51 protein-coding genes, 1 tRNA gene, 1 riboswitch and 1 other annotated feature (2 of these 54 running past the window's edge) are annotated in these 57,671 nt (G+C 38.2%); of the genes, 49 read left to right on the top strand and 3 right to left on the bottom strand.

Annotated elements, in window-relative coordinates; genetic code table 11:
* Together J2Z40_RS06010 and J2Z40_RS06005 are read left to right on the top strand one after the other, a co-directional pair.
* A protein-coding gene (locus tag J2Z40_RS06010) for a molybdopterin-dependent oxidoreductase (RefSeq protein WP_066396571.1) crosses the window boundary here: on the top strand, positions 1 to 19 show its final stretch. The gene continues 2,006 nt to the left of window position 1, outside the view; only the last 19 of its 2,025 coding nucleotides appear in the window; the start codon falls outside the window, past its left edge; the stop codon is at positions 17 to 19.
* A complete protein-coding gene (locus J2Z40_RS06005; RefSeq protein ID WP_066396569.1) occupies positions 12 to 551 on the top strand; it encodes a 4Fe-4S dicluster domain-containing protein in 540 nt (179 codons plus the stop codon). Before J2Z40_RS06010 ends, J2Z40_RS06005 begins: the two co-directional genes overlap by 8 nt.
* Before the next feature lie 160 nt (positions 552 to 711).
* On the opposite strand, the gene rnhC is transcribed toward J2Z40_RS06005, so the two are convergent.
* Complete coding sequence (rnhC, locus tag J2Z40_RS06000; protein ID WP_066396567.1) at positions 712 to 1,653, bottom strand: ribonuclease HIII; 942 nt, start codon at positions 1,651 to 1,653, stop codon at positions 712 to 714.
* Between the two features lie 470 nt (positions 1,654 to 2,123).
* Here rnhC and zapA point away from each other — a divergent pair, with 470 nt between their 5' ends.
* From zapA to J2Z40_RS05935, 13 genes are all read left to right on the top strand, one after another.
* On the top strand, positions 2,124 to 2,387 hold the full coding sequence (gene zapA, locus J2Z40_RS05995; RefSeq protein ID WP_425351365.1) for a cell division protein ZapA: 264 nt from the start codon (positions 2,124 to 2,126) through the stop codon (positions 2,385 to 2,387).
* 7 nt (positions 2,388 to 2,394) lie between these two features.
* Positions 2,395 to 2,937 (top strand): CvpA family protein, encoded by a 543-nt coding sequence (locus J2Z40_RS05990; RefSeq protein WP_066396565.1) that lies wholly within the window; start codon positions 2,395 to 2,397, stop codon positions 2,935 to 2,937.
* A 95-nt stretch (positions 2,938 to 3,032) separates the two neighbouring features.
* The gene (gene polX / locus J2Z40_RS05985) at positions 3,033 to 4,754 is read left to right on the top strand and encodes a DNA polymerase/3'-5' exonuclease PolX (protein WP_066396559.1); all 1,722 of its coding nucleotides are present in this window, start codon (positions 3,033 to 3,035) and stop codon (positions 4,752 to 4,754) included.
* Between the two features lie 23 nt (positions 4,755 to 4,777).
* The gene (locus tag J2Z40_RS05980) at positions 4,778 to 7,132 is read left to right on the top strand and encodes an endonuclease MutS2 (protein WP_066396557.1); all 2,355 of its coding nucleotides are present in this window, start codon (positions 4,778 to 4,780) and stop codon (positions 7,130 to 7,132) included.
* A gap of 19 nt (positions 7,133 to 7,151) precedes the next feature.
* On the top strand, positions 7,152 to 7,559 hold the full coding sequence (locus tag J2Z40_RS05975; RefSeq protein WP_066396555.1) for a DUF350 domain-containing protein: 408 nt from the start codon (positions 7,152 to 7,154) through the stop codon (positions 7,557 to 7,559).
* Between the two features lie 296 nt (positions 7,560 to 7,855).
* Positions 7,856 to 9,559 carry an AMP-binding protein gene (locus tag J2Z40_RS05970; RefSeq protein WP_066396552.1) on the top strand — a complete coding sequence of 568 codons (1,704 nt, stop codon included), beginning with the start codon at positions 7,856 to 7,858 and terminating at the stop codon, positions 9,557 to 9,559.
* A 232-nt stretch (positions 9,560 to 9,791) separates the two neighbouring features.
* Complete coding sequence (locus tag J2Z40_RS05965) at positions 9,792 to 10,373, top strand: fatty acid metabolism transcriptional regulator FadR (protein ID WP_066396550.1); 582 nt, start codon at positions 9,792 to 9,794, stop codon at positions 10,371 to 10,373.
* 148 nt (positions 10,374 to 10,521) lie between these two features.
* Entirely contained in the window at positions 10,522 to 11,295 is a 774-nt protein-coding gene (locus tag J2Z40_RS05960; RefSeq protein ID WP_066396547.1) for an enoyl-CoA hydratase, read from the top strand.
* 312 nt (positions 11,296 to 11,607) lie between these two features.
* Positions 11,608 to 12,381, top strand: a complete 774-nt coding sequence (locus J2Z40_RS05955; RefSeq protein WP_066396545.1) for an electron transfer flavoprotein subunit beta/FixA family protein — start codon at positions 11,608 to 11,610, stop codon at positions 12,379 to 12,381.
* 42 nt (positions 12,382 to 12,423) lie between these two features.
* The gene (locus J2Z40_RS05950; RefSeq protein WP_066396543.1) at positions 12,424 to 13,401 is read left to right on the top strand and encodes an electron transfer flavoprotein subunit alpha/FixB family protein; all 978 of its coding nucleotides are present in this window, start codon (positions 12,424 to 12,426) and stop codon (positions 13,399 to 13,401) included.
* Between the two features lie 392 nt (positions 13,402 to 13,793).
* Positions 13,794 to 14,108: a thioredoxin gene (gene trxA, locus J2Z40_RS05945; RefSeq protein WP_066396541.1), complete on the top strand. Its 315-nt coding sequence runs from the start codon at positions 13,794 to 13,796 to the stop codon at positions 14,106 to 14,108.
* A 93-nt stretch (positions 14,109 to 14,201) separates the two neighbouring features.
* Entirely contained in the window at positions 14,202 to 15,974 is a 1,773-nt protein-coding gene (gene uvrC / locus J2Z40_RS05940; RefSeq protein WP_066396527.1) for an excinuclease ABC subunit UvrC, read from the top strand.
* Between the two features lie 113 nt (positions 15,975 to 16,087).
* Positions 16,088 to 16,266, top strand: a riboswitch (Lysine riboswitch).
* A gap of 316 nt (positions 16,267 to 16,582) precedes the next feature.
* Positions 16,583 to 17,812, top strand: a complete 1,230-nt coding sequence (locus J2Z40_RS05935; RefSeq protein WP_066396523.1) for an aspartate kinase — start codon at positions 16,583 to 16,585, stop codon at positions 17,810 to 17,812.
* A 269-nt stretch (positions 17,813 to 18,081) separates the two neighbouring features.
* Here the strand turns inward: J2Z40_RS05935 and J2Z40_RS05930 are convergent, their stop codons facing one another.
* A complete protein-coding gene (locus J2Z40_RS05930; protein WP_066396521.1) occupies positions 18,082 to 18,537 on the bottom strand; it encodes a YslB family protein in 456 nt (151 codons plus the stop codon).
* Between the two features lie 385 nt (positions 18,538 to 18,922).
* Here J2Z40_RS05930 and J2Z40_RS05925 point away from each other — a divergent pair, with 385 nt between their 5' ends.
* The 31 genes from J2Z40_RS05925 to J2Z40_RS05775 all read left to right on the top strand — a co-directional run bounded on the left by J2Z40_RS05925 (position 18,923) and on the right by J2Z40_RS05775 (position 53,477).
* Entirely contained in the window at positions 18,923 to 19,531 is a 609-nt protein-coding gene (locus J2Z40_RS05925) for a succinate dehydrogenase cytochrome b558 subunit (protein WP_066396519.1), read from the top strand.
* 76 nt (positions 19,532 to 19,607) lie between these two features.
* Positions 19,608 to 21,359, top strand: a complete 1,752-nt coding sequence (gene sdhA / locus J2Z40_RS05920; protein ID WP_066396517.1) for a succinate dehydrogenase flavoprotein subunit — start codon at positions 19,608 to 19,610, stop codon at positions 21,357 to 21,359.
* A gap of 19 nt (positions 21,360 to 21,378) precedes the next feature.
* Entirely contained in the window at positions 21,379 to 22,140 is a 762-nt protein-coding gene (sdhB, locus tag J2Z40_RS05915; RefSeq protein WP_066396512.1) for a succinate dehydrogenase iron-sulfur subunit, read from the top strand.
* Between the two features lie 280 nt (positions 22,141 to 22,420).
* A complete protein-coding gene (locus J2Z40_RS05910; RefSeq protein ID WP_162840494.1) occupies positions 22,421 to 22,579 on the top strand; it encodes a hypothetical protein in 159 nt (52 codons plus the stop codon).
* Between the two features lie 310 nt (positions 22,580 to 22,889).
* Positions 22,890 to 23,354 (top strand): thioesterase family protein, encoded by a 465-nt coding sequence (locus J2Z40_RS05905; protein WP_066396510.1) that lies wholly within the window; start codon positions 22,890 to 22,892, stop codon positions 23,352 to 23,354.
* Between the two features lie 160 nt (positions 23,355 to 23,514).
* On the top strand, positions 23,515 to 23,739 hold the full coding sequence (locus J2Z40_RS05900; RefSeq protein WP_009333184.1) for a helix-turn-helix domain-containing protein: 225 nt from the start codon (positions 23,515 to 23,517) through the stop codon (positions 23,737 to 23,739).
* Between the two features lie 166 nt (positions 23,740 to 23,905).
* Positions 23,906 to 24,340, top strand: a complete 435-nt coding sequence (locus J2Z40_RS05895; RefSeq protein WP_180316809.1) for a MarR family winged helix-turn-helix transcriptional regulator — start codon at positions 23,906 to 23,908, stop codon at positions 24,338 to 24,340.
* A gap of 10 nt (positions 24,341 to 24,350) precedes the next feature.
* Positions 24,351 to 25,145: a glutamate racemase gene (racE, locus tag J2Z40_RS05890; protein WP_066396508.1), complete on the top strand. Its 795-nt coding sequence runs from the start codon at positions 24,351 to 24,353 to the stop codon at positions 25,143 to 25,145.
* A gap of 259 nt (positions 25,146 to 25,404) precedes the next feature.
* Positions 25,405 to 27,555 (top strand): DNA helicase RecQ, encoded by a 2,151-nt coding sequence (recQ, locus tag J2Z40_RS05885; RefSeq protein WP_066396505.1) that lies wholly within the window; start codon positions 25,405 to 25,407, stop codon positions 27,553 to 27,555.
* Between the two features lie 88 nt (positions 27,556 to 27,643).
* Entirely contained in the window at positions 27,644 to 28,717 is a 1,074-nt protein-coding gene (locus J2Z40_RS05880; protein ID WP_066396500.1) for a GerMN domain-containing protein, read from the top strand.
* 97 nt (positions 28,718 to 28,814) lie between these two features.
* Positions 28,815 to 29,570, top strand: a complete 756-nt coding sequence (rph, locus tag J2Z40_RS05875) for a ribonuclease PH (protein WP_066396496.1) — start codon at positions 28,815 to 28,817, stop codon at positions 29,568 to 29,570.
* Positions 29,571 to 29,586: 16 nt separating this feature from the next.
* The gene (locus J2Z40_RS05870; RefSeq protein WP_066396493.1) at positions 29,587 to 30,195 is read left to right on the top strand and encodes an XTP/dITP diphosphatase; all 609 of its coding nucleotides are present in this window, start codon (positions 29,587 to 29,589) and stop codon (positions 30,193 to 30,195) included.
* A complete protein-coding gene (locus tag J2Z40_RS05865) occupies positions 30,192 to 30,722 on the top strand; it encodes a metallophosphoesterase family protein (RefSeq protein ID WP_066396489.1) in 531 nt (176 codons plus the stop codon). Before J2Z40_RS05870 ends, J2Z40_RS05865 begins: the two co-directional genes overlap by 4 nt.
* A 111-nt stretch (positions 30,723 to 30,833) precedes the next feature.
* Positions 30,834 to 30,907, top strand: a tRNA-Arg gene (locus J2Z40_RS05860).
* A gap of 284 nt (positions 30,908 to 31,191) precedes the next feature.
* Positions 31,192 to 32,190: a DUF3231 family protein gene (locus tag J2Z40_RS20080; protein WP_083953937.1), complete on the top strand. Its 999-nt coding sequence runs from the start codon at positions 31,192 to 31,194 to the stop codon at positions 32,188 to 32,190.
* 463 nt (positions 32,191 to 32,653) lie between these two features.
* Positions 32,654 to 32,909 (top strand) — a binding site (T-box leader).
* Positions 32,910 to 32,987: 78 nt separating this feature from the next.
* Positions 32,988 to 34,703, top strand: a complete 1,716-nt coding sequence (ilvB, locus tag J2Z40_RS05850) for an acetolactate synthase large subunit (RefSeq protein ID WP_066396487.1) — start codon at positions 32,988 to 32,990, stop codon at positions 34,701 to 34,703.
* Complete coding sequence (gene ilvN, locus J2Z40_RS05845) at positions 34,700 to 35,218, top strand: acetolactate synthase small subunit (RefSeq protein WP_066396484.1); 519 nt, start codon at positions 34,700 to 34,702, stop codon at positions 35,216 to 35,218. The genes ilvB and ilvN overlap by 4 nt, the downstream gene beginning before the upstream one ends.
* Before the next feature lie 26 nt (positions 35,219 to 35,244).
* Complete coding sequence (ilvC, locus tag J2Z40_RS05840; RefSeq protein WP_066396482.1) at positions 35,245 to 36,267, top strand: ketol-acid reductoisomerase; 1,023 nt, start codon at positions 35,245 to 35,247, stop codon at positions 36,265 to 36,267.
* A complete protein-coding gene (locus tag J2Z40_RS05835) occupies positions 36,254 to 37,798 on the top strand; it encodes a 2-isopropylmalate synthase (RefSeq protein WP_066396479.1) in 1,545 nt (514 codons plus the stop codon). Before ilvC ends, J2Z40_RS05835 begins: the two co-directional genes overlap by 14 nt.
* Before the next feature lie 40 nt (positions 37,799 to 37,838).
* Positions 37,839 to 38,951 (top strand): 3-isopropylmalate dehydrogenase, encoded by a 1,113-nt coding sequence (leuB, locus tag J2Z40_RS05830; protein ID WP_066396476.1) that lies wholly within the window; start codon positions 37,839 to 37,841, stop codon positions 38,949 to 38,951.
* A gap of 305 nt (positions 38,952 to 39,256) precedes the next feature.
* Positions 39,257 to 40,669 carry a 3-isopropylmalate dehydratase large subunit gene (gene leuC / locus J2Z40_RS05825; protein WP_066396472.1) on the top strand — a complete coding sequence of 471 codons (1,413 nt, stop codon included), beginning with the start codon at positions 39,257 to 39,259 and terminating at the stop codon, positions 40,667 to 40,669.
* Positions 40,670 to 40,688: 19 nt separating this feature from the next.
* Entirely contained in the window at positions 40,689 to 41,282 is a 594-nt protein-coding gene (gene leuD, locus J2Z40_RS05820; RefSeq protein WP_066396469.1) for a 3-isopropylmalate dehydratase small subunit, read from the top strand.
* 100 nt (positions 41,283 to 41,382) lie between these two features.
* Positions 41,383 to 42,408, top strand: coding sequence for a tetratricopeptide repeat protein (locus tag J2Z40_RS05815; RefSeq protein WP_066396466.1), 1,026 nt, complete (start codon positions 41,383 to 41,385; stop codon positions 42,406 to 42,408).
* Between the two features lie 163 nt (positions 42,409 to 42,571).
* The gene (gene tig, locus J2Z40_RS05810) at positions 42,572 to 43,858 is read left to right on the top strand and encodes a trigger factor (RefSeq protein ID WP_066396464.1); all 1,287 of its coding nucleotides are present in this window, start codon (positions 42,572 to 42,574) and stop codon (positions 43,856 to 43,858) included.
* 516 nt (positions 43,859 to 44,374) lie between these two features.
* Positions 44,375 to 45,640 carry an ATP-dependent protease ATP-binding subunit ClpX gene (gene clpX / locus J2Z40_RS05805; RefSeq protein WP_066396463.1) on the top strand — a complete coding sequence of 422 codons (1,266 nt, stop codon included), beginning with the start codon at positions 44,375 to 44,377 and terminating at the stop codon, positions 45,638 to 45,640.
* A 304-nt stretch (positions 45,641 to 45,944) separates the two neighbouring features.
* Positions 45,945 to 47,612, top strand: coding sequence for an ATP-dependent protease LonB (gene lonB, locus J2Z40_RS05800; RefSeq protein WP_066396461.1), 1,668 nt, complete (start codon positions 45,945 to 45,947; stop codon positions 47,610 to 47,612).
* Between the two features lie 255 nt (positions 47,613 to 47,867).
* Positions 47,868 to 50,195 (top strand): endopeptidase La, encoded by a 2,328-nt coding sequence (gene lon / locus J2Z40_RS05795; RefSeq protein ID WP_066396459.1) that lies wholly within the window; start codon positions 47,868 to 47,870, stop codon positions 50,193 to 50,195.
* Positions 50,192 to 50,773 carry a ribosome biogenesis GTP-binding protein YihA/YsxC gene (gene yihA, locus J2Z40_RS05790; RefSeq protein ID WP_066396455.1) on the top strand — a complete coding sequence of 194 codons (582 nt, stop codon included), beginning with the start codon at positions 50,192 to 50,194 and terminating at the stop codon, positions 50,771 to 50,773. Before lon ends, yihA begins: the two co-directional genes overlap by 4 nt.
* Before the next feature lie 444 nt (positions 50,774 to 51,217).
* Positions 51,218 to 52,000, top strand: coding sequence for a transporter substrate-binding domain-containing protein (locus J2Z40_RS05785; RefSeq protein ID WP_066396453.1), 783 nt, complete (start codon positions 51,218 to 51,220; stop codon positions 51,998 to 52,000).
* A 79-nt stretch (positions 52,001 to 52,079) separates the two neighbouring features.
* Positions 52,080 to 52,727: an ABC transporter permease subunit gene (locus J2Z40_RS05780; RefSeq protein ID WP_066396451.1), complete on the top strand. Its 648-nt coding sequence runs from the start codon at positions 52,080 to 52,082 to the stop codon at positions 52,725 to 52,727.
* 12 nt (positions 52,728 to 52,739) lie between these two features.
* Positions 52,740 to 53,477 (top strand): amino acid ABC transporter ATP-binding protein, encoded by a 738-nt coding sequence (locus tag J2Z40_RS05775; protein WP_066396449.1) that lies wholly within the window; start codon positions 52,740 to 52,742, stop codon positions 53,475 to 53,477.
* Between the two features lie 677 nt (positions 53,478 to 54,154).
* Here J2Z40_RS05775 and J2Z40_RS05770 read toward each other — a convergent pair.
* Positions 54,155 to 54,664 (bottom strand): LiaI-LiaF-like domain-containing protein, encoded by a 510-nt coding sequence (locus J2Z40_RS05770; protein WP_425351366.1) that lies wholly within the window; start codon positions 54,662 to 54,664, stop codon positions 54,155 to 54,157.
* 218 nt (positions 54,665 to 54,882) lie between these two features.
* Between J2Z40_RS05770 and hemA the strand changes: the two genes are divergently transcribed.
* The 3 genes in view from hemA to hemC are tightly spaced (at most 24 nt apart) and all read left to right on the top strand, a layout consistent with a single transcriptional unit that may run on beyond the window.
* Positions 54,883 to 56,226, top strand: a complete 1,344-nt coding sequence (gene hemA / locus J2Z40_RS05765) for a glutamyl-tRNA reductase (RefSeq protein WP_066396441.1) — start codon at positions 54,883 to 54,885, stop codon at positions 56,224 to 56,226.
* 15 nt (positions 56,227 to 56,241) lie between these two features.
* Positions 56,242 to 57,075 carry a cytochrome C assembly family protein gene (locus J2Z40_RS05760; RefSeq protein WP_066396439.1) on the top strand — a complete coding sequence of 278 codons (834 nt, stop codon included), beginning with the start codon at positions 56,242 to 56,244 and terminating at the stop codon, positions 57,073 to 57,075.
* A 24-nt stretch (positions 57,076 to 57,099) separates the two neighbouring features.
* On the top strand, positions 57,100 to 57,671 hold the 5' portion of the coding sequence (gene hemC / locus J2Z40_RS05755; RefSeq protein WP_066396437.1) for a hydroxymethylbilane synthase. It continues 364 nt past the right edge of the window; only the first 572 of its 936 coding nucleotides appear in the window; the start codon lies at positions 57,100 to 57,102; the stop codon falls past the right edge of the window.

Below are 57,671 nucleotides of genomic sequence, written 5' to 3'. Positions count from 1 at the left end.
GTGTGAGACAAATGGTTAAACAAATGGGTTTTGTGTTTAATGTGGATCTTTGTTTCGGTTGTATGGCTTGTGAAATTGCCTGTAGAAATGAAAACCAAACGGATAGTACAGTGAGATGGCGAAAGGTTTCTAGACTTACGGATGATACCTTTTTATCCGTTTCTTGTAATCATTGCAACAGTCCAGAATGTTTTCGGGTTTGCCCAGAGAATGCGTTCACAAAACGTGGGGATGGAATTGTGCAAATAAATTCCGATCTCTGTACAGGCTGTGGTTTATGTATTGAAGCTTGTCCGTATGGGGCACCCCAGTATGATCCAGTAACGCAGAAAGCAAGTAAATGTCAAATGTGTTATCCGCGCCAAGATAGGGGACTCCCGCCTGCATGTGTTGAATCTTGTTCTACTGAAGCGTTAACGTTTGTAGATTTAAATACTTTTTGTGATAAGAAAATAGTCGGTTCCATTCCTGGTTTCCCGGATACTCGATTAACCAATCCTTCAATTGCCTTTTACCCGGCAACGGAAAGAAAAAGATACTTTTTAAAGTAGTTTACTTCGAAAAAAATGCGACTACTCGGTCGCATTTTATGTTTATAGTTTATCAATTGAATCCCTTCCGAGTTCATGGGTCAAGAGGTGCAAAAGGGGAAGGAGTAACCTCCCAGCCAGTTTGTCTTATACTATATGTGAGGCTGGCTAGGAGGCATTCTTATTTCCGATATTTAGATGCATGCAAGCGCATCGCTTTTTCCATATTAGCAAAATGCAGCTTAACAAATGAAGGCATCACATCTTTCCCTTTTTCATGAATGAGCCGAGCGGCTGCTTGATCGACCTTAGCACCTGCTCCCTTTGTTAGTGTGAATCCAGCTTCTTTGCTTAGTTTATCGAAATGACGAACAAAGGCATATCTTGCAAGGATAGAGGCAGCGGCAACTGAGAGATGAACACTTTCTGCTTTTGTACTGAAATATACATTCTCCCTCTGGACGACTGTTTCATTTTTTAAATATTGGTAATATACTTCTTCCTTTGCAAATTGATCAATTAGAATGGCATCAGGCTTGTCAGGTGCAATTTTGCTGAGGACATGGCTGATCGCTTGATTATGAAGCAAGGCTTTTAGTTTTCCTTGTGACATTCCCGACTTCTGCAGTTTGTTATATTTTTCATTATGCAAGGTTAATAAACTGTATGGAACAATATCTTTTATTTGTTTTGCAATCTGTATGATCTGCTCATCCTTAAGGTTTTTAGAATCCTTCACACCTAACTCCTTTAATAATGGAATCTGCTCCTTTTTTACATAGGCTGCAACAACTGTTATTGGACCAAAGAAGTCACCTGTACCGACTTCATCAGAGCCAATCACCGAAAGCGATTCAAACTGATTTGGCAAGTGGGATTGACTCGTACTTTGGTTAGTTGTTGTTTTTGAAGCTGCAGTTGGCTCCCCCCATTTTGCTGCTTCAGCTTCACTGCTCCCACCCTGAAACAACACCTTTCCAGATTTATATGCAGTGATCGAACAAGTTGGTGTCTTCGCAGCAAACACACTTCCTTGTGGAAATTTATCAGATAGATAGGATTGATAATATTTTTTCATTTCTTCTATTTCATTCATTTTTTTAATGATAACTACATTCCCCATAATAAACGCTCCTCTACATTTTGCTGAGATTATTTTTTAAAAAAAGGCTGTTTTCGCAAACAATGTTGCTTATTAAGATAATGTTGGTAAAGATTGATTTCCGCGCACGTGTGCTCGCTTTCCGCGGGGTAGTCCGCTTGAGCCTCCTTGTCGCTCACGCTCCTGCATAAGTCTCAGCTGTTCCTACGCATCTAAGCAGGACATTGAATAAGCTTCCTGAATTGACACCGCACGAAGGAAATGCGACAGCATTTTCGAGGATCTCGCACCTTCCGCTCCAATCAACCGACTTAGTTCGTCAAACATTTAATTCAAAAGTAACAATCTTTCAGAAAAGAGCCTTAAAAAAGATTCCCTTCCTCGGAACTTTTCACTTGATGAATTCTGCCTGCTTTTGACAAGCTTCTGCTTCCCACGATTTTCTGTTCATGTTATGATATTGTGTAGGATTCTTAAGAATGGGGGCATGAATGTTGTCAGATGTACAAAAAAGCCGCACAACTGTTGATATATATGGAGTTCAGTATATCATTATAGGCACCGAAAGCCCCAGTCATATACGCCTTGTAGCATCGAAGGTTGATGAGAAGATGCGTGAAATCAGCTCGAAAAACGCTTATCTTGACAGCAGTAAATTAGCTGTTTTAACAGCAGTCAATGCAGTAAATGATTATATTAAAGCGAAAGACCGTATAGAACAGCTTGAAAATGAATTAAAAAGAGTAAAGGACTGAATAAGTCATGTTAGATCTCGCAATATTAATTATATTAGTTTTTGGATTCTTTATTGGTTTGAAAAGAGGATTTATCCTGCAATTAATCCATTTAACAGGATTTATTATTGCATTCATCATTGCAAATATGTATTATGAGAAACTTGCTCCTAAACTAACATTATGGGTACCTTATCCGAGCTTTGGTGATAGCTCTGCATTTCAAATGCTTTTTGATCAAGTGAATCTAGAAGATGCCTATTATCGCGCCATTGCGTATGTCGTGATTTTTATTGCTGTGAAGATTGTTCTCCAAATTATTGGCAGTATGCTTGATTTTGTTACGAACCTGCCAATACTTAAACAGCTAAATATTTGGGCTGGTGGCATACTAGGATTTGTTGAAGTCTATCTTATCATGTTTATTTTAATATACATAGCTGCACTCGTGCCAATAGAAATGGTTCAAACTGCATTAAATGATTCCTTCCTTGGTAAAGGAATGATCAAACATACTCCGATATTATCACAGCAAATTAAAGAGATGTGGATCGAATATATAGCATCGTAACTTCTCTAGCATTAGAGAAGTTTCTTTGTATCTTTATATACAAGAGAAATACCTTAGTTGTATGTTAATTCTAAACGTTAGGGCGGGTGTGTCCCATGGGTATAAATAAAAAAGATGTGATTAGACATCTTGAGACGATCGCGATTTATATGGAGCTTAAAGGAGAGAATACTTTTAAAATAGCTGCTTTTCGGAAAGCAGCTAATGCACTTGAGGTAAATGATAATAGTCTAGATGAAATAGAAGATTTCACTAAGCTTCCAGGGATCGGGAAAGGCACATCTTCAGTCATTCTTGAGTATTTGGCTGAAGGCAAATCAGCTGTTCTGCAGGAATTAAAGGAGGAAGTCCCTAAAGGATTAGTTCCTCTTCTACAGCTCCCAGGTCTAGGTGGTAAAAAGATAGCAAAACTTTACAAGGAACTTGGAATTGAGAGCGCAGTAGACTTAGAGGATGCATGTCGTAGTCGGAAAGTACAAGCTCTTGCTGGATTCGGGAAAAAGTCAGAGGAGAAAATTCTTGCTGCACTTGAGAATACAGGAGCAAGACCAGAACGCCTTCCGATTGCTTATATGCTTCCGATTGCAGAAGCGATTGAAGTAGAATTAAGCGAGATCAATGAAATTATGAAATTTTCACGGGCAGGCAGCTTAAGAAGGATGAGAGAAACAATAAAGGATTTAGATTTTATCATCGCCACAGAGAATGCCACAGTAGTAAGAGAAAAACTAGTATCACTGCCAAAAATTAAAGAAATAATCGCTGCAGGTCATACGAAGGTTTCGATCATTTTTGAGCATGGTTATGATATTTCTGTTGATTTCCGTCTTGTGGAGCCTCATGAATTTGCAACAACTCTTCATCATTTTACTGGTTCGAAAGATCATAATGTACGGATGCGGCAGCTTGCGAAGGAACGCGGTGAGAAAATTAGCGAATATGGTGTAGAGAATAACGAAACAGGAGAGATACGTACTTTTTTATCTGAAGAAGCTTTTTATCACTATTTCGATTTGCCCTTTATTCCACCTGAGCTTAGGGAGGATGGTCAGGAGGTTGAAACGTATACGAAAGAGTATGATATAATTTCTCTTGCTGATATAAAGGGTGATCTTCATATGCATACAACTTGGAGTGATGGTGCTTTTTCAATTGAACAAATGGTGGAGGCATGCCGGGCGAAAGGCTATGCATACATGGCAATTACAGATCATTCCCAGTATTTAAAGGTGGCTGGTGGACTCTCTCCAGAGAGACTAAGACAACAAAAAGATGAAATTAGGCGATTGAATGAGCGCTATGATGACATAACGATTCTATCTGGTGTAGAAATGGATATCCTGCCAGATAGCACGCTAGATTATGATGATGAATTACTCGCTGAAATGGATATTGTCATTGCGTCGATCCATTCTGCTTTTTCACAGTCAAAGGAAAAAATAATGGAGCGACTAAAGGTGGCCATGAACAATCCTCATATTGATATTATTGCTCATCCAACTGGTAGATTAATTGGGCGTAGGGAAGGCTATGAAGTAGATATTGATGAATTAATCGAAATGGCAAAGGCAACGGACACTGTATTAGAGCTGAATGCTAATCCAAATCGTTTAGATTTAGCTTCAGAGCATATTCGAAAAGCGCAAGAAGCAGGTGTGAAAATAGTTATTAATACAGATGCACATAAAATTGACACACTCGATCATATGGACATTGGTGTTTCCACAGCTAAAAAAGGCTGGATAAAGAAAAACACTGTCCTGAATGCCATGAATATAGAAGAATTGCTATCATTTTTGTCGAAAAAGCAAAAATGAGCTAATTAGGAGGTAAAATCCTCATGCAGGAACGTATTTTTAAAGTGTTAGAATTTCATAAAGTAAAGGAACAATTGCTTGAGCATGTGTCATCCTCATTAGGGAAAAGAAAAGCAGAGCAGTTAGTCCCATCCGTTGATTATGAAGAAGTGATTCGCTGGCAAGAGGAAACAGATGAAGCGGTAAAGGTGTTTCGCATAAAAGGAAATGTCCCGCTTGGTGGGATATATGATATACGTCCACATGTGAAAAGATCGGTTATTGGTGGCATGCTCAGTCCACAAGAACTGACTCAAACGGCAAGCACAATTCATGCAAGCAGACAAATCAAAAGGTTTATAGAGGAATTTGCTGAGGAAAGAAGCAGCCTTCCGATTTTATTAGATTATGTGAGAAGATATATTGTTTTAGCAGATTTAGAAACAACGATTAGAAATGCAATTGATGAGAATGGGGAAGTGCTAGATAGTGCAAGTGAGGCACTTCGGTCTCTCCGCAATCAATTGCGTACAAAAGAATCCCGTGTTCGAGAACGCTTAGAAAGTATGATCCGTTCTTCAAATGCGCAGAAAATGCTTTCTGATGCCATTATTACAATCAGAAATGATCGTTTCGTTATTCCTGTCAAACAGGAATATAAGGGGCATTATGGCGGAATCATTCATGATCAGAGCTCGTCAGGTCAAACATTATTTATTGAACCACAATCAATTGTCCAGTTGAATAATGAACTTCAAGAAATCCGAGTGAAGGAACAGCAGGAAATTGAGAGAATTTTAATCGAACTATCCGGGAAAGTGGCTGAAGAAAGCGCAGAGCTTGAAATCATTGTTGCTGTACTGGCAGAAATCGACTTTATGTTTGCAAAGGCTCGTTATAGCAAGCGCATGAAAGGATCGAAACCAGAAGTAAATAATGAAGGTAGAATTTCTTTATTTAAGGCGCGACATCCACTGATTGCTGCGGATGAAGTAGTTGCAAATGATGTAATGTTAGGAAAAGATTACTCGACCATTGTGATTACAGGACCGAATACGGGTGGGAAAACGGTCACACTTAAAACAGTTGGCCTATGTACATTAATGGCACAGGCAGGCTTGCAAATTCCAGCACTGGATGGATCTGAAACCGCTGTCTTTGGCGCAGTGTATGCGGACATTGGGGATGAACAATCAATTGAACAAAGTCTGAGTACGTTCTCATCTCATATGGTGAATATTGTTGATATTTTAAATAAAGTGGATGAAAATAGCCTCGTGCTTTTTGATGAATTAGGTGCAGGTACGGATCCACAAGAAGGAGCAGCACTTGCGATATCGATTCTAGATGAAGTATATCATCGGGGGGCGAGTGTTATCGCAACTACCCATTACCCAGAATTAAAGGCATACGGCTATAATAGAGATGGAGTTATTAATGCAAGTGTAGAATTTGATATAGAGACGTTAAGCCCAACGTATAAATTACTAATTGGCGTACCAGGGCGAAGCAATGCATTTGAAATCTCCAAACGTCTAGGCTTAAATGAATCTGTTATTCAAACGGCAAGAAAATATATTAGTGCAGATAGCAATCAAGTGGAGAACATGATTGCCTCATTAGAAGAAAGCAAAAGATTGGCAGAGACTGAACGTGATGAAGCCAATGATTTCCTAAGAAGTGCAGAAAAGCTTCACAAAGATTTGCAAAAACAAATGGTTGAGTTTTATGAACAGAAGGATGCGCTAAATGAAAAGGCAGCTGAAAAAGCAAGTGCCATCATTGACCAGGCGAAAGCAGAAGCAGAGAAAATAATTAGCGATTTAAGAAAAATGCGAATTGAAAAGGCGGCTGAAGTAAAAGAGCATGAGTTAATTGAAGCAAGAAAACGATTGGATGAAGCCGCACCAAAAGTGAAAAAGTCAAAAAAAATCGTCAAGGGATTAGACAAGCATGTTTTAAGGAAAGGCGATGAAGTAAAAGTTCTGAGTTTTGATCAAAAAGGGACTCTTATTGACAAAACAGCAGATAATGAGTGGCAAGTTCAAATTGGCATCTTGAAAATGAAAGTAAACGAAAAAGATCTGGAATATATTAAAAGTTCGAAACCCGTTGAAACAAGACCAATTGCTACTATAAAAGGCCGAGACTTTCATGTAAGTCTTGAACTTGATTTAAGGGGAGAACGATTCGAGAATGCGTTGCTTCGTGTTGAAAAATATATTGATGATGCACTCCTAGCTGCATATCCACGTGTTTCCATTATCCATGGAAAAGGAACAGGGGCATTAAGACAAGGAGTTCAGGAATATTTACGTAATCATCGCTCAGTTAAAAGCATACGTTTCGGTGAATCGGGTGAAGGCGGTTCTGGTGTTACAATTGTAGAATTTAAATAATTTCATGGGGAGAATGGGTATGAACCAATTTTGGGAGAATGAGTTTGTGCAAACGGCAGGGTATTTTAGTGTAGTTGTGCTCTGTATGATTGTTTTTCTAGCCATTTTTGAATTGGTCACGAAATATAAGAACTGGGAAGAAATAAAAAATGGAAATGTAGCGGTTGCCATGGCTACAGGGGGGAAAATCTTTGGAATTGCCAATGTTTTTCGGCACTCTATCTTGCATAATGATCATTTACTTGTCATGATTAGTTGGGGAGTATTCGGATTTATCCTGCTGCTTATTGCCTATTTTATTTTTGAGTTTCTGACTCCGAAATTTAATGTGGATTTGGAAATTAAAAATAATAATAAAGCTGTTGGCTTCATTTCTATGATCATATCAATCGGGTTATCATATATAGTTGGGGCTGGAATTTCTTAAGGGAGCGAATGGTTTCATGGAGAAATTAGCGAAAATATTATTTGTTCTTTGTGGTATTTTTATGTTAGTTGGTGTTTATTATTTATTCTTTTAAGTTCGATTGATTATAAATCTTTCAGGAAATCGTCACTTTGGTGACGATTTTTTTGATGTCATAATCGGCAATGTTCAGGGTGCTTTGGTTTTCTGCTTTCTTGCATTATTCTAATTGTCAAGGAATCTTCAGTATATTATAATAGAAAGGAACAGTTTGAAAGTTCTAACAACTTAATTTTAGAGAAAAAGGGGGTTTCCAATTGTTAGATCAAAAGCCATGGCTTAAAAATTATCCTGATGAAATACCTGCAACAATCTCTTTTCAAGAGCAGTCGGTTCAAGATTATTTGAAAAAAGCAGCAACAGAAAATCCAGAGAAAATCGCTATTCATTTTATGGGCAAGGAATTTACTTATAAGGAAATTTATGAATCGGCAATTAAGTTTGCTGGTTATCTTCAAGGGTTAGGAATTGGCAAGGATGATCGAGTAGCAATCATGCTTCCGAATATGCCTGCTGCTGTTATAAGCTATTATGGAATCTTAATGGCTGGCGGCATCGTTGTTCAGACGAATCCACTGTATATGGAACGGGAGCTAGAATACCAAATGAAGGATTCTGGTGCAAAAGCAATCATAACGATGGATATCTTATTTCCACGTGTAACGAAGGTGATGCCTCAAACAGATTTACAGCATGTCATTGTAACCGCTATCAAGGACTTCCTCCCATTTCCAAAAAATTTGATTTATCCATTTATCCAGAAAAAACAATATGGAATTGTTGTGAATGTCAAACATGAGGGCAATCATCATTTATTAACTGAAATTCTAAAAGAGCCGGTTCGTGGGCTGAAGGAATATGATTTTGATTTTGAAGAGGGCTTAGCATTATTGCAATATACGGGCGGCACAACAGGATTTCCTAAAGGCGTAATGCTTACTCATCGAAATCTTGTGGCTAACGCGGCAATGTGTAAGGCATGGTTATATAAGACAAAACCGGGTAATGAGGTCGTATTAGGTGTTCTCCCATTTTTCCATGTGTATGGAATGACAACCGTGTTAATTCTTTCTGTTATGGATGCGAATAAAATCGTTTTGCTCCCGAAATTTGATGCGGAGACAACGCTGAAAACCATTCAAAAACAGCGTCCAACATTATTTCCAGGCGCACCAACTATTTATATTGGATTGTTAAACCATCCGAATGTAGACAAATATGATTTGTCTTCAATTGATTCTTGTATTAGCGGATCAGCCGCACTACCAGTGGAAGTACAGCAAAAGTTTGAAAAAGTAACTGGTGGAAAGCTTGTTGAGGGATATGGTTTAACTGAAAGTTCGCCTGTCACACATGCTAATTTCCTTTGGGATCGTCCTCGTGTGAAAGGGAGTATCGGTGTACCATGGCCAGATACAGATGCTGCAATATTTTCAATGGAAAATGGAGAAGCACTTCCTCCTGGCGAAGTTGGGGAAATTGCTGTTAAAGGTCCTCAAGTAATGAAGGGCTACTGGAACCGTCCAGAAGATACGGCGGAAACATTAAGAGATGGCTGGCTCTTTACTGGTGATCTTGGTTATATGGATGAAGATGGCTATTTCTATGTTGTCGATCGCAAGAAAGATATGATTATAGCGGGTGGCTACAATATTTATCCAAGAGAAATTGAAGAAGTTCTTTATGAACATCCAGCAGTACAGGAAGTTGTTGCAGCCGGAATTCCTGATCCATATCGTGGGGAAACGGTAAAAGTATATATTGTGCTGAAAGAAGGAGCGAATGTAGAAGAGGAAGAGCTTAATACATTTACGAGAAAGCATCTTGCTGCATATAAGGTGCCAAGATTATATGAATTCCGAAGTGAGCTTCCAAAAACTGCCGTAGGGAAAATTTTGAGAAGAGCATTAGTTGATGAAGAGAAAAAGAAAATGAATGAAGAACAAGAAAAACGGGCTTAATTTAGAGACCGATTTATCGGCTCTTTATTTTTGTACGAAATAGCTTGTCCTATTTTAGAAAGAAATCAACTATAATCATCGTTCGTTTCTTGACAGAAATGAATTGTACTACTATTATAAAATTATGAATGACGATTCATTCATTAATCAAAATAGAATATGTATTTCGCTTTTAATAAGCAGTATATGTTTGGTCGGGTTGCTCCCGATTTTTTCTTGGAGGAGGAACAGATTGAAAAAGAATAAACCAAAATATCATCAAATTATTGATGCGGCAGTCATTGTGATAGCTGAAAATGGCTATCATCAGGCGCAAGTATCAAAGATAGCTAAGCAGGCTGGTGTAGCTGATGGAACAATTTATTTATATTTTAAAAATAAAGAAGATATACTTATCTCTCTCTTTCAAGAAAAAATGGGTAATTTTGTTGAAATGATTGAAGAAAAAATTGCAGGAAAAGAAACAGCTGCAGAGAAACTTTTGATGATGGTGGAAACCCATTTTTCAATTCTCTCAAACGATCAGCACCTCGCAATTGTAACACAGTTAGAGCTCAGACAATCGAACAAGGATTTACGTCATAAAATTAATGCAGTATTAAAGGGGTATCTTTCTTTAATTGAGCAAATATTAATAAGCGGGATAGAAAGTGAAGAATTATCTTCAGAGCTTGATGTTCGATTGGCACGTCAAATGATTTTTGGTACGATGGATGAGACGGTTACAACATGGGTGATGAATGAGCAGAAATATGACATTACTGCTCTATCAGGTCCGGTTCACCGCCTTCTGCTTAATGGTTGCAGGAATTAAGACAAGAATTGGCTCCTCGTTCAGTCACGTATGTTCGTACGAATAGAATAGGATCATTGTAAGGAAGTTACTGGTTCTGACACTCGAGGAGCATAGCAGCCTGTACTAAATATTAAGAAAAGCGAATACAAAAATGAGGGGGATTGAAATGGAATATTTAAAATGGTCCTTTCAGGATTTGGTTGCGACGATAACGATTGATCGACCCCCAGCAAATGCTCTTTCTTCAGGTGTACTGAAAGAGTTATCTGCTGTACTAGATGAAATGGAAGCAAATAATGAAATTCGCGTGATATTAATTCACGGAGAAGGACGATTTTTTTCAGCTGGTGCTGATATTAAAGAATTCACTACGATTGAAACTGGTAGTGAATTTGCCAAGCTTTCTACATATGGTCAAGATCTTTTCGAACGGATGGAAAGATTCCCAAAACCAATCATTGCAGCCATTCATGGTGCTGCACTCGGTGGCGGCTTAGAACTAGCAATGGGTTGCCATTTTAGATTAGTAGCAGATAATGCTAAGCTTGGTCTGCCTGAGCTACAGCTTGGACTAATTCCTGGATTTGCGGGAACACAACGTCTGCCTCGTTTTGTTGGGACAGCAAAGGCGGCGGAAATGTTATTTACAAGTGATCCGATTACAGGGCTAGAAGCAGTTCAATTTGGCTTAGCTAATCATGCTTATCCTGAAGGTGAGCTTCTAGAAAACGCTTATAATATGGCAAAGAAAATTGCCAAGAAAAGTCCTGTTTCGATTAAAGCAGCAATTGAATTGTTAAATTATTCTAAAACAGATAAGTTTCAAGCTGGTGTGAAAAGAGAAGCGGACCTATTTGGAGATGTATTTGTTTCTAATGATGGAAAAGAAGGCATTGCTGCCTTTATTGAGAAAAGAGAGCCAAACTTCACAGGAAAGTAATTTTTAAAAATTTATTATCAATGAGTCTAGTAATCTATTATAATAGAATGAAAGGGGTTTCTTTCCCCTTTTTTATAAAATCAATATAGAATAACTTTGGAGTTAGAGAATTGTCTAGCTCCATCGCCTACCCCCTCGAGGTCGCAAGCCAACCCTCACAATAAAGGTAAAGAACACCTTTTTTGTGAGGCTCGTCTTGCGCTTGTCGGGGGTGATCAAGGCGCTTGCGCTTTTCTTGCAAGAAATTATCATAATCTTTCGAAGTGGTGAAATGTTTCTATTTATCACTATCTAGCATTTAGGAGGGAAATCATGAACATCTATGTTTTAATGAAAAGAACCTTTGATACGGAAGAAAAGATCACAATTTCAGGTGGACAAATAAATGAAGACGGTGCTGAATTCATCATCAATCCTTATGATGAATATGCAATCGAAGAAGCCATTCAAGTGCGTGATGCACAAGGTGGAGAGGTTACAGTCGTGTCTGTAGGTACAGAAGAAACAGAAAAACAACTGCGTACTGCATTAGCTATGGGTGCAGATAAAGCAGTCTTAATTAATACAGAAGATGATTTAGATTATGGGGATCAATTCACAACAGCAAAAATTCTTTCTGAATTCTTAAAGGATAAAGAGGCAGATCTAATTATTGCAGGAAATGTAGCGATTGATGGCGGATCAGGTCAAGTAGGGCCGAGAGTAGCTGAATTGCTTAACATTCCTTATGTGACAACAATTACTAAGCTTGAAATTGATGGCAGCAACGTAACAGTTGTTCGTGATGTAGAAGGGGATTCTGAAGTAATCGAAACGACACTTCCACTTCTTGTAACAGCTCAGCAGGGCTTAAATGAACCTCGTTATCCATCATTGCCAGGAATCATGAAAGCAAAGAAGAAGCCACTTGATGAATTAGAGCTTGATGATCTAGATCTTGATGAAGATGATGTTGAAGCAAAAACAAAAACAATAGAGATTTATTTACCGCCACAAAAAGAAGCAGGAAAAGTACTTGAAGGTGAATTAGCAGATCAAGTAAAGGAACTTGTTAATCTTCTTCATACAGAAGCAAAAGTAATCTAAAGTGAAATATTCAAGAATATGAACACAGGGGGTAAGACTCGAATGGCTAGAAAAATAGTAGTATTAGGCGAAGTTCGTGATGGAGCACTACGTAATGTTTCTTTCGAAGCAGTAGCAGCAGCAAAAGCAGCTGCGGAAGGCGGAGAAGTTGTAGGTATTTTGATTGGTGATTCAGTTCATGCTTTAGGTGCTGATTTAATCCATTACGGTGCTGATCGAGTTGTAACAGTTGAAAGTGATAAATTAAATCAATATACTTCTGACGGCTATTCGCAGGCGTTAATGGCTGTTATTGATGCAGAAAAACCAGAAGGACTCGTGTTCGGTCATACATCTTTAGGTAAAGACCTTGCTCCTAAAATTGCTGCAAAGCTAGATTCAGGTCTGATTTCAGATGTTACCAGCTTAGAACAAGCAGGTGGAAACTTAGTTTTCACTCGTCCGATCTATTCTGGTAAAGCATTTGAGAAAAAGATTGTCACAGATGGCTTAATTTTTGCAACGATACGTCCAAATAACATCAGTCCATTAGATAAAGATGAAACAAGAACTGGTGAAGTCTCGTCATTGTCTGTCGATGTGAAGGACCTTCGTACAATTATTAAAGAAGTCGTGCGCAAAGCAACTGAAGGGGTCGATCTATCTGAAGCAAAGGTCGTCATTGCTGGGGGCCGCGGTGTTAAGAGTGAGGAAGGATTCGAACCGTTAAAAGAGCTTGCAACTTTACTTAATGGAGCAGTAGGTGCTTCTCGTGGTGCTTGTGATGCAGATTATTGCGATTACTCACTGCAAATTGGTCAAACAGGTAAGGTAGTAACGCCTGATCTTTATATTGCATGTGGAATTTCAGGAGCGATCCAGCATCTTGCAGGAATGTCTAACTCAAAAGTAATCGTTGCCATTAATAAAGACCCAGAAGCTAATATTTTTAAAGTAGCTGATTATGGCATCGTTGGCGATCTCTTTGAGGTTGTGCCAATGTTAACTGAAGAGTTTAAAAAAATAGTTGTAAATGCATAAGAATAACGGAGCGGGCGGCAAATAGCTGCTCGTTTTTATGTAGATGTTTAATATTTGATTAAAGTGAAACAAGTCATGTCCCTTCCAGTTTGTTCGGTGATGACCAAAGCGCTTCCGCTTTTCATTGTCTAGCTCCAGCGCTTATCACCTACCAAACTTCAGTGCCACTCCCTGTGATAAGTCAACATCGGTTCGTTCCTCACCGTGTTTCCTTTATCTCAGTCGTGCCCCTTCCAGTTTGTCCGGTGATGACCAAAGTGCTTCCGCTTTTCTTCATGTATACAAAGCTGATTGAGGGGGAAATTATTATTTGAGGCAAATAGATAGCATGATTACATAAACGATGGTATACTGTCGTTAGAATTTTAGTTGAAATTAGGAGGCATATAAATATGGCTATTACTAATGTTACAGATCAAAACTTTACGAATGAAACAGGTTCAGGCACAGTGCTTGTAGATTTTTGGGCTCCTTGGTGCGGACCTTGCAAAATGATTGCTCCTGTACTTGAAGAAGTTGATTCTGAAATGAGCGATAAAGTAAAAATCGTAAAGCTTGATGTAGATGAGAATCAAGAAACAGCAGGGAAATATGGAGTAATGAGCATTCCTACTTTACTAGTATTCAAAGATGGCGAAGTAGTAGATAAAGTTGTTGGTTTCCAACCGAAAGAAGCACTTGTTGAATTACTTAGCAAGCACGCATAAAATAATTTTGATCTAATTAAAATCCTCGGCTTTATTTAAGCCGAGGATTTTTGTATGATCAACTTAAGAGATACTTCGGGAGGTGACAGCCAGATGAATGATACGATTAAAAATAAGCTTATGCTCTTACCCGACCAGCCAGGCTGTTATTTAATGAAAGATCGTCAAGGAACGATCATTTATGTTGGAAAGGCAAAAGTATTAAAAAATCGGGTGAGGTCTTATTTCACTGGTTCACATGATGGCAAAACATTGAGGCTTGTGAATGAAATTGAGGATTTTGAATATATTGTGACCTCGTCGAATATGGAAGCACTCATTTTAGAAATGAATTTGATCAAAAAGCATGATCCAAAATACAATGTCATGCTTAAAGACGACAAAAGCTATCCATTCATTAAATTAACGGCAGAAAGACATCCAAGACTAATTACAACGAGAAAAGTGAAAAAGGATAAAGGGAAATACTTCGGTCCGTATCCGAATGTACAGGCTGCAAATGAAACGAAAAAATTACTGGATCGTATTTACCCATTAAGGAAATGCTCAACATTGCCTGATCGAGTCTGTCTTTATTATCATTTAGGCCAATGTTTGGCCCCATGTGTGAACGAAGTGAGTGAATTGGAATACAAAAAAATGGTAGAGGAAATTACTCGCTTTCTTAATGGGGGATATAAAGAGATCAAGAAGAATTTAACTGAAAAGATGACAGCAGCAGCGGAAGAACTTGATTTCGAAAGGGCTAAAGAGTTTCGTGACAAAATTGCCCATATTGATGCAACGATGGAAAAGCAAAAAATGACATCAACAGATCTCACAGACCGTGATGTTTTTGGCTATGCTGTTGATAAAGGCTGGATGTGTGTACAAGTCTTTTTTATTAGACAGGGAAAATTAATTGAACGAGATGTATCGATGTTTCCTATCCATAATGAGCCTGAAGAAGAAATCATGACGTTTCTCGGTCAATTTTACTTGAAAGCAAACCATTTTAAGCCCCGAGAAATCTTAGTTCCAGATACAGTAAATGAAAAGATGGCAGAGGAATTTCTAAAGGTGAAAGTATTAAAGCCGCAGCGTGGGCAAAAGAAGGATTTAGTAAAATTAGCCCATGAAAATGCGAGTATTGCTCTTCAAGAGAAATTTTCTTTAATTGAAAGAGATGAAGAAAGAACAATTAAAGCAATTGAGCGTTTAGGTGAGCAGCTAGGGATTTATACACCACACCGAATTGAAGCATTTGATAATTCGAATATTCAAGGAACAGATCCTGTTTCTGCAATGATTGTCTTTATAGATGGCAAGTCAGAAAAAAGGGAGTATCGTAAATACAAAATTAAATCTGTTCAAGGTCCTGATGATTATGATTCCATGCGGGAGGTTGTGCGCAGACGGTATACTCGCGTATTAAAGGATCATCTCCCCCTTCCAGATTTAATTATTATTGATGGTGGCAAAGGGCATGTGGAAGCGGTACGAGATGTTCTTGAAAATGAATTGAACTTAAACATTCCATTATCAGGTCTTGTGAAGGACGAGAAGCACCGGACCTCACAGCTTCTGTATGGAAATCCATTAGAAATTATTCCCCTACAAAGAAATAGTCAAGAATTTTATTTGCTCCAAAGAATTCAAGATGAAGTGCACAGATTTGCGATTACGTTCCACCGTCAGCTCAGAGGAAAGAATGCATTTCAATCGATGCTAGATGATATTCCTGGTATTGGAGAGAAGAGAAAAAAGCAGTTATTGAAATCCTTTGGTTCAGTTAAGAAAATGAAAGAAGCATCAATCGAAGATTTTACTAATATAGGCATTCCAATAAAAGTAGCAGAGGATCTATTAAAGAAATTGCAAGAATAAGATTGTTAGAAAAGGGTGAATATGCTATAATGACTGAAAATTCAATATCACTTTATAGCATGAAAGTTTGTTCGAGCAAGTTAGGACATTTGTGATTTGCGAACAGACGCTAAAGTGAAGGTAGAGGTGCGAGCTTCAATAGTAAAGGCTTTGAGAAGAATGAGCTTCTGTGAAAAGCTTTGAAAGGGAAGGTTCGCCGAAGGAAAGAAAGTCTCATCACTTTCTTTGCTGGTTTTGCATTGAATAAATGCAAGATTGTCAAGATGTATGATCTTGGAGAGCTATCTCACTGTGTGTGCGTATACTATTTACGTTTGACTCACAGCGATGGGATAGATTCTCATTGCTTTTTTCTGTTTAGGAAACGATAAATTCGCATGTTGTGTATAACTTTATAAGTAGTTTACGTCCAGCTCCAGCGCCTATCGCCTATCAAACTTCAGTACTGCTCCGCAACGATTGCGTCAAGCACGGTATCGCTATCGCTCACCGTGTTTCCTTTATCGAGAGGGGCAGTCCTTCCAGTTTGTACGGAGAGACCTTAGGCGCCTGCGCATTTATCCTTGCTTAAAAATTCAATCACATCATTAATAGAAAGAGGGAAAAACGTGGGATTAATTGTACAGAAATATGGTGGCACTTCGGTTGGAGATGCGAAGAGAATTCATAATGTGGCCAATCAGGTGATTGAAGAAAAGGAAAAAGGCAATGATGTGGTAGTTGTTGTATCCGCAATGGGAAAATCAACTGATCATCTCGTCGAATTAGCGAAAGGAATTTCAGAACATCCGAGCAGAAGAGAAATGGACATGCTGCTAACAACTGGAGAACAAATTACGATTTCATTATTAGCTATGGCATTAGCAGAGAAGGGCTACCAAGCAATTTCGTTAACGGGGTGGCAGGCAGGGATTCAGACAGAGTCTGTTCATGGCAATGCAAGAATTATTGGGATTGATCCAGACAGAGTCGAACAAGCTTTGAAGCAGGGGAATATCGTTGTAGTAGCTGGTTTTCAAGGGATAACTGAGGATGGTTCGATTTCTACTTTAGGCAGAGGAGGGTCTGATACAACAGCTGTTGCGCTTGCATCAGCTATAAAAGCAGATAAATGCGAAATTTATACAGATGTAACGGGCGTATTTACAACTGACCCTCGATATGTAAAAGAAGCTAGAAAACTATTATCAGTGTCCTATGATGAAATGCTAGAATTAGCTCATTTAGGGGCAGGTGTTTTACATCCTAGAGCTGTTGAATTTGCGAAAAATCACCAAATACAGCTAGAAGTCCGATCAAGCTTGATAAGAGAAGCGGGGACCATTATTGAGGAGGAAGTAAAGATGGAACAAAACTTAGTTGTAAGAGGAGTAGCATTTGAAGAGGATATTATGAGAATAACGATCATTGGTTTGCCGAACTCCTTGACTGGACTTTCGCGAATCTTTACTGCATTGGCCGAAAATCAGATTAATGTAGATATCATTATCCAAAGTACATTACAAGATCAATTAACCAATCTATCCTTCTCAATTAAAAGTGAGAATTTGAATGAAACAATTAAAGTGCTAGAAGAACGAAAAGATGTGTTGAAGTATGAAAAAATAGAATCAGAGGGAAATCTTGCGAAGGTATCTATTGTTGGCTCTGGCATGGCATCCAATCCAGGTGTAGCCGCTGAAATGTTTGAAGTGCTATCGATGAATCATATTGAGGTGAAAATGGTGAGCACGTCTGAAATTAAAGTATCTACAGTTATTGAACAAGACCGGATGTTAGCTGCGGTTGAAGCATTGCATGAAGCATTTAAGCTATCAGGACTGCCAGTGAATTCATAATTGGACACATGATAAAAGCCTATGGAATCATTTTGGATTCCACAGGCTTTTTTTACTGTCTAGAAAATTATAAAATCGCACGTTGTGTATAACATGTGAATAGTTTTTTCTACGTCCAGCTTCAGCGCCTATCGCCTATCAAACTTCAGTTCTCCTCCCTACGATAAGTCAACATCGGTTCGCTTACACTCACCGTGTTTCCTTTATCTCAGTCGGAGACCTTCCAGTTTGTACGGCGATGATCAAGGCGCTTCCGCTTTTGTTACGTTTTAAGAATGAATACTGTCTTTTTTATCCCATTTGACAGTAAAACGTACTTTCCCTTTTTTCTTATTCGGGTGTTCAAATGCTTCACAGATTACTTCTTTTTGAAGTTCAATTTGCTGGGCGATAAATCCTGCTTCAAGTTGAAATGTACATTGACTGTTCTCTGAATAGCGTAACTTAATTAATGGACTAAATAATTCAAGTTCCATCTCATTTTTTGATTCCTTTAAGATAGAAAGACTTCCCCAAGACGCCTTTTGGAAAAATTCAAATACGTCTTCTATTGTAGCCATTGGGTATTTACGTGCCAGTCTTTTTCCTGCCCAATATAAGATTTCTGGTGCATCACTGCCTAATATTTCTTGTAAGAGCACTTCCCTGATTAATTCATAGCCGAATATATGGACTGCTTCCGTTGTTTTTTCTTGTGATATTAATTCTGATGCTGATTCACTCAAATCATGTTCCCCACTTTCTATTATTCTTCTATTATATACAAAAGTACAGTGGTGTAGTCATTCAATCATGTGAAAAGTCATATTTTCGGGCAGGAAAATATTGCTATTTTAATATATGTAAAATAGATAGAAAATTATTGAAATAGATGGTTTATCTTTATATTTTTGTAATAGCAATATATTTTAACAATTTTATCTTTTGAGAACATTTTATGTAATCGTTTCCTTGACGCTATTTTGTGTTGGGGGTAAAATGAACATGTCACATAATTGTAAAAATAAATCGAAATCTTTTACTTGATGTTTTGGCTAAACAAGTAGATACATAATTGCTTGAAGTAAAAAAGTGAAGCCTTAACATCTTCAAAAACTAGGGGGGTAAAAAATGGCGGGTAATCGTGAGTTTTTTAATCGCAGATTGCATTCATTGCTTGGTGTTATTCCTGTTGGCTTATTTTTAATTCAACACCTTGTAGTGAATCACTTTGCAACAGGAGGAGAAGAGTCCTTTAATAAAGCGGCAGGATTCATGGAACATCTTCCGTTCCGAATCTTTTTAGAGATTTTTGTTATTTTCTTGCCATTATTATATCATGCGATTTATGGACTTTATATTGCTTTTACTGCGAAAAATAATGCTAGTAAATACGGCTTCTTCCGTAATTGGATGTTCTTAATTCAACGGATAACAGGTGTAGTTACACTTATCTTTATTACATGGCATGTATGGCAAACGCGTGTTCAAGCTGCATTTGGGGCAGATGTGAACTTCTCAATGATGGAGAATATCCTTTCAAACCCATTTATGCTTGCTTTCTATATTATCGGTGTGATTTCAACTATTTTCCATTTCTCTAATGGACTATGGTCATTCTGTGTAAGTTGGGGGATTACGATTTCTCCACGCTCACAATTGATTACAACATATGTGACGATTGCCATTTTTGTTGCATTGTCATTTGTTGGCATTCGTGCGATTTTTGCATTTGTTTAATTTAATAAACTATTAATATCGTTCGGTTTTTGGAATATATCATTTGATTTACTAATGATTAGGGAGTGACACTCGAATGGCTAAAGGTAAGGTTATCGTTGTCGGCGGCGGATTAGCTGGATTGATGGCAACAATTAAAATTGCAGAATTAGGAACCCCGGTTGAATTATTCTCTTTAGTACCAGTTAAGCGTTCTCACTCTGTTTGTGCCCAAGGTGGTATCAACGGAGCTGTTAATACAAAGGGTGAAGGAGATTCTCCGTGGATTCATTTTGATGATACGATTTATGGTGGGGATTTCCTTGCCAATCAGCCTCCTGTTAAAGCAATGGCTGAAGCTGCACCAGGAATTATTCATTTATTAGATCGAATGGGTGTTATGTTCAATCGTACACCTGAAGGTTTACTAGATTTCCGTCGTTTCGGAGGCACACAGCATCATCGTACTGCATTTGCTGGTGCGACAACTGGTCAGCAATTACTTTATGCATTGGACGAGCAGGTTCGCCGTCATGAAGTAGCTGGATTAGTAACAAAATATGAGGGCTGGGAATTCTTAGGCTCTATTATTGATGATGAGGGCATATGCCGTGGAGTCGTTGCTCAAAACTTAACTTCAATGGAAATTAAATCATTTGCAGGTGATGCGGTGATTATGGCAACAGGCGGACCTGGAATCATTTTCGGAAAATCAACTAACTCAGTTATCAATACAGGCTCAGCTGCATCGATTGTTTACCAACAAGGTGCTTATTATGCGAATGGTGAATTTATTCAAATCCATCCAACAGCGATTCCAGGAGATGATAAACTTCGTCTAATGAGTGAATCTGCTCGTGGAGAGGGTGGACGTATTTGGACATACAAGGACGGGAAGCCTTGGTATTTCTTAGAAGAGAAGTATCCAGCCTATGGAAACCTTGTTCCGCGTGATATTGCAACGCGTGAAATTTTTGATGTGTGTGTCAATCAAAAATTGGGAATTAATGGCGAAAACATGGTTTACCTTGATTTATCACATAAAGATCCACATGAGCTAGATGTTAAGCTTGGTGGCATTATTGAAATATATGAGAAATTTACTGGTGATGATCCACGTAAACTTCCAATGAAGATTTTCCCTGCTGTTCACTATTCAATGGGTGGGCTATGGGTAGATTATGATCAAATGACAAATATACCAGGGTTATTTGCTGCTGGAGAATGTGACTATTCTCAGCACGGTGCAAACCGACTTGGTGCGAACTCATTGCTTTCTGCCATTTATGGCGGAATGGTAGCTGGACCAAAGGCATTGGAGTATATTGCTGGTCTTGAAAAACATGCGGAGGATGTATCTGCTTCTGTATTTGAAGGTCACGTGAAACAGGAAGAAGATAAATGGAATAAAATCATGTCAATGGATGGAACAGAAAATGCATATGTGATCCATAAAGAACTTGGGGAATGGATGACAGATAATGTGACAGTCGTTCGCCATAATGACAGACTTCTTAAAACAGATGAAAAAATTGTTGAGTTATTAGAACGCTACCAAAATATTAACATTAATGATACTTCTAAATGGAGCAATCAAGGTGCATTCTTTACTCGTCAATTAGCAAATATGCTTCAATTAGCACGTGTAATTACTATCGGTGCATACAACCGTAATGAAAGCCGTGGAGCTCATTACAAGCCAGATTTCCCTAAACGGAATGACGAAGAGTTCTTGAAAACAACGATGGCGAAATTTGTTGATGCTACGTCTGCTCCAGCTTTCCATTATGAAGAGGTTGACACTGGATTAGTCAAGCCACGTGAACGTGATTATACAAAAAAACATTAATAGAAAGGGAGAGTAAATGATGAGTGACAAGAAAACCGTTCGCTTTATAATAACTCGTCAAGATAATCCAAATTCTGACCCTTATCAAGAAGAGTTTGAACTTGAATATCGGCCGAATATGAACGTTATTTCGGCATTAATGGCAATTCAACGTAATCCGGTAGATGTGAAAGGAAATAAGATCGCTCCAGTTTCTTGGGATATGAACTGTCTTGAAGAAGTTTGTGGTGCCTGTTCAATGGTTATTAATGGGAAGCCACGCCAATCTTGTACAGCACTAGTCGATCAATTAGAACAGCCAATTCGTTTGGAACCGATGCGCACATTCCCTGTTGTTCGTGATTTACAGGTAGATAGAAGCCGCATGTTTGATTCTTTGAAAAAAGTGAAAGCATGGATTCCAATCGATGGAACATATGATCTTGGACCAGGACCACGTATGCCTGAGCCAAAGCGTCAGTGGGCATATGAATTATCAAAATGTATGACTTGTGGTGTATGTTTAGAAGCATGCCCGAATGTGAATAGCAAATCTGACTTTATTGGACCTGCTGCATTTAACCAAGTACGTTTGTTCAATGCTCACCCAACTGGTGCCATGAATAAGGCTGAACGCTTAAATGCATTTATGGAAGACGGGGGTATGCAGGGCTGTGGAAACTCACAAAACTGTGTCCAATCATGTCCGAAAGGCATTCCAATTACAACTTCGATTGCTGCAGTTAACCGTGATGCAACATTCCAATCTTTTAAAAACTTCTTTGGAAGCGATCAAATTTAAAGCTATCTGATGATGGGTTTCCTTTTCAGATAGTAGAAAACCACATTAAGGCATGTGAAATCGTAAAAAATTTCACATGCCTATTTTTATTGTATGATCCAGTATGATAAGTGAAGTTAGCAAATAGCAGTTGAAATTGAATTGGAATGATAGGGAATTTTTTGTTGGAAAATAATATGAAGGATATTTCACTCTTGATCTAAAAAAACAATCTCATAGGAGAGTTCAATGAGACTAAAAAAGCTGAAAAAGGAAAGCAAGTATCCCATAGGAGAGCTCAATGAGACAAAAAAAGATGAAAAAGGAAAGCAAGTGTCCCATAGAAGAGTTCAATGAGACAAAAAAGCTGAGAAAGCAAAGCGAGTGTCCCATAGAAGGGCTCAATGAGACAAAAAAAGATGAAAAAGGAAAGCAAGTGTCCCATAGGAGAGCTCAATGAGACAAAAAAAGCTGAAAAAGGAAAGCAAGTGTCCCATAGGAGAGCTCAATGAGACAAAAAAAGCTGAAAAAGCAAAGCGATTGTCCCATAGGAGAGCTCAATGATTACTCACAAGCACTCATGAATTGCCCATATGTCCATGACGAAGAAAACGCCCCTCCAACATCCTCTAAACTCTTTCCTTCACAGTCGGTATCGCTCGCTCATAGGTAAACATTCTTTTCAAATAATTCAAATTACTTTATAATGTAAATAATGAATGGTTATTCATTTTATGAAAGCATGGTTGAGATGAAATGGAGGCAGAAAAGTGTCAAAAATAAGTTACATTACAGATATAGCGGAATGGGAAGAGGACTTTCAATTTTATTATGAAATAAAGGTACGCTTTTCGGAGACAGATATGTTTGGTCATCTTAATAATACCGTTCCTTTTACGTACTTTGAGATGGCAAGAATCGAATTTTTTAAGTATAAGGGATTTATGCAGGAGTGGGTAAAACCAATGAATGAAACGATTCCTGTTGTTGCAGATCTCCAGTGCGATTTCCTGCAGCAAGTATTTTTTGATGAAAATCTGAAAGTGTATGTAAAGGCGCATTCGATTGGAAAGTCATCAGTTGATATTCATTATATGGGGAAGAAGGAAGATGGCTCCATCTGTTTTACAGGTAGAGGTGCAATGGTGCAAATGTCGAAAAAAACAGGAAAAGGGGTTCCATGGTCAGATGAGAAGCGAAATTTGCTTCAAAGTAATGCGAAAGTGAATGCATAGTTGTGTAGAAGCGTGTATAGAAGCCTATTTTCCAAAATAAAAAGTTTTCCTTACAAGAATTGCAGTCACTTCGAGTCTTTGCTTGACATATGATATGGTGACTAAATATATACCCACTCCAAGGTTCATAGCTGGCGAAAGGCAAGGAGGGTTACAATACTTGAAGGAGAACGAATATACTCACAAGCCGTTACTCACCAAACGAGAAAGAGAAGTATTCGAACTGTTAGTACAAGATAAAACAACAAGGGAAATCGCTGGTGAATTATTTATAAGCGAGAAAACGGTTCGGAACCACATTTCGAATGCCATGCAAAAGCTTGGTGTTAAGGGGCGATCACAAGCTGTTGTAGAGCTCCTTCGAATGGGAGAGCTAGAACTTTAATTATGACCGGCATTCCATTTGGGATGCCGGTTGAAAATTTTTTAGTATTAGAATGGGAAAGGGATCGAATTCTCCTTGAATTTTAGTCGAAAAAAGGTGAAAATAAATGAAAATGGGGAATTGCGAAGGGGAGTTATTTCTAGTGGAGATAAAAGATGTGAGCACAATGGAAGATCATCATGTAGTTGCCGCAATTGAAAAGGAATTACGATACATATCGGGAATTATAAAGCAAAAGGGCCGTGAAATATTAAGTAATTACAAAATTACACCCCCACAATTTGTTGCCCTGCAGTGGCTATTTGAAGATGGGGATATGACAATTGGTGAGCTTTCTAATAAAATGTATTTAGCGTTCAGCACAACGACTGATCTTGTCGATCGGATGGAAAAGAATTCGCTTGTTAAACGAGTGAAAGACCCGAATGATCGCAGAGTTGTGCGCATTCACCTCCTTGAAGAGGGAGAACGAATTATTGATGAGGTTATACAAAAAAGACAGCTGTATTTAAAAGAGGTGCTCATCAATTTTTCAAGTGAAGAAGTTCAGCTTCTTAAAACAAATCTAACGAAATTACACCTAGAAATGCGCGAAGAATGAGGCGGTATGTTTGAAACAACCAATAGGAATAATTGATTCAGGTGTCGGTGGACTTACTGTAGCGAAGGAAATTATGCGCCAGCTGCCGAATGAAAATATTGTATACTTAGGGGATACAGCTCGCTGTCCTTATGGTCCTAGATCTAGTGAAGAAGTAAAGACTTTTACATGGGAACTCACTAGATTTTTGTTAACTAAAGAGATGAAAATGTTAATTATTGCCTGTAATACAGCTACTGCGGTCGTATTGGATGAGATACGTAATGAGCTACCCATTCCTGTACTAGGAGTCATTTCACCAGGAGCCCGTGCGGCTATTAAGAAAACAGTAAACCATAGAATTGGTGTAATTGGCACCGAAGGAACAATTAGGAGCAAGGCATATGAAATGGCGCTAAAACAAATTAATAGAAGAACGGTTGTTCATAGCCTAGCATGTCCAAAGTTTGTTCCACTCGTAGAAAGCGGAGAATATGCAGGCTCTTTAACGGAAAGAATTGTATCAGAAACACTTCAGCACTTTAATAATAAAAGATTAGATTCATTAATATTAGGATGCACACATTATCCACTTCTTGAACCAATTATTAGGCGTGTAATGGGGGAAGAAGTAGAAATTATTAGCTCTGGTGAAGAAACAGCAAGGGAAGCAAGTGTGATACTCTCCCATCTTCACTTGCTGAACACAAGTGAAGAAGCACCAAATCATCAATTTTTTACAACTGGTTCAAAAGAGATCTTCAAAAAAATTGCTTCCGAATGGCTTCAAATCACTTCTCCAAATGTGAATCGAATCACTCTTTAAGCCTGTTGGCTGAAGGGTTTATTTTAGAAGTGTTTGCTTCAAAGGGGATACTCAGGCAGTGTAACTATATACAAATATAAGTGGCAGTCTCTATGTCTTAATACATTCTGTTCGGAGTAAGATCCTCTTCTAACAGATCGTACTCCCGATGACAAAGGGCTTCCACTTTTTTAAGTGAAGTAAGTATGCTGATAAGTTTTGATTCCATTTGAATGTACATGATAGAATAGAAAGAAAATGATTGATTAGGGTGATAGATTTGTTGAAAGAGGCAGAACAATATTTAATGCAATACTTTGGTTATTCTTCCTTCCGACCAGGGCAAAGGGAGATTATCCATAACTTATTAGAAACGAAGAACACACTTGGAATCCTTCCAACAGGAGGTGGAAAATCACTCTGCTTCCAAATCCCTGCACTTATTCTTCCAGGCATTACGATTGTTATCTCTCCATTAATTTCTCTCATGAAAGATCAAGTTGATGCGCTATTGGCAGCAAATATTCATGCAACCTTTATTAATAGCTCTTTATCTCAGAAGGAGTATCAAGAAAGAATGGATCAGATTCGAAATGGTGAGTATAAACTTGTCTATGTGGCACCTGAACGCTTTGAATCTGCTAGCTTTCTAGCAATGCTTAATTCAATGGCTATTTCAATGATTGTTTTTGATGAGGCGCACTGTATTTCACAATGGGGACATGATTTTCGTCCAAGCTATCGATCAATTGTTACAAATTTGGACAAGCTTCACCACACACCAGTCATTGCTGCATTAACAGCTACTGCAACGAAAGATGTGGCGGATGATATTAGGAATCTCTTAAATATTGGTGAAAGGGATTGCTTCATTACTGGTTTTGCAAGAGAAAATCTTGCTTTTCATGTCATGAAAGGTGTGAATAAGCGAGATTTTATTACGGATTATTTGAAAAAACATCCAAACGAGTCCGGGATTATTTATACATCTAGTAGAAAAGAAACGGATCAGCTCTATAATCACTTGAAAGCACAGCATCATTCAGTTGCAAAATACCATGCAGGACTTAGTGAAGTTGCTCGAAAGAATGCCCAAAATGAGTTTGTTTATGATGAAACTGATATTATGATCGCTACGAATGCATTCGGAATGGGCATCGACAAATCGAATGTTCGTTTTGTGATTCACTATAATCTGCCTCGTAATATTGAAGCCTATTATCAAGAAGCTGGCCGTGCTGGAAGGGATGGGGAAGAGAGTGCATGTTATCTATTATTCTCCCCACAGGATATTCAGCTGCAAAAGTTTTTAATTGAAGAGTCGAATTTGGATTTCCAGAAGCGAGAACAGGAATACAATAAATTAAAGCAAATGGTGAACTACTGTCATACAGAGAAATGCTTGCAATTTCATATTATCGAGTATTTTGATGGGGAAAGTATCGTTGAGAATTGTGGGAAATGCAGCAATTGTAAGGATGCACGTGAACATGTAGATATTACGAATGAAGCATTAATGATTTTTTCTTGTATAAAAAGAATGGGAGAGCGGTTTGGGGTTACACTTACTGCGCAAGTATTGAAGGGGTCGCAAAATAAAAGGATCAGAGAATTGCGTTTCAATGAATTATCCACATATGGACTGCTTAAGCATTATAAGGAAAAAGAAATTAGTGACATCATTAATTACTTACTTGCAGAAGGATATTTGCTGTTAACAGATAGTAAATATCCCGTTGTGAAGCTTAGTGAGAAATCATTGCCAATATTAAGGCAACAGGAAAAAATTACGATGAAAACAACAATCCAAGCACAGACAAGTGTGGTGGAAGAGAATAGTGATCTATTTATTGCTTTGCGTGCACTAAGAAAGAAACTAGCAGATCAGGATCATGTGCCTCCATATGTTGTTTTTGCAGATACAGCATTAAGAGAAATGTGTCAATATTACCCAACCGATAAGGATGAAATGTTAAGAATCAAAGGTGTAGGTCAAATGAAGTATGAAAAATACGGGGTATTTTTCATCGAGGAAATTAAGAAATTTATGATAGAAAATGAGATACAAGTAGAAAAGAAGGTACCGAAAGAGGCTGCTAATCGTTCATCAAGGCATAAGGAGCTTTCGGATATACCAAGCTATATGCAATCATATCAATCTTATATTGCGGGTTCTCCTATTCAAGAAATTGCCAAGAACCGCAATTTTTCACCGATAACGATCCAGGAGCATATCCTTCGCGCAGTTAAGGAAGGGAATGATATCCAGTGGGATGACATTTTTGATGAACAAACAGAAACACTAATATTAGAAGCGGTACAAAGAGTGGGTGGAGAAAAGCTTAAGCTAATAAAAGAAGAGCTGCCGAATGAAATCGATTACTTTTCGATTAAAGCTGTGTTAACGAAGAATGATCTCTATACCCGGTGAAAAATCAAATTTTTTCTGAAAAAGACGGTCTAATTTGCGACTATGCTCGTATACATGTTAGTACAAACTGTCTTTGGAGGGATTAAATATGTCCATAAATAAAAAAGCAACATTTGTGTCTGCTGTTCTCGTTTCATCTGTTTTATTGTCAGGTTGTGGGTTGTTTGGGAGTGGGGGAAAGGAAAAAATTGATCCTCCTCAAGAGGTAACACATACTGATGACGAAAAATCAATAACAGAAGAAACGACTGGAACGGAAGTAGAAACGACAGGCGAGGAAGCAGAAATTGCTGGAACGATTCCTACAGAGCTATACTTAATCAATAAAGATGGTTTAGTCGTTTCTCAAACATTAGATTTGCCAAAAAAGGAGTCAGTTGCCACTCAAGCACTAGAATATTTAGTGAAGGAAGGGCCAGTAACTGAGATGCTTCCAAATGATTTTATGGCTGTACTGCCTGCAGAAACGAAGCTATCTGTAAATATTAAAGATAATGTAGCTACCGTAAACTTTTCAAAAGAATTTAAAGACTATCAAGTAGAGGATGAAAAGAAGATTCTTCAAGCCGTTACTTGGACACTTACACAATTTGATTCAATTGATAAGGTTAAGTTTCAATTGAATGGACATGAGTTAAATGAGATGCCTGTTGGCGGCACACCGATCGGAGATTCCTACAGCCGAGCGAATGGAATCAATATAGATACGACAGATGTTCTAGATATTACAAATACAAGATCAGTCACTGTGTATTATATTGGTGGAAATGAAGGCTCGTATTATTATGTCCCTGTAACAAAGCGTGTCTCAAATAAAGAGACAAATAATTATGTGGCCATTGTGAATGAACTGGTAAAGGGACCAAATATCAACTCGAATCTAGATAGTGATTTTGTATCAAATGTGAAACTATTAGAAGACCCAATCGTTGAAAATGGAAAACTGACTTTGAATTTTAATGATGCAGTGTATGGCAGCTTTGAAGAGAAAGTTATTTCTCAGCATTTATTAACTGCGCTTGTGTTGTCTTTAACTGAACAGCCTGATATTGAAAGTGTAGCAGTGACAGTGGATGGGAAGGCAGAGCTTGTCGATGAGAAGGGTCAAAAGTTAACAGAACCGGTTACTCGTCCCGAAAAAGTAAATACAGGTAGTTTTTAATCAGAAGGTTTTTGATATACTATATAAATAACGAGAAAGAGGAGGCATTTTCTGCCACCTCTTCTTTATTGTGTTTCTTATAAGGGAGGAAAAATAGATGCGTGCAGATGGACGTGAACAGCTACAATTAAGACCTATACATATTGAAACAAATTATTTAATGCATCCTGAAGGTTCTGTTTTAATTAGTGTTGGAAATACAAAAGTAATTTGTACAGCAAGCATTGATGATCGGGTGCCGCCATTTATGAGGGGAGAAGGAAAAGGATGGATTACGGCAGAGTATTCCATGCTTCCAAGAGCAACCGAAACAAGAAATATACGTGAATCTGCTAAAGGGAAAATTACGGGAAGAACAATGGAAATCCAGCGATTAATTGGACGTGCTCTTCGTGCGGTTGTTGATCTTGATGCATTAGGGGAAAGAACCATTTGGATTGATTGTGATGTTATACAGGCAGATGGAGGGACAAGGACAGCATCAATTACAGGTGCTTTTGTGGCAATGGCTCTCGCATTAGACAAATTAAGTTCAATGAAAAAACTCAAGAAATACCCTATTAAAGATTTTCTAGCAGCGACAAGTGTAGGGATACTAGAAAACAAGCAAGTAGTTGTTGATTTGAATTATGTAGAGGATTCAAAAGCACATGTAGATATGAATATTGTGATGACGGGAAGCGGAGAATTTGTCGAATTGCAGGGAACAGGCGAAGAAGCAACATTTTCCTACAATGAGTTACAGGAATTGCTGAAGGCTGGACAAGGTGGAATTTCTCAGTTATTTGAGATGCAAAAAGAAGCACTTGGTGAGACAATTACTAATCATATTAATGCACGTAGAGAGAAATAAGAGAGGAAGTAGCGACATGCAAGAAGTGATAATTGCAACTAAGAATGAGGGAAAAGCAAAGGAATTCATCCGGATGTTTAAGCCTCTAGGGTATGAGGTAAAGACACTTTTAGATTTTCCTGAAATACAGGATGTAGAGGAAACAGGAAAGACCTTTGAAGAGAATGCAAAATTAAAAGCAGAAACAATCGCTAATGTTTTAGGCAGAATGGTCATTGCAGATGATTCAGGTCTAGTAATTAATTCATTAGATGGCAGACCAGGAGTCTTTTCTGCTAGATATGCAGGAATAGAAAAAAGTGATCAAGCAAACATGGACAAAGTATTAAGCGAACTTGAACAGATAGCAGATAATAAGAGACAAGCAAGATTTTATTGTGTATTAGCGGTTGCAGCACCAGGTAAGGAAACATTCACTGTTTCAGGGACTTGTGAAGGTGTCATTTTACGAGAAAAAAGAGGCAGCTATGGATTTGGGTATGACCCGATATTTTTCGTTGTTGAAATGGACCGAGCAATGGCAGAATTAAAGCCTGAGGAAAAGGCGCAGATCAGTCATCGCTCTCAAGCTCTTCGGAAATTAGAAAGTCAATTGCCATCTCTTCTAAGTGGAGAAAATGAATGAGTATCCTAATTGTTAGTGATAGCCATGGGTTAACAGATGAATTGCAAGAGATCAAAAAAAGACATGCGCATGAAGTTCAAATGATGATCCATTGTGGGGATTCCGAACTTCAAGCAAATCATGATGCATTAGCTAATTTCTTTGTCGTGCAGGGAAACTGTGATCGAGCAGGTACTTTTCCAGAGGAATGGATCGAAGAAGTGTCAGGTCTCAAGCTTTTTGTTACACATGGTCATCGATTTTCAGTGAAATCGACACTAATGAATCTTTCCTATCGTGCGAGTGAAGTAGAGGCGGATATTGTCTGTTTTGGTCATTCTCATTTACTTGGAGCAGAAATGATCGATGGTATTTTATTTATTAACCCAGGAAGTATTCGATTGCCAAGGGGCAGAACAGAAAAAACATATATGCGCTTAGAAGTAGTAGAAAAAGAAATAAATCTATATGTTTATGATTTTGATCAAGGCAAATTGGATGAGTTGACTCAAGTATTCCCGCTTCCGAGATGGAACGAAATCGATTAAATTGAAGGAGGGGAGCTATGCTTCCCTCATAATAAAAATTGATTATTTTTTGTTGACTTTTAATTAATAGCATAATATAATAAATATTGTCGTTGAAATACATGATGTTATGTCCCAGTAGCTCAGCTGGATAGAGCATACGCCTTCTAAGCGTACGGTCGGGAGTTCGAATCTCTCCTGGGACGTTGGAAATCGGGTAGTAAATCCCGTCAAATCAACCTCTTATATCTTATTAGTGAAACGGTCAGTTATTGATCGGAAGCTACTAGTGATATAAGAGGTTTTTTTGTTTAGTTAAATATTTCAATCGTTCATAAGTGAAAAAAATAGTCTGGGATTCATTCGAGAATCTTTGGGGACAGTCAAATGGCTGTCCTCTTTTTTTGAAAGTAAAAGTAGACCTAATTACATTTTCCTTCCTTTTTTTGGGAAGATTATTTCTATATATAACGAATAGGAGGATGTTCACGTGAGGGATAAAAATAACTTACATTTAACTGCTGCAGAAATGTCTAGTTTATGGACTCAATATATTAATGATACTTTAGCTGTTTGTGTGAATACCTATTTTATAAAAAATGTGGAGGATGAGGACGTTCGCCCGATTATTGAGAAAACATTAGAGATAGCAAAAATGAATCTTTCAATCATGAAGGATATTTTTGATAAAGAGAATTTTCCAATCCCTATTGGCTTTACAGAAAAAGATGTAAATTCTGATGCCCCAAAGCTTCTTTCGGATACATTTGTCTTACTGTATTTACGCCATATGTCTATACTTGGAGTGGCAGCTAGTACTGCGGCCATCGCATTGGCTACACGTTCAGATGTATTGGATTTTCATAAACGTGTATTAGATAAAGGCATTATGCTGCAAGATTTGATACGTAATTTAATGCTAGATCAGGGGACATATGTTAAACCTCCTTATATATCTATTCCTGAAAAGGTAGATTTTGTTAGTAAGCAACAATTTTTGAATGGTCTGTTTGGGGATAAGAGGGCGTTAACATCAATTGAAATTAGCCATTTATTCTTAAATATTCAAACGAATGCGATTGGGAAGGCACTTATGATTGCATTTGCTCAAACGACTAAAGATGAAGAAGTGAAACAATTTTTAGTAAAAGGGAAAAAAATGGCCCAAAAACATGTAGATATTTTTAGTGATTACTTAAAAAAGGAGAGTATACCAGCTCCAATGATATGGGATACGGCAGTTACGAACACGACAACGCATGTTTTCTCAGATAAACTCGTCATGTTTCATGTATCCGCAATGATTGCTGCTGGAATTGGTAATTATGGCATGGCAATGGCAGTTAGTCCAAGAAGAGATATTGGATTAAAATATGCTTCATTAATTCCAGAAATTGCACTATACGCCGAAGATGGTGCCAACATCTTGATTAAACATGGGTGGATGGAGGAGCCTCCACAAGCAGATGACCGTGAACAGTTAATCTAGAATTTTCATAAATTTGCAAGAGGAGTTAAACCTAGCCTATGTTTATGTTGGCTAGGCGAAGGAAGATACGCTTTAGCATAGTGAAGGAATAGGATGGATAAAAAGTTATATTGTATGTTTGTCATAACAATCAGTGGGAGGATGATAGTCTCCCACTGATTTGAGTTTCCATTTATATATGATTGGGGAAGATAAAGGAAAAAAATTATAATCCTTTAAACGTAAGCAGGACAACAATGAAAGCGGATACAATTAATCAGATTAATTTAAATAATCAGAAAAGTTATAAAAAGGGTGTTGACGGTTTAATAAAATGGGCGTAAGATAGTCCTCAATATAAGAAATCAAAAAATTAAGAAATAAAAACCAGCCAACTTTTAGGTGAGCGAAACCAATTAATACATAGTTTTTTTTAACCTAAAAATTCAATGGTTTAAAGTGCTAAAACAAAAAATATAATAGCTATAAAGCGAAGAAGAGGATAAGTAGTTTTATGAATTGGAATTTACAGAGAGCCGGAGCTGCTGTGAACCGGTAATTCCCCCATAAAATGAACTCACCTCAGAGCATCAGCTTGAAAGAGTCAATCGAGTAGAGTTGATCGGGTGTCTATCACCCGTTATCAAAACGGACAGGAAATAGTTGTCCATAAGTGCATGCAGATTGCGTGAATTTAGGGTGGTACCGTGGAATGGGATTAAAGCCTTTTCACCCCTTATACCTAGGATTAGTAGGTTTTTAAGGGGTGGAAAGGCTTTTTATATTGAATTAAAGGAAAAAGAGGAGGTTTTATACAAATGTTGCAGCAAGCTGCCATGGCAGAATCAAAGGCTAAGACCGAAATGGTCACTGGTGCTGATCTGTTATTAGAGGCCTTGGAAAAAGAAAAGGTGGAAGTGATCTTTGGATATCCTGGAGGAGCTGTACTTCCGATTTATGACAAGCTCTATGATTCAAAAATTCTCCACGTTTTGCCAAGGCATGAGCAAGGAGGAATTCATGCAGCGGAAGGGTATGCAAGAATTTCCGGGAAACCTGGAGTGGTTATTGCCACATCTGGCCCAGGAGCAACGAACATTGTTACGGGTCTCACAGACGCGATGATGGACTCTCTTCCGCTTGTCGTATTCACTGGTCAGGTTCCGACAAATGTAATCGGTTCTGATGCTTTCCAAGAAGCAGATGTTTTAGGGATTACAACACCGATTACGAAATACAATTACCAGGTTCGAAGGATTGAAGATATCCCTCGAATTGTGAAAGAGGCATTTTTTATTGCAACAAGCGGAAGACCAGGGCCAGTCTTGATAGATATTCCAAAAGATATTGCAGCAACTGTATCAAAACCTCCAGAAGAACAAGAGATAAAGCTACCTGGCTATCAGCCAACCGTACAGCCTAACTATTTGCAAATCAGAAAACTATCTGAGGCAGTTAGCCGGGCGAAAAAGCCAGTTATACTTGCTGGAGCTGGTGTCCTTCTTGGGCAAGCTTCGAGTGAATTAAAAGAATATGCAGAACAGCAGCAGCTTCCAGTTATTCATACACTTCTTGGTTTAGGCGGATTCCCAGCAGACCATCAGCTGTTTGTTGGAATGGCTGGTATGCATGGCTGTTATGCATCGAATATGGGTTTAAGTGAATGTGATTTATTAATTAATATCGGAGCAAGATTTGATGACCGGCTTACAGGAAATTTGCAATTCTTTGCCCCTCATGCAACGGTTGCTCACATCGATATTGATCCAGCTGAAATTGGGAAGAACGTTCCAACAGCCATACCAGTTGTTGCAGATGCAAAAGAAGCATTAAAAGAATTAATCAAGCAAAATGGAAAACCGCCAGCCCATTCGGAATGGTTGGAACAAATTCATAAATGGCAAGAGGAGTATCCTTATCATTATGGGGAGTCAGACACTCTTAAGCCCCAAAAAGTGTTAGAGATGCTTTATGAAAAAACAGCTGGGGATGCAATCGTCGTCACAGATGTTGGGCAGCACCAAATGTGGGCAGCACAGTATTACCAATTTAAAAAAGCGAATCGATGGGTGACCTCAGGTGGTCTTGGAACCATGGGCTTTGGATTACCGGCAAGCATTGGAGCGCAGCTAGCTGATCCGGAACGATGTGTCATTGCTGTTCTTGGGGATGGCGGATTTCAAATGTCTACACAAGAGCTGACAGTCATTAAAGAATTAAATCTCCCGATAAAAATCGCAATATTCAATAATTTATCACTCGGAATGGTTCGGCAATGGCAGGAAATCTTTTATGACAAACGGTATTCCCATAGTAAAATTCCTATCCAGCCTTCCTTTGTGAAGCTAGCAGAAGCTTACGGAATAAAAGGATATGAAATAAATACAGCTGAAGAAGCAGAAGTCCTTTTTGAGGAAGTGTTGAATAGCCGAGAGCCTGTTCTGCTTGATATTCGAATTGATCCTGATGAGAATGTCTATCCGATGATTGCCCCAGGGAAAGGGCTGCATGAAATGGTAGGTGTGAAACCATGAAAAAAATTATTAGTATGACGGTTTTAAACCGCCCAGGTGTTCTCAATCGAATTACGAATCTTTTTTCTAAGCGGAATTACAATATTGAAAGCATCTCTGTAGGGTTAACGGAACAAGAAGGGGTTTCAAGAATTACTTGCGTCATTCATGTAGAAAGTGATCGAGAAGCTGAACAAATTACAAAACAGCTGAATAAGCAGATTGATATTTTAAAAGTAACAGATATTAGTGATCAAGCAATTGTGGCAAGAGAGCTGGCATTAATAAAAGTGCTCACAACCCCGCAAACAAGAAATGAACTCTATGCATTAATCGAACCATTTCGAGCAGCTGTTATTGATATAAGCAAGGATAGCTTAGTCATTCAGATAACAGGAGAATCCGATAAGATTGAAGCATTTATCGAACTGATTAAGCCTTATGGAATTAAGGAGCTCGCTCGCACAGGAACGACAGCATTCCCAAGAGGAACACAAAAACCAGTCAATCCGCAAAAAACATACTCAATCGTTTAATTTTAAAAAAAGAAAGGAAGATAATAATGGCGAAAATGTACTATAACGGAGATGCGAATCCAGCTTATTTAAATGGGAAAAAGGTAGCGGTGATCGGCTATGGATCACAAGGTCATGCACATGCATTAAATCTAAGAGACAGCGGAGTTGAAGTCGTAATTGGGCTTCGCAAAGGGAAATCATGGGATAAAGCAGCAGAAGATGGCTTTCAAGTATATTCAGTAGCGGAAGCGACAGCACAGGCAGACGTAGTCATGATTCTCTTGCCAGATGAACTCCAGACGAAAGTATATAAAGAAGAAATTGAACCGAATGTAACGACTCAAGCACTGATGTTTGCCCATGGTTTTAATGTTCATTTCAATCAAATTGTTCCACCAAAGGAAAGTGATGTGCTTCTCGTTGCCCCTAAAGGTCCAGGCCATCTTGTAAGAAGAACGTATGAACAGGATGCAGGTGTTCCAGCACTTTTCGCTATCCACCAGGATGTATCAGGTGAAGCGCAAGAACTTGCCCTAGCTTATGCAAGAGCTATTGGTGCTCTGCGTGCAGGTGCTTTAGAAACTACCTTTAAAGAGGAAACAGAAACCGACCTATTCGGTGAACAGGCTGTTCTTTGTGGGGGATTGACCTCACTTGTTAAGGCCGGATTTGAAACGTTAGTCGAAGCAGGATACCAGCCTGAACTAGCCTACTTTGAATGCTTGCATGAATTGAAGCTAATTGTTGATTTGATGTATGAAGGCGGATTAGAAGGAATGCGTTATTCGATCTCAGATACAGCACAATGGGGAGACTTTGTCAGTGGTCCGCGTGTAGTGGATGAAAGAGTGAAGGAAGAAATGAAAGCAATTCTTAAAGATATTCAGGATGGGAAATTTGCTAAAGGCTGGATCCTAGAAAATCAAGCAAATCGCCCTGAATTTAATGCAGTAAATGAGAGAGAAAAGCAGCATCAAATTGAGCAGGTGGGAAGAGAACTTAGAAAAATGATGCCGTTCGTTAATAGCGGAAAAAAGAAGGAAGCTGTTGCTAGTGCAAACCATTAAAATTTTCGACACAACCTTAAGGGATGGAGAACAGTCAGCCGGTGTGAACCTTAATTTTTCGGAAAAGCTTGAAATTGCCAAGCAACTGGAAAGGTTAAATGTAGATATTATGGAAGCGGGTTTTCCAGCTGCATCCAAAGGCGACTTCTCGTCCGTACAAAAAATTGCTCAAACGATAAAAAATTGTTCTGTCACGGGACTTGCACGGGCAGTTATTTCTGATATCGATGCAGCATGGGAAGCGCTGAAAGACGGTGCAGAACCAAGGCTCCATACCTTTCTTGCAACATCGCCGATTCATCGAGAGTATAAATTAAAAATGTCGAAAGAAGAAGTCATCCATACAGCTGTAGAAACAGTCAAATATGCAGCTAAGAAATTCCCAATTATTCAATGGTCGGCAGAAGATGCTTCAAGGACGGAGCTGCCCTTCTTAGCCGAAATTATCGAAAAGGTCATTCAGGCAGGAGCGAGAGTAATTAATATTCCTGATACGGTCGGATATGGAACGCCACAAGAATATGGAGCCATTTTTAAATACTTAAAAGAAAATGTTCCTTCTATTAATAAGGTTTCCTTATCAACCCACTGTCATGATGATTTAGGAATGGCAATCGCCAATTCACTTGCAGCTGTTGAAAATGGTGCAACACAAGTGGAAGGAACAATCAACGGCATTGGGGAAAGAGCAGGAAACGCTGCTTTGGAGGAATTTGCGGTAGCCTTGCATATTAGAAAGGATTATTATCAGGCATCAACTCGCCTCAATCTTCATGAGATCAGCCGCACAAGCAGTCTTGTCAGCAAGCTGACGGGAATGATTGTTCCTGCGAATAAGGCAGTTGTCGGCAAAAATGCCTATGCACATGAATCTGGGATTCATCAGGATGGGGTACTCAAGGAGAAAACAACCTATGAAATTATTTCTCCTGATCTAGTAGGATTCCAGTCGAACTCTTTAGTTTTAGGAAAGCATTCAGGCAGGCATGCCTTTAAAAACCGGTTAGATGAATTAGGACTTAACATTCCTGAGGAAAATATTAAACCGCTATTTAGTGCATTCAAAGACTTAGCTGACCGTAAAAAAGAAATGACTGACGAAGATTTGGTTGCACTTGTCCTTGAAGAAGAGTTATCAAAGGAAGAGCGTTTCTATGAATTAATTCATTTGCAAATCCAATACGGGACGAATCAAGTACCAACAGCGACCGTTACTTTATCAGGAGCGGATAAGGAAGTCATCCAAGAGGCTGGAACGGGAGCGGGAAGTATCGAAGCCCTTTATAATACATTGGAAAAATGTGTGGAAGGGTCCATCAATCTATTAGATTACCGCATCCAGTCTGTTGGAGCAGGAAGAGATGCACTTGCCCAAGTATATGTAAAACTAAAATATTTAGGTATTGAAACAAGCGGGAGAGGACTTGCACAGGATGTGTTAGAGGCTTCGGGGAAAGCCTATTTAAATGCTGTGAATCGAGTAATCTATCTGAAGGAAAAGGAAGGAAAGCAAGAAGTAAGCTTAACATAAATGTATAGACAATCAAAATACAGAAGGCGGAGGGAAAAAAATGAAAAAGCGTATCGCGGTACTACCAGGTGATGGAATTGGCAAAGAAGTGGCAAAAGGCGCAATTGAGGTCCTGCAAGCTGTAGGTGAACGTTTTGGACATCAATTCTATTTTCAATATGGAATGATTGGTGGAGAAGCGATTGATACACTTGGAACGCCGCTTCCAGATGAGACGATTGAGCTATGTAAACAAAGCGATGCGGTTTTACTCGGAGCTGTAGGCGGTCCAAAATGGGAGAAAAAGCCTGCTCACCTTCGTTCTGAACAAGGATTATTAAGGATTCGAAAGGAACTTGGTCTTTATGCAAATGTAAGGCCAACTAGTTATTATCCAAGTCTTGCAGATGCTTCTCCACTTCGAAAAGAAGTTATTGAAGGTGTAGAGATGGTAATGGTTAGAGAATTAAGTGGGGGCATATATTTTGGGAAACCGAGTGAACGAATTCAGAAAAACGGAGAAGATGGGGTTGTTGATACTCTATACTACCAACGAGCAGAAATTGAAAGAGTGGTTCGACTTGCATTTGAGCTTGCAGTAGAAAGGAAAGGGAAAGTAACTTCCATTGATAAGGCAAATGTACTGGAATCAAGTCGAATGTGGAGAGAAGTAGCAGAAGTTATTTCGAAGGACTATCCGGATGTTGAACTAGAACATATGCTTGTTGACAATGCTGCTATGCAAATGATCAAAAATCCGAAACAATTTGATGTTGTTGTCACTGAGAACATGTTTGGTGATATTTTGAGTGATGAGGCATCTGTACTTACAGGTTCACTTGGAATGCTCCCTTCAGCTAGCCTTTCTGAGCGTGGTCCATACTTATATGAGCCTATTCACGGTTCGGCACCAGATATTAAAGGAAAAGGGTCAGCCAACCCGATTGCAATGATTCTTTCTGCAGCAATGATGCTCCGTCAATCATTCGGAATGAATGAGGAAGCAGACGCCATTGAGCAAGCTGTAAATCAAGTGCTTGATGCAGGATACAGAACAAAGGATATTATGACATTCGGCAAAAAGCTAGTAACAACCGATGAAATGGTTGGAGAAATTAAAGCAACCCTTATGGATAACGAAGCCATCATGTATATTATGAGTGCATACGCATAGAAAAGCGGAGGCGGCTTGTTCAGGGGCGACAAGCTTAAGACGGTCTGAATGGAAGGTTGTTCTTTAACCTTCCATTCAGAGTGGCTTAAGACCTCGAGCCCCTAGCCGCAGGAGCTAGACAAAGAAAAGCGGATGCGGCTTGTCCAGAGGCGCAAGAATTGTGTAAATTCCTGTTTTGATTGATGTGGTTGACCAACTTTATCTTAATTAGCAACAATGTTTGTGAAAACAACCTAAATATAAATAAAACACGATCCGATCATTGGGTCGTGTTTATTTTAAAAAAAGGGAATCAGGAGGTTAAAATGGGGAGATCAATTATTGAGAAAATATGGGATAAACATATTATCCATCAAGAAGAAGGAAAACCAGATTTACTGTATATCGATCTTCATTTAGTACATGAAGTGACTTCTCCACAGGCTTTTTCCGGTTTAAGAATGAAAAATAGAAAAGTTAGGCAACCAGATAAGACATTTGCAACAATGGATCATAATGTACCTACTGTTAATCGTTATAAAATTGAAGATAAAGTGGCATTAAACCAAATGACAACTTTGGAGAAAAATTGCATGGAATTCGGAATTCCTTTAGCTGGAATAGATAGCCCTGATCAAGGAATTGTCCATGTAATCGGACCTGAATTAGGGTTCACACAGCCAGGGATGACGATTGTATGTGGGGATAGCCATACGTCTACACATGGAGCATTTGGATCCATTGCATTTGGGATTGGCACAAGTGAGGTTGAGCATGTATTGGCAACGCAAACACTTTGGCAAGCAAAGCCAAAAACAATGAAAATTGAAATAAGTGGGACACTTAGAAAAGGAGTGACAGCAAAGGATGTTATTCTTTACATTCTTTCGCAAAAGGGCGTGAATTTCGGTCAAGGGTATATCATAGAATATTGCGGAGACGTAATTAAGAAGATGTCGATGGAAGAACGAATGACAATTTGCAATATGTCAATTGAGGGAGGGGCTAAAGCTGGCTTAGTTAGTCCGGATGAGACGACATTTTCATATTTAAATGGTCGAAAGCACGCACCAAAAGGAGAGAATTTTGTACATGCTGTAAAAAAGTGGCGTGAGCTTACATCTGATGAGAACGCTATTTTTGATAAGGAAATGTCCATTGATGCAAGTCAAATTGCTCCTATGGTCAGCTGGGGTACGAACCCAGCGATGACATCAAGTGTGAACGATCATGTTCCATATTTAAAAGATTGTAAAAATCCAATAGAACAAAGGTCTCTTGAGCGAGCATTAACCTACATGGGATTAGAAGAAGGGCAAAAAATAAAAGACATTGAAATACAACATGTTTTTATTGGATCTTGTACAAATTCGCGTATAGAGGATTTACGTCAGGCAGCAGAAATTGTGAAAGGGAAAAGAGTTCATTCAAATGTAAGGGCATTAGTTGTTCCTGGATCACAGCAAGTTAAGAAACAGGCAGAAGCTGAAGGTTTGAACATCATTTTTCAAAATGCTGGCTTTGAATGGAGAGAGTCTGGATGTAGCATGTGCTTAAGTATGAATAATGATATTGTTCCAAGCGGAGAACATTGTGCCTCGACTTCCAATCGGAATTTTGAAGGACGCCAAGGATCCGGAGCAAGAACGCATTTAGTGAGTCCCATGATGGCAGCTGCGGCAGCACTAAATGGCCGATTTATCGATGTGGGTAAATTAATGGAAGTAGAAACAGTTTAATCGAAAGGATGTGAGGAAAATGGGCAGATTTACGATTGTCGAAGGAAAAGCAATTCCAATGGATCGAGCAAATGTGGATACAGATCAAATTATCCCTAAGCAGTTTTTAAAAAGAATTGAAAAGACTGGATTTGGTCAATATTTATTCTACGATTGGCGGTACATGAACGATGGAAAAGAAAACCCTGCTTTTGAATTAAATCAACCAGAGAATAAAAATGCATCTATACTGATCGCAAATGAGAATTTTGGTTGTGGATCGTCGAGAGAGCATGCGCCATGGGCATTAGCTGATTACGGCTTTAAAGCAATAATTGCTCCCTCTTTTGCAGATATTTTTCACCAAAACTGTTTGAAAAATGGGATACTCCCAATTAGACTAAAAAGCGAAGAAGTTTCCTATTTATTAAAGGAAGCAAAAAATCAACCTTATGTACTAAGCGTTGATCTTAAAAATGAAATGGTTAAGGATGAGAAAGGCTTTTCTACTACATTTTCAATTCATACATATTGGAAGAGGATGCTCATAAATGGATGGGATGAAATTGAAATCACATTACAATTCGAAGAGAAAATAACTGATTATGAGAAAGCGACTATTACGATACGATGATAGTAAAGGGATTCACAGTTAATATGCTGTGGATCTCTTTGTTTTTTCAAGACTTACATGCTAAACTAACTTCAAAATAATGTTTGAGGCGGGAAAAGGTATGAAGAACCAGGGTCAGAAAAAGTTGAATGATAATGTTGTGCTTTTTCCTCATTTAGAAAAGCGACTTCTTGAAAAAGGTCTAGAGAAAATACAGCAAAAAAGATTTCGGGAGGCAGCAGAGCTTTTGGAGGAAGCCGTTCAATTAGATCCTGAAAATAGTGATGCCTATATTGGATTAGTTCTTGCTTATTATGAATGGGGATCATTACAAAAAGCGAAGGAACATGCGAGTGTAATGCTGCAAAAAGGGATAGGGGAATACATTGAGATTATTGATCTGTACTTAATGATTCTTGTTCAGCTGCATCAATATGATGAAATTGTCACAACGATTGAAGTTTTGTTAGAAGAAAAAGAAGTACCAAAAGAGAAATTCGAGAACTTCACCCGAATGCTTGAATTTAGCAGGAGAATGGCAAATGAAAAAGTAACGAATGAAATGGAAGAAACAGCGCAAGAAGATACGATTTTGGAAATGGATCTTTTTACGTATACAAGTCAGCAAGAGCAAATCAATGTGGCTGCTCAATTAGCTGAAAGAAATATTCGGCCATATATTGACCAAATGAAAAATTATTTACAATCGGATAATGGCCAGCTATTTTTTAAGACGATGCTATTGAATGTACTATCTGAGCATGAGTATGATAAAAAGATTATGATTAAAAAATTGGGGAAAGAAAAGGCGGTCGTTCCGATCGAACTTCCCGCAGTTTATGAACAACCTGAAATAGCATCTATTTTACAATTATTAAGTACGAGAATGGAACATGAAAATCCTATTCTTTTTGATCAAATAAAGGAATTAATCAATAGGCATTTTTTCATTCTCTATCCTTTCCAATTCGAGTCATTTAACATCAATGTTTGGGCAGCTGCCTATCATTTTCTTGCGGCAGAATACATGGGAATTGACAGTGAGGAAAAGCAATTATCGGAGCTCTATCAAGTGGAGGAAGCTGACACGATAGAGGCACATCAATTTTTAATACAATTAGAAGAAATTTCATTCACCGATTTTTAGTCTTCATTGTTGAAAGAAAAGCAACGTATGTTATAATATAATGGTTGTATATGTAAATGGTATTTTTTATCTAAAAAAAGTGTATATTGCTTGTAAATCAAGCTTTATCCATATCCATTCGTTACGTATGAAATGATAATAGATTGTTGGAGGGACTAAATTTATGTCTGCAAAATTCGAAAAGCTAGAAGGGAACCAAGGGGTTCTTACAATTGAAGTAGATGCAGAAAGAGTAAACGAAGGTTTAGACGCTGCATTCAAAAAAGTCGTTAAACAAGTAAATGTACCAGGTTTCCGTAAAGGAAAAATGCCTCGCGGAATGTTTGAAAAACGTTTTGGCGTTGAATCATTATATCAAGAAGCAGTTGACTATCTTCTTCCTGAAGCTTATACTGCTGCAATCGATGAAACTGGAATTGAGCCAGTTGATCGTCCTGAAATTGATGTAGAGCAAATTGAAAAAGGCAAAAGCTTAATCTTCAAAGCTACAGTAACTGTAAAGCCAGAAGTGAAACTTGGTGAATACAAAGGCCTAGAAGTTGAAAAGTTCGATACTGAAGTAACAGAAGAAGATGTGACGAACGAATTGACTGCAATGCAAGAAAAGCTTGCAGAGCTTGTTGTAAAAGAAGAAGGAAAAGCTGAAAACGGCGATACAGTTGTTATGGACTTTGAAGGCTTTGTTAATGGTGAAGCATTCGAAGGTGGAAAAGCTGAAAACTATTCACTTGAACTTGGTTCAGGCCAATTTATTCCTGGATTTGAAGAGCAACTAGTAGGTGCAGCTTCTGGAGAATCTAAAGATATTGAAATTACTTTCCCTGAAGAATACCATGCAGCTGAATTAGCAGGAAAGCCTGCAGTATTCAAAGTAACTGTTCATGAAATTAAAGGAAAAGAACTGCCAGCTTTAGATGATGAATTTGCGAAAGATGCAGACGAAGAAGTTGAAACTTTAGATGCACTTAAAGAAAAAGTGAAAACTCGTCTAGTAGAAAGCAAAAAACATGAAGGTGAGCATTTCGTTCAAGATACAGTTGTTGAAAAAGCTGCTTCAAATTCAGAAATTGATCTTCCAGCTGTTATGATTGATAATGAAGTAGATCGTATGATGAATGAATTTGAACAACGTCTTCAAATGCAAGGAATGAACCTTGAGTTATACTTCCAATTCTCTGGTCAAGAAGAAAGTGCATTACGTGACCAAATGAAAGAAGATGCTGAAAAGCGTGTTCGTGTAAATCTTACACTTGAAGCAATTGCAAAAGCAGAAAACATCGAAGTTACAGACGAAGAAGTGACTGCTGAGCTTGATAAAATGGCTGAAATGTACAACATGACAGTTGAAAACATTGAAAAAGCACTAGGTAGCCTTGAAGGACTAAAAGGCGATCTTAAAGTGAAAAAAGCGGTTGATTTCCTAGTAGAAAACAGCAAAACAATCGCATAATAAATGAATAGTAGTGTCAACTGCTTAATTTTGATTTAAGCATAGGCATAATGGCTGTTCTTTTCCTTTTGATCATTTCAATCGGGAAAATATACAACCGAAAAATAAAAAACATAAAGAACAAGGCGCGATGGTATCGTGCCTTGTTTTGTACAATATACATAATAGACATACATATAATATATAAAGTTTTTGGATGAAATTGATTGACTTAACTTGACCATTATTGGATAAGCTTATTTAGAATAACTTTTTTCAGCCAAAGGAAGTAGCGAGTATTCTATACAAACAGCCATACATAATTAAAGTGAATATCTAAGCGTTATCATTTCCTGTCTAATGTGGAAATGTGTTACAATGCAATACATAACAATTGATGGTCAATGAGTAAATGAATGCACAAAAGCTCGTATAAGCTCAGATGCAAGATAGAAAACAGGCTGAATACAAATTTGTTTGTATAGAACTCGTGCAAGCATAATATACTGATTTGAAGTTTTTAAGGGGTGAAGAATTTTGTTTAAATTTAATGATGAAAAAGGGCAATTAAAGTGTTCGTTCTGTGGGAAAACACAGGATCAAGTACGGAAACTTGTTGCAGGACCAGGTGTTTATATATGTGATGAATGTATAGAACTTTGTACTGAAATCGTTGAGGAAGAGCTTGGAACAGAAGAAGAAGTGGAATTTAAAGATGTACCAAAGCCGGCAGAAATTCGTGATATCCTTGACGAATATGTAATCGGTCAAGATCAAGCGAAGAAATCTTTATCAGTTGCCGTGTACAATCATTACAAGCGAATTAATTCTAACAGCAAAATTGATGATGTAGAGCTTTCTAAAAGTAATATCGCGATGATAGGGCCGACAGGAAGCGGGAAGACATTATTAGCTCAAACATTAGCTCGAATTCTTAATGTGCCATTTGCTATTGCTGATGCTACTTCTTTAACAGAAGCAGGGTATGTTGGGGAAGATGTTGAGAATATTCTTCTAAAGCTTATTCAATCAGCTGACTATGATGTTGAGAAGGCTGAAAAGGGAATTATTTATATTGATGAAATTGATAAAGTAGCAAGAAAATCAGAAAACCCTTCAATTACAAGAGATGTTTCAGGTGAAGGTGTTCAGCAAGCGTTACTAAAAATTCTTGAAGGAACAGTTGCTAGTGTTCCTCCACAAGGTGGACGTAAGCATCCACATCAAGAATTTATTCAGATTGATACAACGAATATATTATTTATTTGTGGTGGTGCCTTTGACGGGATTGAGCAAATTATTAAACGCCGTCTTGGACAAAAAGTGATTGGATTTGGATCTGACTCATCACAAAGTGAGCTTGAACAGAAGGAGCTTTTAGCAAAGGTACTCCCAGAAGATTTATTAAAATTTGGATTAATTCCAGAATTTATCGGTCGTCTGCCTGTTATTGCAAGTTTAACACCGCTTGATGAAGAAGCATTAATGGAAATTCTTACAAAACCAAAAAATGCGCTTGTTAAGCAATACCAAAAAATGCTTGAGCTTGATGATGTAGAACTTGAATTTGATGAAGAAGCACTTGTGGAAATTGCGAAAAAAGCAATTGAGCGTAAAACTGGTGCACGTGGCCTTCGTTCCATCATTGAAGGAATTATGCTTGATGTTATGTTTGAATTGCCTTCACGAGAAGACATTAAAAAATGTATTATTACGAAGGAATCAATTGTTGATAATGTAGCACCAAAGCTAATTCTTGAAGATGGATCGATTATTGATGAGAAAAGAAAAACATCTGCATAAAAAGTGAAAGAGGAGAGCGATCTCTTTCTTGTAAAGCCAAACCGATTTCGGTTTGGCTTTTTTGTATAGCCCTATCACCTATCAAACTTCAGTTCCCAAAGCAACGATTGCGTCAACATCGGTTGGCTATCACTAACTGTGTTTCTTTTATCTCATCATGTTCCTTCCAGTATGTACGGCGATGATTAAGGCGCTTCAGCTTTTCTTATTCACCAAACTTTTTACATTAGTTTCTTGTTTATTCCAACTAAGTGAAGGAGATACTAGCATTATCAGCGAGAACTATAATGCAGGAGGTAACAGTATGAGTTGGACCGGTATTGCGATATTTATTCAATTGTTTTTTGGGATCATTATCGGACTATATTTCTGGAATTTGCTTAAAAGTCAACGAACACAAAAAGTATCAATCGATAGAGAATCCAAAAAGGAAATGGACCAATTGCGTAAAATGAGAGCGATCTCATTAACGGAGCCTTTAGCAGAAAAAGTGAGGCCATCTAGTTTTGCGGATATTGTTGGACAGGAAGACGGGATTAAATCATTAAAAGCCGCATTATGTAGCCCAAATCCTCAGCATGTCATCATTTATGGACCACCAGGTGTTGGAAAGACAGCAGCTGCAAGGCTTGTATTAGAAGAAGCAAAAAAAACAGCCAAATCGCCATTTAAACCATCATCTGTATTTATTGAATTAGATGCAACAACTGCTCGTTTTGATGAACGGGGAATAGCTGATCCACTTATTGGTTCAGTTCATGATCCTATTTATCAAGGGGCAGGTGCCATGGGACAAGCTGGGATTCCTCAGCCGAAGCAGGGGGCTGTAACAAATGCGCATGGGGGTGTCCTATTTATCGATGAGATTGGAGAGCTCCATCCGATTCAAATGAATAAACTATTAAAGGTTTTAGAAGATCGGAAAGTGTTTTTAGAAAGTGCGTATTATAATGAAGAAAACACTCAAATTCCGAATCACATTCATGATATCTTTAAAAATGGACTTCCAGCTGATTTTCGATTAATTGGTGCTACGACGAGAACGCCTAGTGAGATTCCTCCGGCCATTCGTTCAAGATGTATGGAAGTATTTTTCAGGGAATTATTAGAAGATGAAATAATTGAAATTGGCAGAAAGGCAGCAGAAAAAGTACATCTTAAGATTAGTGAAAAGGCTTTAGAAATCTTATCTTCCTATGCAAGGAATGGCCGAGAAGCTGTAAATCTAATACAAATTTCAGCTGGACTTGCAATAACAGAGGATAGAGATTACATAAAGGATGAAGATATCGAGTGGGTGATTCAATCAAGCCAACTTACGCCAAGAATGGAAAGAAAAATCAATTCAAACTCTGCAGTTGGCCTTGTTAATGGTCTTGCTGTCTATGGTCCAAATACAGGTGCGCTCCTTGAGATTGAAGTTACCGTTATTCCTGCCATAGAAAAAGGAAGCATCAATATTACTGGTATCGTTGAGGAGGAAAGCATTGGCGGACAAGGCAAGTCGATTCGCAGGAAAAGCATGGCAAGAGGATCAATTGAAAATGTCATTACCGTCCTCCGATCAATGGGTGTACCTGCAAATGACTATGATATTCATGTGAATTTCCCAGGCGGCATTCCAATTGATGGGCCATCAGCAGGGATTGCAATGGCAACTGGGATATATTCTGCTATTTACAAGCTTCCTATCGATCATACAGTCGCTATGACTGGGGAAATAAGCATACATGGACATGTTAAACCAATTGGAGGCGTCTACCCTAAAGTAAAAGCAGCTAAAAAAGCGGGAGCGAAAACAGTCATTATTCCTGAGGAAAATATGCAATCCATTTTAAATGAAATCACAGGTATTCGGATTGTTCCTGTCAGTCATTTAAATGAAGTATTTGATCTGGCACTCTTGAAAAACTTCCATAAGGAACAATCGATAACTGCTTCAATCGAATTGGCGAAAAAAGAAAGCATTTAGCGAGAGAGAAACTTCGGCTGATACTTTACGATGAAGCCGAAGTTTTATTTTTGTATAAATGGATTTGTTAACATGAGGATAAATAGGTAAGGAACCATTCGAGTGAGAATGGTGATATGTAGCATTTTCCTCTAATCTTACATCTGACTTCTGACATCTAGAATTAGACACTAACAAATAAATACGATAGAATTGTACAAAGAATTAATAACTAATTTTATGCTGATTAAGATATGCATTTGGAGGTGCTTTAGTTTGGCGAAAAAGAAAGAAATCATCGTCCCCCTCCTGCCGCTTCGAGGTTTGCTCGTTTATCCAACAATGGTCCTACACTTAGATGTAGGACGTGATAAATCGGTACAGGCACTTGAAAAAGCGATGGTAGATGACCATTTAATTTTCCTAACTACGCAAAAAGAAGTCTCAATAGATGAACCGATGGAAGAGGATTTGTATAGAAGAGGGACATTGACACGTGTAAAGCAAATGCTTAAGCTTCCGAATGGTACAATTCGGGTGTTAGTAGAAGGTCTCAAAAGAGCAGACATTATTGAATTCAATGATGAAGATACCCACTTCTCTGTACGTATTGAAGTGCTTGAAGAATTGATGACGAAGGATGTAGAGGACCAAGCATTAATGAGAACAATGCTTGAATATTTTGAGCAATACATAAAGGTTTCAAAGAAAATTTCAGCTGAAACATATTCTGCGGTTGCTGATATTGAAGAGCCAGGCAGAATGGCGGATATCATATCCTCTCACCTTCCTTTAAAACAAAAAGAAAAGCAAGAAATATTAGAAACAACGGACATTAAAGAACGAATGAATCATGTCATTGAAATCATTCATAATGAGAAAGAAGTTTTAAATTTAGAGAAGAAGATTGGTCAGCGTGTTAAAAAATCAATGGAACGAACGCAGAAGGAATATTATTTGCGTGAGCAGATGAAGGCCATTCAAAAAGAACTTGGTGATAAAGAAGGAAAAACAGGTGAGGTAGCTGATTTAACTGAAAAAATTGAAAAGGCTGGTATGCCTGAACATGTGGAAGTTACTGCATTAAAGGAGCTGGACAGGTATGAGAAAATCCCATCCAGCTCTGCAGAAAGTGGTGTGATCCGTAATTATATTGAATGGCTCCTATCTTTGCCATGGAGTGAGGCAACAGATGATGATTTAAACATTCAAAAGGCAGAGCGTATCTTAAATGAGGATCATTATGGACTTGAAAAAGTGAAAGAGCGTGTTCTCGAGTATTTAGCTGTACAAAAGCTTACGAATTCACTGAAGGGTCCGATTCTTTGCTTAGCAGGGCCTCCAGGGGTAGGGAAAACAAGTCTTGCACGTTCTATTGCTGCATCCTTAAATCGAAACTTTGTTCGGATATCACTAGGTGGAGTCCGTGATGAATCTGAAATTCGTGGGCACAGAAGAACCTATGTAGGGGCAATGCCAGGTAGGATTATTCAAGGGATGAAGAAGGCTGGCACGATCAATCCTGTTTTTCTTTTAGATGAAATTGACAAAATGTCAAATGACTTCCGTGGGGATCCATCATCTGCGATGCTTGAAGTATTAGATCCAGAACAAAATCATAATTTCAGTGACCATTATATTGAAGAACCATATGATCTTTCAAAAGTCATGTTTATTGCTACTGCAAATGATTTAGGCACAATTCCAGGCCCGCTTCGGGATCGAATGGAAATCATCACAATTGCAGGTTATACAGAGCTGGAGAAAATTCATATTGCAAAGGATCATTTATTGCCGAAGCAAATTCGTGAGCACGGTCTCTCAAAATCTCAGCTTCAAATTCGTGAAGATGGCATTCAAAAAATCGTCCGTTATTATACGAGAGAAGCTGGCGTGCGTAGTCTTGAACGTCAGTTAGCGACGATTTGCCGAAAAACAGCAAAGATACTTGTTTCTGGAGAAAAGAAAAAGGTCATTATCACAGAGAAGAATATTGAGGAGTTCCTTGGGAAAACGAAATTCCGTTATGGCCAAGCTGAATTAGAAGATCAAGTAGGGGTTGCAACGGGATTAGCCTATACGACCGTAGGTGGAGATACACTGCAAATTGAAGTATCCCTCTCACCTGGTAAGGGAAAATTAGTGCTCACAGGAAAACTTGGTGATGTAATGAAGGAATCAGCGCAAGCTGCATTCAGTTATGTCCGTTCAAAAGCGGAGGAATTAGAAATTGAAGAGGATTTTCATGAAAAATATGATATCCATATTCACGTACCAGAAGGAGCAGTCCCTAAGGATGGTCCTTCAGCTGGAATTACAATGGCAACAGCACTTGTATCCGCTCTTTCAGGAAAGCCGATTCGTAAAGAAGTAGGAATGACTGGAGAAATTACATTAAGAGGACGAGTGCTTCCGATCGGTGGATTAAAGGAGAAATCATTAAGTGCTCATCGAGCAGGGCTAACAAAAATTATTATTCCAAAGGATAATGAAAAGGATATTGATGACATTCCCGAGAGTGTTCGGGATGAGCTGCAGTTTGTACTTGTCTCCCATGTAGATGAAGTGCTGAAGCATGCATTAAATGGGAGGAAACAAATATGAAAGTAAATTCTGCTAATATCGTAATAAGTGCGGTAAAGCCTGACCAGTATCCTGGTGAGGCTTTGCCTGAGTTCGCTCTTGCAGGAAGGTCAAATGTAGGAAAGTCCTCTTTTATTAATAAAATGCTTAATCGAAAGAATCTAGCAAGAACATCATCAAAACCTGGAAAAACACAAACTTTAAACTTTTACTTAATCAATGAAATTTTACATTTTGTTGATGTACCAGGTTATGGTTATGCAAAGGTCTCCAAGAAGGAACGAGAAGCTTGGGGGAAAATGATTGAAACATATTTAACAGGAAGAGAGCAACTAAAGGCAGTTGTACAAATTGTTGATCTTCGTCATCCGCCATCAAAGGATGATGTTATGATGTATCATTTTTTAAAGCATTATGAGATTCCATGCATAATTATTGCAACAAAGGCAGACAAAATCCCAAAGGCAAAATGGCAAAAGCATTTGAAAGTTGCTAAGGAAACGTTAGAGCTTGATCCAAATGACCATATCGTCCTCTTTTCTTCAGAAACAGGTTTGGGAAAGGATCAAGCTTGGGGATTATTACAAAGCTATATGTAAGAGAGGAATTCCATTACAACTATGTAATGGGATTTTTTTTATTTAAGTAAGATATAATCGCACGTTGTGTATAAATATATGGTTAGTTTAGTCTACGTCCAGCAGCGGCACTTGTCGACTATCGAACTTTAGTACTGCTCCGCAATGATTGTGTCAAACACGGTTTGCTCAAGCTCATATCGAGAGGGGGGTTGCCCACTATGAGGGCGAGACCTTAGGCGCCTGCGCATTTGTTCAAAAATCTTGTCGAATAAAAAGGAATATGGAGGAGCTTGTAGCATTATCTATGAATAAGCAGAATCGAATGGGTCATCCATTGAGAACAGAGGATAAGAGAGTTAATGATTAATTATCACATAATATGAATTTTGGGAAAATTTCTATCATATGTTAAGGTAGGATGGACTTTAAAATTAAGAGAAATAAAAGGGGGCATTTCTACTAGTGAAACATTTTGGAAAAGGGATTATTTTATTTTTACTCATTTTTGTACTAGCTGCTTGTGGATCGAAAGAGGCTGGAACTGGCGGAATGAAGCTTGTAGATGAAGGGAAATTTACTTATGCATCTTCAGGTGAGTTCAATCCATTTAGTGTAACAAATGATGATGGAACAATGAGCGGATTTGATATTGATGTTGGTGAAGCAGTCGCGAAAGAGCTTGGACTTGAGCCAGTCCAGCATAAGTTTAAATTTGGCGGAATTGTAGAAGGAGTTAAATCAGGCCGTTTTGATGCTGCTGTGGCAAGCCATACAATCACAGAAGAACGATTAGAGGCAGTTAATTTTTCGATCCCATACTATTACTCTGGGCCACAAATTTATGTCCGTCCAGATAGTTCAGTTGAAACACTTGATGACTTAAAAGGTTTGGAAATTGCTGTAGCAAAAGGAACCACATATGCGACTGATGCGGAAAAAGCAACTGATAATATTAAATACTATGATAGTGATGTTGTTGCCCTCGAAGCATTGAGCAAGGGGAAGCATGATGCAGTTATTACTGATTTTATTACAGGAAAAGAGGCAATTGGCGCAGGGATGAATATTGAAGGAAAGGAACTTTTAGGTCGCAGTGACCAAGCCATTGCAGTGGCGAAAGAAAATACCGCACTCCTTGAACAAATAAATAAAGCGCTCGAGAAATTACATGAGGATGGAACGTTAACTGAGATCAGCAAAAAGTATATCGGAGAAGATATTACAGTAAATCCAGAAAAGGAATAGTCAAGTTGGGCGAATGTAGAGGCAATACATTCGCCTCTTCTTTTAAAAAGATGACAAATAAACAATAAGGAGGAAATCTGTGGACTTATTTACAAAATTCATCGACACATATCCAGTCTTTTTAAAAGGGATGCAATTAACCTTTGAACTGACGATCGTCTCTATCGTTATTGCTATCTTTATCGGGTTATTTTTTGCCTTTTTAAAAATATCAAATATTAAAATCCTTGAGTGGATTGCGGATCTCTATATTTTTATCGTACGGGGCACACCTCTTGTCGTTCTAATCTTTATCTTCTTTTTTGGCTTAACTGCATTAAATATTTCAGATTTTCTAGCGGTTGTTTTAGGACTTGCTTTTCATAATGGAGCCTATATTGCGGAGATATTTAGGGGAGCCATTCAATCTATTGATAATGGACAGATGGAAGCAGGGCGCTCGCTAGGAATGACGAAAAGCTTAACAATGAGAAGAATTATTTTGCCACAAGCAAGCAGACGAGCACTTCCGCCACTGGGTAATCAATTTATTATTGCTTTAAAGGATTCCTCACTAGCCTCCTTTATTGGAATGTACGAGCTCTTTAATGTCGCAACGACACACGGTTCTTTGAAATATGATTATATGAGCTACTTGCTCATTGTTGCTGTCTATTATTTAGTCCTCGTTCTATTCTTCTCTATTATCGTTCATTTAATTGAGAAAAAGATGTCTAGCAGTGATTAAGGAGGAAAATGCATGGATGAATCGATCATGATCAATGTAGAAAAGTTAAATAAATCTTTTGGAGACCTACATGTTTTAAAAGATATTAATATGGTTGTAAAGCAAAGTGAAGTCGTTTGCTTGATTGGTGCAAGTGGATCTGGAAAAAGCACCTTGCTTCGCTGTTTGAACTTTTTAGAAATCAAAGATAGCGGAATTGTAACGATTGGTGGGGAGAAAATTGAAAAAGAAACACATGATTTAAATGAAGTCAGAGCGAGAGTCGGCATGGTGTTTCAGCATTTCAATTTATTCCCACATAAAACAGTACTTGAAAATGTCATGGAAGCACCTATTTATGTAAAGAAACGTCAAAAAGAGGAAGTAATGAAGGAAGCAAAGGCTCTATTGAAAAAAGTAGGTCTTTCTGATAAAGAAAATGTCTACCCTTCAAAGCTCTCGGGTGGACAAAAGCAGCGTGTTGCCATTGCAAGGGCGCTTGCAATGAAGCCGGAGATCATGCTTTTCGATGAACCAACTTCCGCACTTGATCCTGAACTAGTGGGCGAAGTTCTTTCAACAATGAAGGAATTAGCTGAAGAAGGAATGACGATGGTTGTTGTCACACATGAAATGGGCTTTGCGAAAGAAGTGGCTAATTGGGCTGTCTACTTGCATGGGGGAAAAATTGTAGAAGTTGGACACCCGAAAGATTTGTTTACTAACCCAAAAGAAGAACGAACAAAGAACTTTCTAGATTCTGTTTTGTAATTTATAGAGACAGGGGGAAAAGTAAATCCTGTTGATTCAGAGGGATAGCAAGAAAAAGAAGCAAGCGAATGAGCAAATATTTCGTTTGCTTCTTTTTCTAGTTATGACAAGGGTTACTAGGGAAGAGGTGGAAAGCTGCTGATCCCCATTATCTAGGATTATGAAGGTCCGTACTTACTGGTTTGGGAAATCAGGTTGAGTAGCCGAACTGATAAATAGACGGAAAAAATCCGCTTATTTCTTAATTATTAATAAAAAATGCGAAAATAAGCGGAGAAATTCCGCCTATTGACTCAAAAAATCGAAAAACGGCTGATTTTCCGATGGATAAGCGGAAAAATTCCGTCTATTTCATCAAAAACGAGCTTCTTTCTGTGTTTAAACGGAAAAATTCCGTTTATTTTACTTATGCTGGTGAATTGATTAAGGACAAGTTCTCCTATTTAATCGGAAGTGAGATTATAAAAAGAGATGTGCTTTAGCAAATTTCATATATAGATGTGTTAGTTGAAAAACTAGTTCTTTTTTTAGATGCGAAACCACTGTATTTTACTGTGTAATTTTATAGGATTATGAATACAGTTTTGCTATTTCACAACTAAACTACTTAGTGAATCCCCCACCTATTTTTTAGATAACCGCTATGGAAAGAAATAGCGGTTTAATCGTACATCCGCCTATTTTTTCTTCACAAATAGTAAATAACCACCAATTAAGATGAAAAGGATTGGCCAGAATTTCCAAGCGGTTGTCACTCCAGTTTCTAAAAATCCAAGCCATCCGATGATTCGATCATAAAAAAGTAATAGAATGGATAATAATAAGAAGAGACAACCAGAAAATAGTCCTGATCCCGTTTTTTGATATTGAAGCAATAATCCGAGTGCTAATATTAAAATAAAAATACCAATATGATCTGGCCAAACTTCTAGCCGATTTACTATATGAAAATGCAGACCAAAGCCTGCTAGGATCGTACCTGGCAAAATGGCATGATAATCTCTTGCCCCATAGCCTTGAAATAAATAAGCGATGCCAATGATAATGAGCAATGTTGGCCAAGTGAAATAGGGCTGTAAAGTAGGAATGTTTATTTGTTCAAGAAAAAAATAAATTCCAAAGCCTATAAGGATCATTCCTGGGAAAATACGCTGATTCTTCATATTCACACCACTTCCAATAAGGATTACTTGAATCCACTAAGTTTTTTTGTTACTGTACATATGGGAGGATTTTGTCGAATGAATGAAAGTGAATAAGGGTATAGAATTTCGATTTTATCGTCATTATTTTTTATTTTACCATATGTTTTCACTATCTGTTCACATTTATCCGCTAGACAAAATGATAGAAATGTTACAATTAAAGTAGTATTGTGCAATTTAATTGGGGGGTCAATTGAAACATGCATATTGTCGCAGTCGGTCTAAATTATAAAACAGCCCCTGTCGAAATTCGTGAGCGTTTGACTTTTAATCCGTCTCAGCTTGCAGATGCAATGAAAACTTTAAATAATAAGAAGAGCATCTTAGAGAACGTGATATTGTCGACATGTAATCGGACTGAGATCTATGCGGTTGTCGATCAGCTTCATACAGGCCGTTACTATATTAAAGAGTTTTTGTCAGAGTGGTTTCAAATAGATAAGGAAGATTTCTCGCCATATTTGTTTATATATGAGCAAGAAGGTTCAGTAGAGCATTTATTTAGTGTAGCCTGTGGATTAAATTCGATGGTTCTTGGAGAAACTCAAATTTTAGGACAGGTTCGTACGAGCTTCTTGCAAGCACAGGAGCAAAATACAACGGGTACAGTGTTCAATCATCTTTTCAAGCAAGCAATCACGCTTGCCAAACGTGCACATTCTGAAACAGATATTGGTGCAAATGCTGTCTCTGTAAGCTATGCAGCGGTTGAATTGGCAAAGAAAATTTTCGGTTCATTAGAGAACAAGCATGTTCTTATTCTTGGTGCTGGAAAAATGGGTGAGCTTGCCATTCAAAATCTTCATGCAAATGGAGCAAGCAAAGTGACGGTTATTAACCGTACGTTCGAAAAGGCACAGAATTTAGCTGATCGCTATGATGGTCAAGCGAAATCACTTAAAGAACTTCAATGTGCACTTCTTGAGGCAGATATACTTATTAGCTCAACAGGTGCGAAAGAATTTGTTATTACTAAATGCATGATGATGCAAGTGAATAAATTACGTAAAGGAAAGCCATTATTTATGGTAGATATTGCTGTTCCTCGTGATTTAGATCCGAAGCTAGCAGAGTTAGATAGTGTATTCCTATATGATATCGATGATCTTGAAGGGATTGTAGAAGCGAATCTTCAGGAACGTAAGAAGGCAGCTGAACTGATCGAGCTGATGATTGAAGGGGAAATTGTTGATTTCAAACAATGGTTGAATTTATTAGGTGTCGTTCCAGTTATTTCGGCATTGCGTGAAAAGGCATTAACCATTCAAGCTGAAACAATGACGAGCATTGAAAGAAAAATGCCAAATTTAACTGATCGAGATAAGAAAGTGTTAAATAAGCATACAAAGAGCATTATTAATCAGCTGTTGAAGGACCCTATTTTACAGGCGAAGGAAATGGCTGGACAGAAGGATGCTGAGAAGGCATTAGAATTATTTGTGAAGATTTTTAATATAGGAGAACTTGTTTCTGAAGAGCAGGAAGTAAGGTCAGCCGAACCACAGCGCTCACTTGCTCAATCACCTCAGGCTTCCTTTCAATGATAAGGAGTACTGTCCATGCTTGAAATCTATATGACACGACTGCATGAATTTACAGTCGTACTTTATGCCTTATGTGTCTTGCTATATTTTGTTGATTTTTTGACGTCTAACCGGAAGGCAAACCGAACCGCCTTCTGGTTACTTTCATTTGTATGGGGTTTGCAAACGATTTTCCTTATTTTGTATATGTTAAAAACAGGAAGATTTCCTGTTCTAACGATATTCGAAGGGCTTTATTTTTACGCTTGGGTGCTCATTACATTATCATTGATCATTAATCGTCTGCTTCGAGTTGATTTTATTGTGTTTTTTACAAATGTTATCGGGTTCATGATCATGGCTATACACACGTTTGCCCCTATGCAATATGAATCCCATGTGATGGCCCAGCAGTTAGTTTCAGAACTGCTGCTCATACATATTACTGTTGCGATCCTTTCATATGGTGCTTTTTCTCTTTCTTTTGTGTTTTCATTGCTCTATTTGATTCAATATGATCTTTTAAAAAGAAAGAAGTGGGGACCGCGTCTACTGCGTCTAGCTGATTTAACCCAGTTGGATAAGATGTCCTTTGTTTTAAATGTGATTGGCGTTGCGTTACTCATTATTAGTCTAATACTAGGTGTAATCTGGGCTTATATTAAAGTCCCTGACATGATCTGGTACGATTCAAAAGTGATCGGGTCGTTCATTGTCCTAGTTATTTATAGCATTTATTTATATTTAAAAGTGGGAAAAGGAATGTCAGGAAACAAGTTGCTTTCATGGAATCTTGCATCCTTTCTTATTGTATTAATTAATTTCTTTTTATTTGGGAAATTATCGTCGTTCCATTTTTGGTATTCTTAGGTTGTATAAAATTCGGAGGTTATTATGAGAAAAATTATTGTTGGATCACGTAGAAGCAAGCTGGCATTAACACAAACAAATTGGGTAATTAAGCAATTAAAGTCAATTGATCCATCTTTTGATTTTGAGGTTAAGGAAATTGTGACAAAAGGCGATCGAATCTTAGATGTTACGCTCTCTAAAGTAGGTGGAAAAGGGCTATTTGTAAAGGAAATTGAACAGGCCATGCTTGATAAGGAAATTGATATGGCTGTTCATAGCATGAAAGATATGCCTGCAGTTCTGCCAGATGGCCTTGTGATCGGCTGTATCCCAGAGAGAGAGGATCACCGTGACGTGCTCATCTCTAAAGGCCATGTTCGATTTGATGAACTTAAGCCTGGAGCCATTGTGGGGACAAGTAGTTTAAGACGTGCGGCGCAGCTGTTAGCTCGTCGTTCAGATATTGAAATTAAGTGGATCAGAGGAAATATTGATACTCGATTAGCAAAATTAGAAACGGACGAATATGATGCGATTATTTTAGCAGCAGCTGGTTTATCAAGACTTGGCTGGGCAGCTGATGTTGTCACAGAATTCCTTGATCCAGATATTTG

It is taken from the genome of Cytobacillus eiseniae (assembly GCF_017874625.1).
In the GTDB taxonomy this organism is placed as follows: Bacteria; Bacillota; Bacilli; order Bacillales; family Cytobacillaceae; genus Cytobacillus; species Cytobacillus eiseniae.
Note: the sequence above shows the minus strand (reverse complement) of the source record. Positions and strands in the feature narration are given on the sequence as shown.

Bases quoted from the DNA above. Each gene is read 5' to 3' on its own strand.
- rnhC (WP_066396567.1), bottom strand. From the start codon at position 1,653: ATGGGGAATGTAGTTATCATTAAAAAAATGAATGAAATAGAAGAAATG.
- J2Z40_RS05865 (WP_066396489.1), top strand. From the start codon at position 30,192: ATGAGTATCCTAATTGTTAGTGATAGCCATGGGTTAACAGATGAATTG.
- trxA (WP_066396541.1), top strand. From the start codon at position 13,794: ATGGCTATTACTAATGTTACAGATCAAAACTTTACGAATGAAACAGGT.
- hemA (WP_066396441.1), top strand. From the start codon at position 54,883: ATGCATATTGTCGCAGTCGGTCTAAATTATAAAACAGCCCCTGTCGAA.
- leuB (WP_066396476.1), top strand. From the start codon at position 37,839: ATGAAAAAGCGTATCGCGGTACTACCAGGTGATGGAATTGGCAAAGAA.
- J2Z40_RS05960 (WP_066396547.1), top strand. From the start codon at position 10,522: ATGGAATATTTAAAATGGTCCTTTCAGGATTTGGTTGCGACGATAACG.
- ilvC (WP_066396482.1), top strand. From the start codon at position 35,245: ATGGCGAAAATGTACTATAACGGAGATGCGAATCCAGCTTATTTAAAT.
- zapA (WP_425351365.1), top strand. From the start codon at position 2,124: ATGTTGTCAGATGTACAAAAAAGCCGCACAACTGTTGATATATATGGA.
- polX (WP_066396559.1), top strand. From the start codon at position 3,033: ATGGGTATAAATAAAAAAGATGTGATTAGACATCTTGAGACGATCGCG.
- leuC (WP_066396472.1), top strand. From the start codon at position 39,257: ATGGGGAGATCAATTATTGAGAAAATATGGGATAAACATATTATCCAT.
- J2Z40_RS05870 (WP_066396493.1), top strand. From the start codon at position 29,587: ATGCAAGAAGTGATAATTGCAACTAAGAATGAGGGAAAAGCAAAGGAA.
- J2Z40_RS05975 (WP_066396555.1), top strand. From the start codon at position 7,152: ATGAACCAATTTTGGGAGAATGAGTTTGTGCAAACGGCAGGGTATTTT.
- J2Z40_RS05775 (WP_066396449.1), top strand. From the start codon at position 52,740: ATGGATGAATCGATCATGATCAATGTAGAAAAGTTAAATAAATCTTTT.
- J2Z40_RS05910 (WP_162840494.1), top strand. From the start codon at position 22,421: ATGAGACAAAAAAAGATGAAAAAGGAAAGCAAGTGTCCCATAGAAGAG.
- J2Z40_RS06005 (WP_066396569.1), top strand. From the start codon at position 12: ATGGTTAAACAAATGGGTTTTGTGTTTAATGTGGATCTTTGTTTCGGT.
- sdhA (WP_066396517.1), top strand. From the start codon at position 19,608: ATGGCTAAAGGTAAGGTTATCGTTGTCGGCGGCGGATTAGCTGGATTG.
- J2Z40_RS05760 (WP_066396439.1), top strand. From the start codon at position 56,242: ATGCTTGAAATCTATATGACACGACTGCATGAATTTACAGTCGTACTT.
- lonB (WP_066396461.1), top strand. From the start codon at position 45,945: ATGAGTTGGACCGGTATTGCGATATTTATTCAATTGTTTTTTGGGATC.
- J2Z40_RS05950 (WP_066396543.1), top strand. From the start codon at position 12,424: ATGGCTAGAAAAATAGTAGTATTAGGCGAAGTTCGTGATGGAGCACTA.
- J2Z40_RS05990 (WP_066396565.1), top strand. From the start codon at position 2,395: ATGTTAGATCTCGCAATATTAATTATATTAGTTTTTGGATTCTTTATT.
- J2Z40_RS05980 (WP_066396557.1), top strand. From the start codon at position 4,778: ATGCAGGAACGTATTTTTAAAGTGTTAGAATTTCATAAAGTAAAGGAA.
- yihA (WP_066396455.1), top strand. From the start codon at position 50,192: ATGAAAGTAAATTCTGCTAATATCGTAATAAGTGCGGTAAAGCCTGAC.
- ilvB (WP_066396487.1), top strand. From the start codon at position 32,988: ATGTTGCAGCAAGCTGCCATGGCAGAATCAAAGGCTAAGACCGAAATG.
- sdhB (WP_066396512.1), top strand. From the start codon at position 21,379: ATGAGTGACAAGAAAACCGTTCGCTTTATAATAACTCGTCAAGATAAT.
- rph (WP_066396496.1), top strand. From the start codon at position 28,815: ATGCGTGCAGATGGACGTGAACAGCTACAATTAAGACCTATACATATT.
- J2Z40_RS05925 (WP_066396519.1), top strand. From the start codon at position 18,923: ATGGCGGGTAATCGTGAGTTTTTTAATCGCAGATTGCATTCATTGCTT.
- ilvN (WP_066396484.1), top strand. From the start codon at position 34,700: ATGAAAAAAATTATTAGTATGACGGTTTTAAACCGCCCAGGTGTTCTC.
- J2Z40_RS05955 (WP_066396545.1), top strand. From the start codon at position 11,608: ATGAACATCTATGTTTTAATGAAAAGAACCTTTGATACGGAAGAAAAG.
- leuD (WP_066396469.1), top strand. From the start codon at position 40,689: ATGGGCAGATTTACGATTGTCGAAGGAAAAGCAATTCCAATGGATCGA.
- tig (WP_066396464.1), top strand. From the start codon at position 42,572: ATGTCTGCAAAATTCGAAAAGCTAGAAGGGAACCAAGGGGTTCTTACA.
- uvrC (WP_066396527.1), top strand. From the start codon at position 14,202: ATGAATGATACGATTAAAAATAAGCTTATGCTCTTACCCGACCAGCCA.
- J2Z40_RS05815 (WP_066396466.1), top strand. From the start codon at position 41,383: ATGAAGAACCAGGGTCAGAAAAAGTTGAATGATAATGTTGTGCTTTTT.
- J2Z40_RS05895 (WP_180316809.1), top strand. From the start codon at position 23,906: ATGGAAGATCATCATGTAGTTGCCGCAATTGAAAAGGAATTACGATAC.
- J2Z40_RS05880 (WP_066396500.1), top strand. From the start codon at position 27,644: ATGTCCATAAATAAAAAAGCAACATTTGTGTCTGCTGTTCTCGTTTCA.